A 57,671-nucleotide genomic window follows, 5' to 3' on the forward strand; every position below is an offset into this window, starting at 1 on the left:
GCCAATACATCGCCACCGCGCCAAAGCCCGACAGACGTATGGGCAGGATCCTGATCGCATTCATCTGTGCCAGACGTAAAGCAGACCGATGAGACGCCGCGCCGATCATGTCGCTATTGTTCAGCAACGTCAGATTGGCGGTGACCGAATTGGTCTCGAGCGTGTCACGCGGCAGCGCCTGACCGGCCTCGGCCAACGCACGGTCCATGGCGTTGCGAATAGGTGCCCCCTTGGGCCACACAATCCAACGATAGGCATGCAAGTCTGGCCAATCCAGCTTCTTCACATCCAGCAAGGGATGGCGCGGTCGAACCACCAGATCGATCGTGTCGAAAAACAAGGACTCCATCTCCAGCGCCGAATCGCCAAACTCCGGCGCGGCACGTCCGAGCACGACATCCAGCTCCCCCTGCACCAACTGCCCCGTCAAATGATCTGTCGTGCCTTCGACCAGGCTTACCTTGGCCCGGGGCATACGTGCGAGCAACCGGGTGATCGCCAACGGTGCAGTATCCGATGCGGCGACGCCGCTCATTCCAATGACGACCCTGCCGCTCCCCCCCTCTCGCAACGCGGTCATATCACTACTGGCCCGATCCAGTTGCGCGTTGATGCGCTGCGCATGGGCAATCAAGACCTCGCCATAAGGTGTCGGTTGCAGCCCCCGCGCGTGGCGTTCAAACAGCGGTAGGCCGATGTCTTCCTCAAGGTCCTTCAGCCACTTCGACAGGCCAGGCTGAGTCGTATTAAGAATGACCGCCGAATGACTGATATTTCGGGTCTGCGCCAAACTTAGCAGCATTTTTACGTGACGCAGCCGCAGCCGGTGTGTCCAGTCCATGCCCCCTCCATATATATGTTTTTTCGTATAGATAATATAAAAATATCATTTTTTTTAACATATCTTGATGGCCATAATAGTTTCCATACCGAATACAGCCGACTTACCGGTGGGAGACAATTATGGCCGACGGAACTTCGTCTAGCGACGCACGCGCGGATTACTACGCGCGTATTGCGACCAAACATCTCAGCCCACTCTGGGAATCCCTGCACACGCTCGTTCCTAAAGCACCCACACCCCAGTGTGTGCCGCACCTTTGGAAATACGACGACATGCGCGCCGATATCATGGCCTCCGGTGAACTCATCACCGCCGAAGAAGCCGTGCGACGCGTATTGATACTGGAAAACCCCGGCCTGCCTGGCGAGTCCAGTATCACAAAAACGCTGTATGCCGGCTGGCAACTGATCCTGCCCGGGGAAATCGCCCCCAGCCACCGCCATACTCAATCCGCCCTGCGTTTTATTGTGGAAGGCAGCGGCGCGTATACCGCGGTCAACGGTGAGCGCACCACCATGCGCCCCGGCGACTTCATCATCACGCCGTCGTGGACTTGGCACGATCATGGTAACGCCGAGGTCGTCGACGGCGGCGAACCCGTGGTCTGGCTCGATGGCCTGGACATCCCGCTCATCCGATCGCTGGATGCTGGCTTTGCAGAGAACTATCCGGAGGCGGCACAGCCCGTGACGCGACCCGAAGGCGACAGCACAGCGCGCTACGGCTACAACATGCTGCCCGTACGCCACGAAGCCCCTCAGGCCAGCACGTCGCCCATCTTCAATTATCCCTATGCCCGCACTCGGGAAGCCCTGGATCAGTTGTACCGCCACGGCGAACTCGACGCGTGGGACGGCGTCAAGCTGCGCTACGTCAATCCGGCCACGGGGGGCTATCCCATGCCCACCATGGCGACCTTCATGCAGTTCTTGCCCGCGGGTTTTCAGGGCCGCACCTATCGCAGCACCGACTCGACCATCTATAGCGTGGTTGAAGGGCGCGGCACCGCACGCATCGGCGATCAGGAATTTCCGTTTGGACCCCGCGACGTCTTTGTCGTGCCCTCATGGGTGCCCGTGCAACTCGCAGCCTTGAACGACGCCGTGCTCTTTAGCTACTCGGACCGCCCCGTACAGGCCGTGCTCGGCCTATGGCGCGAGTCGCGCGAATAACGACACTTTCTTTCCAAGGAAACACGCATGTCTTACGTCATCACCCCGCAATCGCCGGTCGGTATTCCCGTGGTCGGCAGCCAAGATTTATTTCCCGTACGCCGTGTGTACTGCGTGGGCCGTAACTACGCTGCGCATGCCCGCGAAATGGGTTTTGATCCGGACCGCGAACCCCCGTTCTTTTTCTGCAAGCCCGCCGACGCCATCGTGCCCGTCGCAGAAGGCAACACACTAGAGCTGGCCTATCCCGGCGAAACCGCCAACTATCACTACGAAATCGAACTGGTCGCGGCCATCGGCAAAGGCGGTGCCAATATCTCGGCAGAGCAGGCTCTGGAGCACGTCTGGGGCTATGCCGTCGGCCTGGACATGACGCGTCGCGATCTGCAAATGAAAATGCGCGAGGCCGGCCGTCCCTGGGAGCTGGGCAAAGCCTTCGACCAGAGCGGCCCCATCGCTCCCCTCTATCCCGCTTCACAGGTCGATGACGTTCATCATGCCAACATCTGGCTCAAGGTCAATGACCAAACCAAACAAGAAAGCAATGTCGACAAACTGATCTGGTCCGTCGCGGAAACGATCGCCTACCTGTCACGCTACTTCCGCCTGGAAGCGGGTGATTTGATCTATACCGGCACGCCCGAAGGCGTCGGCCCCGTCGTCACCGGCGATCTGATGCAAGGCGGCATCGACGGACTCGGCACGCTTCAGGTCAAGGTGACGTCGTGATGCAACTGTATAGCTTCTTCAATAGCTCGACCTCGTATCGGGTACGCATTGCCCTGGCACTCAAGGGACTGCCGCACGATTACACCGGGGTCAATATTCGCGCACGCGAGCACCGCAACGCCGACTACGAAGCGCTGAATCCGTCGCGCGGCGTACCGCTGCTGCGTGATGGCGAACTAACGCTGGGACAGTCCATGGCCATCATCGATTACCTGGATACTCAGTATCCCGAAACCCGGTTGATTCCCCTCGAACAACCTTTACGCGCCCGCGTACTTGAACTCAGCAACGCCATCGCCAACGACATTCATCCCGTGAACAACCTGCGCATCCTGCGCTACCTGCAAGACGAGCTGGGTGTCAGTGCGGCGCAAAAAGACACCTGGTACAAGCACTGGATACACGAAGGCATGATGATGGTCGAGGACCTGCTCGCGCAACACGGCGGCGGCCCGTACTGCTTTGGCGACGCCCCCACCGTGGCCGATTGCTGTCTGGTACCGCAAATCGCCAATGCACAGCGAATGGGTTGCGATCTCTCCGCCTTTCCTCGCGCCCTGGCCGTGCACGCGCATTGCCAGCAACAGCCCGCATTTGTCCAGGCTGCGCCCAGCGCGCAACCCGATTTCGCCTAATCGCGACTCACGGCAGGAGACCCCCATGACAACCACAAGGCCCCAAAGCGCCATCGTGGTGGGCGGCGGTATCGGCGGCCTGGCCGCCGCGCTGGCGCTGACACGACAAGGCATCCAAGTCCAACTGCTAGAGCAGGCCGCAGAGATCGGCGAGATTGGCGCGGGCATACAACTCGGTCCCAATGCTTTCGCGGCACTGGATGCGTTGGGCGTGGGCGACATTGCCCGACAACGCGCCGTTTTTACCGATCACATCATCATGATGGATGCGGTGGACAACACCGAAATCGTGCGCATCGAGACCGGTACGGCGTTTCGCGACCGGTTCAATGGACCCTACGCCGTCATCCATCGCGCCGACATTCACGGTTCGATTCTCGAGGGCGTGCGCAATGATCCGCTGATATCGTTCCACACCTCCACGCAAATCGACCGTTTTGTACAGACCGACGCGCATGCCGAGGTGATCGATACCCAAGGCAACAGCTACCGTGCCGATGTCGTGATTGGCTGTGATGGCGTCAAGTCGGTCGTGCGCCAGCACCTGATCGGCGACGAACCACGTGTGACCGGCCATGTGGTGTATCGCGCAGTCGTCGAACGCGACAACATGCCCGAAGACCTGCGTATCAACGCTCCCGTGCTCTGGGCCGGCCCACGCTGTCATCTGGTGCACTATCCCCTGCGCGGCGGCCAACAGTACAATCTCGTCGTCACCTTTCATAGCCGCGAACAAGAAGAGTGGGGTGTTCGCGACGGCAGCAAAGAAGAAGTGCTGTCGTACTTTCAAGGCATACACTCCCGACCCGCACAACTGCTGGATCGTCCCACATCGTGGCGCCGATGGGCCACGGCCGACCGCGAGCCTGTCGAGCAATGGAGCTTCGGGCGCGCGACCTTGCTAGGCGACGCGGCACACCCCATGTCGCAATACATGGCACAGGGCGCGTGCATGGCGCTCGAAGATGCCGTCACGCTGGGGCAGGCCGTCGCCCAGTGCCAAGGCGACCTTCCTGCCGCTTTCAAACTGTACGAATCCCTGCGTATCCCGCGCAGCGCGCGCGTCGTGTGGTCGACGCGCGAGATGGGTCGCATCTATCACGCCAAAGGCGTCGAACGCACCGTGCGCAACGCCTTGTGGAAAGATGCCACCCAAACGCGCTTTTACGACGGCTTGCAGTGGTTGTATGGCTGGAATGCCCAGAACTGCATGCAAGGCATCAAACACCAGGCGCCTGCATCACGCTAACCGAACACTGCCCCACACACCGGAAGCATCCGTGAAGCATTAACCCCGCGGCACACCATAACGACAGATAACGGAGACAACTCATGCTATCCCCTTCTCGCCGCCTATTCCTTGCGGGTGCCCTCGCTTCGGCGCTCGTGGCAGGCAGCGCAGCACACGCCGCCAACACACAAACCACCCCTTTCCCAACCAAAACCGTGACGCTGTACACCGCGTTTTCCGTGGGCAGCGGCCCCGACGTCGTGCTGCGTATCTTGAGCCAAGAGCTCAGCAAAGTCTGGAAGCAGTCCGTTGTCGTCGAAAATCGCCCCGGCGGTGGCGGTTTCATCGCCCTATCCGCTGTCGGTAAATTACCTGCCGATGGTTATGCCCTGCTGCAACTCGACAGCGAGCACGTCTCCGCGTTGCCGCATCTGTACAAGTCACGCAACTACGTCACACTGGAAAAGTTCGACCTGGTCGCGCCGCTTTTCTACACTCCGTTCATGATCGCCGTCGGCGACAAATCGCCCTGGAAAAACATCACCGATCTGGTCAGCGCGGCGAGAGCCAAGCCCGATACCGTTACCTACGGCTCCTGGTTTGTCGGCAGCCCCGGGCATCTCGGTGGTGAATGGCTCAGCACATTGACCGACACCAAAATGGTCCACGTGCCCTATAAAGAGGTCAGCCAGCTCTACACCGCCGTCGCCAACGGCGAGGTCGATTGGGCCTTTGGCACCATCCCCTCCACGCGCCCGGTCTATGACAGCGGCAAGCTGCGCTACCTGGCCATCGCCGCCCCCCAACGCAGCGTCCAATACCCCAACGTCCCCACCGTCGCCGAAGCCGGCGGCCCCGCAGAATTAGACGTCAACTCCATCGTGTCTCTGCTCGCGCCCAAAGGCATCCCCGACGAGGTGCGCGACAAGATCTACACCGACGTCACCAAGATTCTCGCCGATCCGGCCATTCGCAAACGCTTCGATACGTTTGCCTTCGAGCCGCTGACCTGGCCATTAAGCGAACTGCGCAAGCGACTTGATGAAAAATCAGACACGTACAAGGGGTTGATCGGGAACGCAAAAATCAGTCTGGATTAGAAATTCCACTTCAGCAACTGTCCAAAGCGGCTCGGCACGCTGTGGCCACCAAGGCCTGTCGACCGAGCGACTCGCCGAAGCAGACACCCCCTCGATGCAGACTGTCCGCCAGCTTGGTCATGGATCTCGGGCGCGTCTCCGGGGAGATGTGTGCGCACCATTTCACTATCTGGCGCGCGGCGAAATGCCGTACCGCGCTTTAAAGATCTTGCTGAAGTGGCTCAGGCTGGAAAATCCCACATCCCAAGCCACCTCTGTCACGCTGGCCCCCGCGTGCAATAGGCCCGAGGCCCGCTCCAGACGGACCTCGCTCAATTGGGCATGTACCGACCGGCCCAGGCGGTCACGCATGATTTGCTGCAGCCGTTTCTCCGAAAGCCCAACTGCCCGCGCCAGACGTGCGGGTGGCCACCGCTCCGCGTAACGCTCGCGCAATAATTGGCAAGCATCGTGCAATTGCTGCAGCTCACGCTCCGTAGGGCTGCATAGCGCCTGGGGCAGAGACAGTACTTGCACAAACGCCGACAGCATTTCTAGTGATTTGGCGCGATACCAGAGGCGTCGCGCCCCGGGAGAGGACGGCGCGTCACCAGATAACGCGTTGGCCAGCGCCCTCAAACTTGACGGCGCATCCACGGTGGCGACCAATGAGCCGTGCGCTGGCACGCTGGCATCATGGCGGAATCGCTCGCGTAGTAATGCCACCAGCGTTGTATCGCCCGCCCGCGCCAGCGCTTCGGGTGTGAAGCGCACATCCACCATCCGCACCCGCTGTTTCGCATGCAACTGCATTGCCCAACGCATCGGCTTTTCGTGATTGAACAAAAGCCCCGCCCCGGCGTTCAACCTCAAAGGTTCGCCACCGTCCAGCGCCAGCGTGGCGCTGCCTTCCAGCCAGACCTGCATGCCAAACACCGGGGCACCCGGTGCGGGAATCGTCAGCGCGCGCGGCGGACTGCCATCCAGCACGACTAGGCTGACCCCCTCTTCCACCCGCAGCACGCAATCGATGACGGCTTCCCAATCGTCGGTTGCCGGCACCGTCGGCAAAGTGCCACGCCACCATTCGTGCGGCTTGATCGGCGCGGAGTACAGCTCGGGCTGAGGTGGAATGATCGGGGAAGTGGCGGCGCTGACAGGCATAAGAAGTGTGTGCAAAAGCGCGGACGAGCGGCAAAACCGCTAATTCTCGCCGGGAAACCGTCAGACAGAAGCCTGGACTTCTGGAATGATGCCGACGCATAGGAATGATTCTTGTTAATTATAAATTGATCTGGGGAACGCACCGTGGTCTTTTCCATCAAGCCGCCGCCGTTGGCGCTGCTGGCTGCCCTTGCCACCTCGGCCACGGCCGTAGCGCAAACATCTACGCCAGTCGATGTCACGACACTGGCCCCGATCGTGGTGCAAAGCGCTCAGGATGCCTCGCCGACATCCGGAGACGACTACGTCGCCACGCGCAGTCGGTCCAGCACCAAGTCCGACGCCGCCCTGATCGACACCCCCCAGACCGTCAACATCATCACCCGCCGTGAAATGAACGAGCGCGGCGTCACGTCGCTGGCCCAGGCCGTGCGCTATACGCCAGGTGTGTTCGCGCAATACGGCGACAACGACGTGCGCTATGACTGGCTGACGGTGCGCGGCTTCACCCCATCGCGCTATCTGGACGGCCTGCTACTGCCGTTCGGCTCGCGTGGGTATTCGCAACCGCGTATCGACACCTATGGCCTGGAGCGCGTAGAGATCCTGAAGGGCCCGTCCTCCGGTCTGTACGGTCAGAGCGCGCCGGGTGGATTAGTCAACATGACCAGCAAGCGGCCAACCGCGGAACCCTTTAATGAAGTGGTACTGCAAGTCGGCAACTTCAATCGCTATCAAGGATCGTTCGACTTCTCGGGCCCGGCGGACGAAGAGGGGAAATTCCTGTATCGCCTGACGGGTACTCTGCGCGATAGCGACACCCAATATCAACATGTCGACGACAATCGTGGTTTCATCGCCCCCAGCTTCACATGGCGCCCCTCGTCGGACACCAGCCTGAACCTGACAGCGCAGTACCAGAAAATCACCAGCCATGGCGGCGGCGGTGCTCCCGTGCTGCCCGTCATCGGCACGCTGGAGAAAGGCAGCGACGGCTACATCCCGCGCGACAGGTTCGTGGGCGAGCCTGGTTACGACATCTTCACCAACGAACAAACCATGGTCGGCTATACCTTGGACCATCGTATCAACGACACATGGAGCCTGCGCCAAAGCACCCGGTACACCAATGTCGACACCAACACTCGCCGCGTCCAGATCGGCGCCATGGTGTCGGAATCCGAGGCTATCCGCTACGCATGGGCGTTTCCTGAGACCTCGCGCATATTCCAGATCGACAATCAGCTCAACGCCAAGTTTCAGGCGGGCCCCACACACCATGATGTCACGTTCGGCTTGGACTACCTGCGGGAGAAATCTCGCTACAACGAAAGCAGTCTAGGCCTGTTGCTGCCTCCGGCCTCGCCGCTCTTCGACGTGTTCGACCCGCAATACGGCACTCCGGTGACACGTCCGCCTACGGCCACCAAGATCAACATGACACGCAGTCAACTGGGGATATATGCCCAGGATCAGATCGAACTGGACCGCTTACGCTTCACCTTCGCCGGTCGCTACGACTGGACCGACGGTACCACCGACAATGGCACGCTCGGCGGTGACGGCCAGTGGAATTGGGCGTCGCGCGATGCCGACGCCGATCGCTTCACCGGCCGCGTCGGTGTGATCTATCGCTTTGACAACGGCCTGGCACCGTACCTGAGCTACTCGACATCGTTCCAGCCGATGACGGGCGTCACGCGCAGCGGCGCCGCACTCAAGCCAACCACGGGAGAACAATATGAGGCCGGCGTGAAATTCCAACCCGATGGCGTCGCCAGCTTCGTCACACTGTCGGCTTTTCAGATCACGCAAGAAAATGTCAGTACGCCCGACCCTGTCAATACCAGCTTTGTCGTACAAACAGGCCAGGCCCAGGTGCAGGGCATCGAACTGGAAGGCAAGGCCAGCTTTGACAATGGCTTGGATCTGACGATGTCTTACGCGCTCAGCGACAGCGAAATCACCAAGACCAACACCGCATCGCAACGCGGCAACGAACTCAACTTCGTGCCGCGTCACCAGGCCTCACTGTGGGCGGACTACACGCTGCGCGACGGCCCGCTCCAAGGCGTGGGCTTGGGCGCCGGTGTCACATACCGAGGAAGTTTCTACGGCGATCTGAACAATCAATACGCCATCCCCGCCGTCACGCTGGTCGATGCCGCCATCCGCTACGATCTGGGCCGAGCCAGCCCGGTGCTGGCAGGCGCACAAGTCGCGCTGAACGTGTCCAATCTGTTCGACAAGCGCTACGTGGCCAATTGCCTGGGCACAGCCGTCAGCTGCTACTGGGGTGGCGAACGGACCGTGATGGCGACGCTGCGGTATCGTTGGTAGGCCATCAGTAAACGATGGAGTTATCGGCAACTCAAGCGGTCGGGTGGTATAGACATGAGCCTGCCTCTGACAGACGTTTCCTGTTGTTCTTGTCCAGGGATGGCAAAACGGTTCGCACCCACTCACTGAAGCGTTTTGCCCGGGCATCATCGGCGAATGTATTAGCCATCAACAGATAATACCGACTGCGGGCCGAGGCAAATGAGGTGGCGCCCAAACGCACCATTCGGCCCTCTTTGACGTAATCCTCTACGGCAAACTCTGGCAAGAAAGCGATACCCTGTCCGTACAAGACTGCGGACAGTGAGGCATCAATGATAGAGAAAGTGGTTCGCAAGCCAGGTGGACGCCCCAACGCCTTTTCACGAAAAAATACAGACCACGCATCTTTAAGCGAAAGCTGATCAATCAAAGCTTCGGCTCGAAATAAGCTAGGATCGTCAGGAGATCGCGCACCCAATAGCCCCGCGGAGATATAGGGGAAATACTCTGTGGCGAGCAGCAACTCGGTCGTATAGTGGGGCGGAGGAATCGGCGTATTTACCAGCGCTATATCAATGCCATCCGCCAATAAATCCGGCGTACCGATCCTAGATGTGATCTCAATATTCGCTTCAAATAATGTCTGAATATGATGGCAATGCTTGCCCAGCAAGTGTATGCAGAATATCGGAGGCGCGGATATACGCACCGTTCTCCCGGACGTGCCCGATTCGACACCATACAGTACCGAGTTCATATCCCCCAATAGCATCGAGAGTTTGGCCGCCAAATCTTTGGCTTCCGTCGTCACACCGAGCCCGGTAGTGCCTCGCGTCAGTAGCGTTTTATTCAGAAATCGCTCAAGGTCGATGACATGTCGACTAACTGCGCTTTGCGTCAGCGCCAGTTCGTCTGCCGCGGCACTCACGCTACCCAGTTCAACCACCTTGATGAACGATTCAATATTGGCGATGGGCGGCAGGCCCCGGTTTCTGGTGAGCTTCATCTCATTACTTTTTTTGTTGTATTGACGTACGAAAACAGTAGAGGAGTTTGCCGAGGTTCGGCAAGCGGTTTCTGTACTGCGATCTCAACAAATTCGCATAGGGCATTAAAAATTACTGATTGATTGCCGTATGTATTGAATTCAACATTGCCTCCATCATCACGAAGGAGATGAAATGTTGAAGACAGACAGCAAGAACCCGGATATTGCGTGGTCACAAGGGCAGTTCCCCACAGGCTGGGGCGCTGAAATGCGCGGCGACAAAAAACTAGTACAGCCATTTTCAAGAGAGTTCTTGAATGATCTGAGTTCCTGCATCAAAAGCGCGAAAGCACGCGATCTCACGACGGAAACCATCACCCGAGAAGACTTCTCTACGCCCGCGATTGACGCCACGATGCAAGGGCTATTACGAGAATTACGCAGGGGTTCCGGGCTCATCATCAGCCGCGGAATCGATGCCACGGCATACACACCTGAGGACATGGAAATCATCTACATGGGCCTAGGCTTGCACCTTGGAAATGCGGTTTCCCAAAGCTCGTTCGGCGACATTCTTGGCCATGTCGCCGTACGCGACAAAAATAGCTCGAGAGGCTACACCAGCGACCGGCAATTGGACCTACACACCGACTCGGCCGAGATTATCTGCTTGATGTGTGTACGAAAAAGCCTGAGTGGCGGCGAAAGCGTTTTTGCGAGTTCCTTGAAAATTCGGGATGTGATCGCCCGAGAAAGGCCCGACCTGCTGCAGGTCCTAGAAGCCGGGTATCCCTATCATCGTCGAGGCGAAGAACATCCAGAATCAGAGCCCATTACCCCTTACAAAATCCCGGTTTTTTCAGAGAAAAACGGTGTCATCAGTTGCCGATACGTTCGAGAAATCATCGAAGTGGCATATCGGGACTTAGGTCGAGACTTGGCCGGCCTTGAGCAAGAAGCATTGGACTACTTCGATGAGGTCGCCAATCGTCCCGAAATTGCCTTCGATTTCCAATTGGAACCTGGTGATATCGCATGGATGAATAATTACCAGATTCTTCACGCCCGTCGTTCGTTCGTAAACCCCGACGATCTAGCCCATGGACGACTGCTTTATCGACTGTGGTTGCAAGATTTTCCCTCTCGCCCCATGGCCAAAGAGATGCTTGTCTACCAGAACCCTCAAGGACGTCAGGGTATAGATCCGCAAAAAAACCGTCCCGCAGGCTTGGCCAAATACTCGACAAAGAATCACTGATGACACAGGCCTGGATCAATCCGATCGCATGGGATTTAAATCTCACCCACCAATTGCTCAAAGCAGGATGGAGCCATATTCAAGTCGACTGTGAGGGAGGTTTTGTTGATGAGCGTCACCTCTTTGCCATGGTGCTTCTGCAGAAAGCGGGAGTACTCACGCCGATCTTTCGGATTCCTCCCCATGGCGAGTACTTATTCGACAAGGTGCTGAAATTTGGTGGAACGCAATTCCTACTTTCTGGAGGATATACATATCAGTTTATCGAGGGTATCTCGACGAAGCTCGCGGAAAGTGGTGAACCATCCGCGAATATTTACGTGATGATTGAATCAGCACAAGAGCTCGAGTCGGCACCTCAACTATCCTCACTACCGCATATCAGGGGATTTCACTTCGGGCTGGTTGATCTGGCAAAAGAATCAAAAGTGGACGACTGGAGAAACGTGAATGTTTGGCAGAGAGGCCTGGCGTCCGCGATCGCTCAAATCAAGAAAGAAGAAAAAACCTGCGGCAGCTACTTCTTGCCTACATGGCGAGGATCCGAGTTTGAAGCGCAGCTAGATATCTGCTCGTATAGCGTCAATGAATTCTGCCAGAAGTAATCCATCAGTAGGAGACACAATGAAAACATATAAAAACGCCCTCACCGCAATCGCGGCAATGACGTTTGCCGCGTCAGTTCATGCGGCCTACCCCGACAAACCCATAAAGCTGATCGTTCCTTTTGCGCCCGGCGGACCTACGGATATCGTCGCGCGTAGCCTGGCGGATGCCCTCTCAAAGGTGATGGATAACACTATCATCGTGGAGAACAAGCCCGGGGCGGGCGGCGGCATTGGTACGGCACAAGTCGTGCGTGCAAAACCAGACGGCTACACACTCGGCGTTGCTGCCGTATCCACACACGTTGTTAACCCAGTCTGTAATTCGAATACGGGATACGACCCCGTCAACGACTTTACGCCCATCTCTCTTGTTGCGGATATGCCCATGATATGGGTCATGCAACCCAAGATGCCGGAAAAGGATTTCAAAGAAATCATTCAAACCGCTAAAAATTCCCCTGGAAAACTGACCCAAGGTACCCCGGGCATGTGTTCACTCGGACATATGATCATCGCCAAAATCAACCATCGCCTCGGCATCAATATTGAAAGCATTCCGTATCAGGGCTCGGCTCCGGCAATGAATGACTTCATGGGGCAGAACCTGGATTTGATGCTCGACGTGGACTATTTAGTACAACCACTCGTCTTGTCCGGAAGGGCTAAGCCGTTTGCTGTGATGTGGCCGGAGCGCCTGAGCACACTTCCAAACGTCCCGACGTTTGCGGAGCTGGGCTATAAAGAATTAAACATGCGTCCTTGGTATGGACTGGTCGGCCCAAAAGGGCTCTCGCCCGAAATCACCCAGAAACTCATGGCTGCGGTGCACACGGCAATGGAGAGCCCGAAATTGCGCGAGCAGTTTAAAACCGCCGGCATGGTACCGATCGCGGACGTCGAAGGCAACGCCTTTGCCGAAAAAATCCGCTCGGAATATCTCGATACCAAAGCCTTTGCGCAAGCCAGCAAGATGGCGAAACAATAACCGCCACCTATGTTTGCCCTGCCCCGTACGATCAAACTCAGATCCGCGCCGTCAGATACACTGCTTCCCGCCCGACGATCGGCTCGCGTGCCGGCATAAAGATCGTGCAGTCATCGCAAGGCGAACGAATTTCTTCGGTGCCGTTCATTGCGATCAACTCGTCCTTGTCAAAGGTCTCGAAACCCACGACAGGACGGGTAAAGGCAAAATTCTCTGACTTGATGACGTGTGTCTCCAGCAGACGATAACGCTGCGGTACCGGTGGCGCATCTGCACCCTCTAGTGCGTCGATCAACCCAAGATGTGCGAGAAACCGCAACGTGACATCGGTGGCAAGATCCGAAGCGGATCGGGCAAAATGTTGACCGCACTCCACGACCACCGAACCGCCCTTCTGCGCGGTGGGATCGCCATGACGACCGTAGCCGATAATCGGCGTGCCGGGAAATTTGTCCGGCGACATCACTAGATGAACCACAGGCACGCCGACCGCGGATGCCAGCGCCGTATTGCGGTCCGATTCGTTGTAAACCCAAAACGGTTGCACCGGCGCCCGGGTGGAATGAATGTCCAACACGTAGTCCGCCGCATCCAGCACAGGACGCAACACGCGCGCCCGACGGACTTCCGGACTGCCGTCATCACTGTCCAACATGCCGGACGTCCAGATACGGTTCAGGTTATGGACAAGCTGCCGGTTGTTGTAAGGGTGCTCGATGTCGAACGCCTCGTATGCCTCGATATGCGCAAAGCTGATCGTCAGCGTCCCGATGTTGGGGCGCACACCCGTATCCAGCAAATGCGTCGCGGCCACCATGCCACAGATCTCGTTGCCGTGCGTAATGGCGTTGATCAACACGTGCGGGCCGGGCTTGCCGGACTCAAACCGATGAACATAGGGAATGCCCACATTGCCTTCCCGATATGCGGACAGATCGCGCGGCAAGACTTCCAGAATGGGTTCAGCGTGTGCTTCAGGCGTAGAGCTTGTCATCGTCGATGCGTCCTTGTTGCTGGTCCGAAACGATGACGATAACCGATAGTTGATAGTTCAACGACCCGGCAGCCGGCAACATCGTGGTCAGCTCTTGACCTGATGACCAGGATGCTGGCGTTCGGCGCCGACAGCCAGGGCTCGGGTCGGCGCACCGAGTCAGAACAGGTGCCAGGGAGATGAGGACCGGGTCCGAGTCGCGCCGCATAAAAAACTGAAATGCCTGACGTCCGTGACCGCCTTAACTCGCTGGGGCTCGTGCCGATGGAAATGTCGACGCAGCAACTGGCAGGCTTTCTGGATAGTGAATCAAAAAATGGAAGGAAATCTGCAGGCGTCAGGCGCGGCGCAGAATTGAATCGAGATAGCTCGGCATCGGGGCCTTACGCCAGATCCAGGCTTGTCGGCGAGGACGGTGTGGGGCCTTGCGGTGTACCAGGCACCTCATCCGGGTCGAAGGGTGGCCGATCGGGATCTGGCACAGGTTCCTCGGGTCTGGGATCGGTGGGCCACGCGGGATCGTCGGGCGGCCCAGCGGGTTCGCGATGATTCGATACGGACATAGTGATCTCCTGATATGAATGGCATCACCGTCGCCAGCAAAGAGTGTGCCTGCGGCCGTCAGCGCCCCTAGCCGTGCTTGTGGCCACCCGACCCCGCCTGAAAACAGCGCTTACTGCAGCCGTATGCGCCGTTTTTGCCTGCCTGTAACTACGGGCCGGTAGGCCGTCGAGACGGTCGAGGAGTGTGTGCCGCTGCCCGCGCACTGCTAAAACCTGCCTCTTGTTTGATTCCCGTCAACGATCCTTCCACGCCACCATCGGATATACCACCTTGGCCTGTGCCGCGTCGGTCGGCGCCACGGCTACGACCTTGCCGCCCTGGATCTGGACCAGGAACGGTTTAGGCGCCAGATTATCGTGAAAATGATCGCCGCTGGATTCAAACTTGATCGGGCCGTAAAACGCGGTGATATCGGTTTTCGCAATGGTCTCGTTGAGCTTGCTTTTCGCATCGGCATCCAAACCCGGCGCCGCACCGAGTTGCTGCAGCGCTTTCATCAACACGACACCCGCGGCGCTGCAACCGGCAGCCGTGTAGTCCGGATCCGAGCCATAGGCCTTGTTGAATGCTGCGGCGTAGTCCGCCGCACTGCCAAAGAGCTCGTCCTTGTACGGTGCATTAGGTAGCCAGACACTGATGCCCATTACACCATCGGCGTCCTTCTTCAGCTCGTCCACAAATGCCGCATCGGTAATGCCATAGTGCTGGATCAGCGCGCCAGGCGTAAAGGCTGCGCCTTTCAAGGCCTTGACCATGTCCGACAACAATACGTCATGCCCGCCTACCGCAACGATATCCGGCTTTTTCGACGCGATCGTTGTCGCGATAGGCGTCAAGTCCGCATCTTTAGGGAACAGGGTGTAGTACACCACCTCCAAGCCCGCGCTTTCCGCGCCTTCACGAAAACCCACGGCCGTATCCTTGGAGAACGGCTCGTTCACCCCCACCACGGCGATCGTCTTGGCCTTGGGATTGGAAACGCTGATGACTTCGGCAATGGACTTGCCTGCCGTCTTGTCAACGGCAGGAATAATGCCGTACGTAAACGCGGGTTGCGACGTCCAGTTGCCCGGAGACTCGGCGGAGCCGGCAATACATGGCGTTTGGTACTTCGCCGCAATGGGATTCATGGCGATTTGCACGCCACTGGTATAGGCCCCAAACAACGCGTCGACATTTTCCTCTGTGATAAGCCGCTCGCAGGCGTTGGCGCCTTGCGCGGGCTGACTCTGGCAATCCTGAATGATCAGTTCGACTTTATAAGTTTTGTCGCCGACTTTGATGCCGCCCGCGGCGTTGACCGTGTTCACCCATAGCTCATAGCCGCGCTTGGCAACCTGCCCCCCGGAGGCGGCCGAGCCGGATAGCTCAAGAACTGCACCCACCTTGAAGGTATCGGCGCTGGCGGCAAACACGCGTGGCGCCATGATCGCCCCGCCGGCCAACACGCTGGATCGAACAACAAAGTCCCTGCGCGACATTTTTCTAGCCATGATGCAACTCCTTGTCTTGATTGAATGAATCCTTCACTCCTAAATACAGCTGCATAAAATCTTTCTGACTCGGAATCTCCGCTGGTGTGCCCGAGAAACGATTGGTGCCATTGGCGAGTATGTGGATATAGTCGGCCACTTGCAGCGCCTGTTGGATATTCTGCTCGACCATCAACACGCCGACGCCCTGCTTTGCCAGTGTCGATACCCGCTGCAAGGCCTCGCTCACCAATTTCGGCGATAGCCCTGCGGAAGGCTCGTCGAACAGGATGAATTTAGGATTCAGCATGAGCGATCGCGCGATCGACAACATCATTTGTTCGCCACCGCTGAGCTGTCCCGCCTTGGTAGACAGCCGTTCGCGCAGCCGAGGAAAATTCTCGAGTTGCTGCTCAACGGCGTGACGCCTTTGCGCCCTGTCATGCAAGAGATACACGCCCATGAGCAGGTTCTCCTTGGTGGACAATCCGGGAAAGACTCCACCTCCCTGTGGCATTAAGGTCACCCCGTGCTGCAGGACGCGATGCGAAGGCAAACCCGTAAGATCCTGATCGCCCAGCCGCACTGAGCCGCTCCACGTATCGACGGCGCCCGCGATGGCTCGCAGTAGCGTGCTTTTTCCACAGCCGTTGGGTCCAAAAACACACGTGACCGCGCCGGCCTTTGCCTCGAGTGACACACCGGACAGTATCTGGATACGCCCGTAACCGGAATCGAGGTCTTTGACCTGAAGGGATGTCATAACGTCACATCTCCCAGATAGGCTTTCATGACAGTGGGATCGGATGTCACCGCATCGAAATTGCCTTCGGCGATCACCTTGCCCGCGTCCATGACGATCATCCGATCACAGATCGACTGGGTCAGTTCCATGTCGTGTTCGATGACGCAAATACTGACACCTCGCTCGCGTAGCCTGCGTATTGCGGCCAGAATGATCTCTCGCAATCGCGGATGCACACCGGCGGCGACCTCATCTAGAAACACGACCTTCGGATCACGCATCAGGATTCGCCCCATTTCCAGTAGACGCTGCTGCCCGCCAGACAGATCCCGCGCTTGATGATGCGCCATGTGCTGTAGTTCGAGCAGCTCCAGCACCTGCTCCGCACGCGATGGTGCGGTAGCCCAGTTTTCCTCCACCGTGGCGGCCAACAGGTTTTCAAAGAGCGTCATGTTCCAGAACAGCATGGGTATCTGGAACGTGCGCGCGACGCCCGCTCTGGCAATCAGATGTGTAGGACGCCCTACGATGTCTTCACCAAACAATCGGATTTTTCCGCTGTCGGGTTTGAGCACGCCAGTCAACAGATTGAACAACGTGCTCTTTCCGCTGCCATTCGGTCCGATAAAACCGATGACTTCTCCCGCATTGATGGTGAAGTCGATGCCGTGTACTGCCACTAGGCCGCCGAATGTGCGACGCAATGCGCTCACGTCAATGACTGTCATGGCGGGCCTCCTTCGGCGTCGCGGCATCGGCGCGCGGCGCTTTGTGGTGCATATCCCCCACCACACCGCCAATGACTTGGTTGAGAACGCCTCGTTTTCGAGCCCCTGGCAATAGACTGACCAAACCATTGGGCAGCACGAGTACCACGCCCATTACCAGTACGCCGATGAACACCAGATACCACGTGTTGCCGCCGAAATGCGCCGAAAACTGCTCGCTGAGAAAATACAGTACCGCCGCTCCTACTGCCGGCCCCCACAAGGTGCCGAGCCCGCCCAGCAGCACCATGACGACCATTTGATCTGTAAGAATGGTGTTCAGCACGCTGTCGGGATTAATGAACGTAATCCAGTAAGCATTGATGCCTCCCAGCACAGCCGGGATGACAGCACTGAGCACAAATGCCTGGATTTTGACGCGGTCGGCATTGATGCCCTGCATACGCGCCGCGATCTCACTATCACGCACGGCTTTGACCCGATAGCCGAACCGCGAACGCTCAAGCAAGACATAGCAAACGACATAGGCCACCACCGTGGCCCCGAGCATCGTGAAATAGAAAAATGCAGAACTGGTATTGGGGGGTAGCGACAGCCCATAGCTGCCCCCTGTGAACGGCACGACCGTGGCGAACTCTCGGATAGCTTCACCAAGCGCCCACGTGCCGATCGCAAAATAGGCGCCCCGCAGCTTGAGTACCGGCCAACCCACGATTGCCGCCAACCCGCCGGCAATGACCGCACCCACCGGCAGCGTAGCAAAGAAATTCCAGTTGTAATCCGGTTGCATCAGAATGGCCGTGCTGTAGGCGCCAATGCCAAAAAAAGCGACATGACCGAAACTGATGTATCCGGCATACCCACAAATGACATTCCAGGACAGCGCCAACCCTGCCCACATGATGATGCCTGTGCCAATCCGTATCCAATACGGTCCCGCCCAAAACGGCACTGACACGCAGATAGCCGCTAGAACGATAACCGCTACCTTACCGCCTACACCCGGACCTCGCCGGTCAGCGAATCGTTTCGATATCACACGGTTCTCCTGGCCAGACCGTTGGGCAGCAATAGCAGTATCAAGAACAACACCAGGAATACCGTCATCAGGGTGTAGTCGGCTCCCACATAGACGGTGACGAATGCCTGCAACATACCGAGGGCAAGTCCCGATACCAGCACCCCCATCACCGAGCCCAAGCCCGCAAGCACCACGACAAAAAATGCGAATAGCGTATAGCGCAGGCCGACTTGGGGCGTCGTGGAATACACGGCCCCCACCAGCACGCCTGCCATGCCGGTGACACCGACGTACAAAGCGTAGACGAACGTGCTCATGCGTTTGACGTTGACACCCATCAAGCCGGCAGAGTCTTTGTTCTGCGCCATGGCTCGGATGGCGAGGCCCAATCGGGTGAAATACAGGAAGACGAGCAGCGCCATCGCCAGCACAAGCGCAAAAACGAATCCGGCCGCCCGAACGATGGGTATCGATATACCCATTACGTGCCACACCCCCTGGAGAAACTCTGTTTGCACTGCCTTGGGGGTATAGCCAAACGTAGCGAGCAGGCCTCCACGTATCGCCGTTTCGATCCCGAAGGTAAATGCCAGCGCCATCAATGCCGGCAACGCGTAGTTGCTGGTTCGAACCCTATAGATGAAGGGGCCGATCAGCCAACCCATCAGCCCAAAAACCACCAAGACGATGGGTAACATGAGCAGCGGCTCAATGCCGAATACCTCTCGACCGATGACAGCCGCGTAGGCACCCAACACGACCCACATCCCTATCGCGAGATCGACGACATCCAGCACGCCGAACGACAGCGCGAAACCCATGCTGATTGCCACATACAACCCGCCGATGAGAAGGCCTGTCACCAGGGTTTGGACGAAGATTTCCATGGCCTTGCAGTCCTCCCGGCAGGTCAGTATCGGTTGACGTGAATTTTGCAGGGTACTCGGCATTCGGCAAAGGAAAGCAGCATCAACGAGGCGTCTGATCCGCTGCATTCGCTTCAGGTTTAAACGAATCCCGAGCGATGGTCAAGATCGTGTTTTCCTCAATACGCTCCCACCATCCTACCGTGCTCAAGGTGCAGGACACGATCCCCACTCGCTATCGTTTCAGGCCGATGCGCAATGATGATCCGCGTCATTCGCAATGACCTTACCTCAGCATTCACCTCGCGCTCGCAAGCGATATTGAAACGGGATCTTTCCCCCGCTGAGTTCCACGGGAATCGCCATGCCCGTCTTCCAGTGTCGCACTCACCTTTCCCGCATCGGCCGAAGCCACACGAGCATTGATCCGCTGTGAATCGTGGTCTGGAACCTCATCGAACAAGAACGCATCCCAGAGCACACTTGTTTGAGAGCCTGTATCCAACATCATCTTGATGGCCTTGCCGTTAACCAACACGTGAACGGTAGGATTGGCCTTACTCTGCATATCGTCGTACTGCATTGCGCTTTCGAAGAATGCAGGATGAGATGTCCAGCCAGCAGTGCAACTTTCCGTACTCGAAAATGCGCGAACAGAAGTACTAAGCGTTCCTAGCAGTAAGAGCAGAGCCGTAGCTTTGATGATTTTCATTGCGATACAACCTATTCTGCGATAACCAGACTCTAGAAATACCGTCTATGCGACGGTAAGGGCTTGAACAAACAGCGATGCACGACATTAAAATTTCCGCAGCAATTATGAGAAATTACTGCCATGGCCCACAAGGGGAATTGGTCTGATAATGCAGCTAAGAACGTGGATCAAAACGCGCATCGTGACCGCACCGGGCCATCAGACTGAAATGCGAGTTTGCAAATAGAGGTCTCTACGACCGCACTATTCAAATGACCCATGAATTGGGAAATTCCACTCACACTTGCCGAATACGCACCGCAGACGCATCGAGCTCGCGACGACACAAGGGAAGCAATACCGAGTTGCCCCAATCGTGATCGTGCAATAGGCTGGATTGATACAGATATCTCTTTCTAGGGATGCACTGAGTATAGGAGCGTTGAATGCAGAGGCAGAAGATCCCCGCACATCCGAAAAGACGCACTCAGATTGATGTCCATATAACGCGATCAGCTACGTGACGCATCGCCGCAGTTGCTGGCCGCTATGCGCACCGGTCGTCATGCCATCCGCCCAAGCCAGCACACCATTGACCGCGACATGCGCTATGCCGCACGCTGGCCGTATCGGTTCACCGTATCCAAAACCGGCATCAACAGTGCGTGCATCGAAGACCGTGATATCGGCGCACGCCCCCGGCTCAATCACCCCGCGACCGCTGAAGCCAAACTTGGCCGCCGACAACCCAGTCATTTTATGCACGGCGACTTCCAGCGAGAACAGGCCTCTGCCTCGTGCATAATGGCCTAGCACTCGGGGAAATGCTCCCCACAGCCGCGGATGCGGCTGGTTGTCATGCGGCAGGCCGTCCGAGCCGATCATGGTGCAAGGGAATGTCAGAATGCGCTCCACGTCTTGTTCGTCCATGGAGAAATAGATCGCTCCACCCGGCATCAGACGTTGTGTGGCCTCGTCGCGACCGACTCCCAGAATTGCAGCGATGTCGTCGAGATCTTGTCCAGCTAATTCCGGGTGAGGGGTAGACCACGTGACAATGACGCGATCACAGCGGCGCGTGCGCCAGACCTCCAACACGGTCGAGCCCGCGTGATAAGGGTAGCAGTCCAAGCAAACGGGCTGCATACGCATGGCACGCTCGATGTATGGCAGCGTCTCGTGGGAACGGCCGAAATTGCGTGCGCCGCTCAGCTTGTGATGCGAAATCACGACTGGCACATCAAGTCGACGGCCAATCTCGAACGTCTCGGCCAGGGCCTCCATGATGCCGTCCGACTCGTCGCGCATGTGGGTGCAATAAATACCATCGTATGCGCGCAGGTCCTCACATACTCGGACTACTTCATCTATAGTGGCCGACATGGCCGTGGTGTAAGCCAAACCCGTCGAGATGCCGATAGCCCCGGCCTTGAGCGCCTGCACAGCAAGCGTGCGCATGTGCGCGATCTCGGTATCCGACGCTGCCGCGCCTAGATCTTCCATCGCTGCCACGCGTAAGGTGGTGTGCCCGACAAGCGCGGCGAAATTCACCGCCGGTGGTCGCCGGCACAACGCGTCGAGATATCTGTCAAATGACGAGTAACGAAACCAATCGCCGCTACGATCAAGCAAATCCAGCGGCGGCGTGACAGGTTGTGGCACCGTTCGCGGCATGGGAGCCAAAGAGATGCCGCAGTTGCCAACCACCACCGTCGTCACGCCCTGCGAAAGCTTGGGCGTCATATCAGGGCTGGACAGCAACATGCGGTCATCATGGGCGTGCGAATCGATGAAGCCGGGCGCGACAATCAAACCCGCGACGTCGACGATTTGGCGAGCGGGTTCGCCCGACAAGTCGCCGATCGCCTCAATGTAGCGGCCTACGATGCCAACATCCGCATCGCGGCGTGGTGCACCGGTTCCGTCGATGACGGTCCCGTGTTTGAATATCAAGTCGAACATCAGCCAGCCCCGATCTCAGCGCAAGTTGCCCAGTTGTACCCGGGTCTCCCAGCGACCGTCCTCTGTCCGCACGAGCGCCTGGCTGTAGAGATAAGCCGTTGTGCAGGCATGTCGCGGTAGCAGCATCACACGGTCACCGACGTCCAAACCAGCGCCGTCCACCACGACGTGCTCCTCATTCATCATCAGGATCGGGCTGTCCCAACGAAAACGGTCGGCCATTGGCTTGTCTGGAGAGATCGCCTTCGAACCCGCATCAAGCGTCACGCGCGAGCCATGCCGCGACACTACAGTTGCGAGCACGAACGCCGCAGGCTTGCACCGCAGATGCGGTAGATCGGCGTCGTGCTGTGAACTGGAGTAAACCCAACTACCGGGTCCGACATAGGTCGCCAAGTCATGCGGCCAAAGGTCAAAACTATAGCTGGCACCAGCGACCACCTCGATGGCAAGCCCAGCGTCGCGGCCCTGCGCAACAAGCGTGCGGATCTGATCGGCGATCGCACCTACTTTGCTACGACGCAGTTCGATGTCACGGTCCTGGATATGGCCGTCGTAGACGTGCCATCCACCGAAGGAGCCCAGCGCGCGTGCTGCAACCGCCAGCTCCAGCGCCCCGACGTCGATGGCAGTACCCGTGCGCCCCATGCCAGGATCCAGGTCGACGTGTAGGTGCAGGTTGAGTGGCCAGCGATTTGGTTGCACCGATTGCCGCCAGGCCTCAAGGCCCTGGGGGGAGTCTACGAGAGCACCGAGCGACGCTTGCGGATACGACCCGGCTAACGAAAAATAGGCGGCCAGGTGCTGCGCATTCACAGTGGGGTAAGCCCATAACACTCTGGTGGCACCTGCATCTAAGGCCATCCGCGCTTCCGCGACGGTGGCGACTTTGAAGGCTGTGACACCGGCCTCGACCAGTCGGGTCACGATCCAACTGGCCCGATGCGTCTTGACATGCGGCATCAGCCGTCCGATGTCGCCGCAGCGCTCGACCATGGCTCGAAGATTATGCAGAAGCGCATCCTCGAAGACAACTAGACAAGGCGTAGCGATGTCCGCTGGCGGGCAGTCATGCGGTTCCAACGCATCCGTTCTATGTAGACAAGAGAAGGTCGTAGTCATCTCGTGAAATCTCGTTGGGAATGGTGTCTTCGTCTCAGACAGCGGGCTTGTACGCGGTCACTTCGATCTCCACGAGAGCATCCACCATCAATCTCGCCTGCACCGTCGAGCGAGCAGGTCGGTGAGCCCCGAAACACTCCATGTAGATTTGGTTGAACGCGGCAAAATCCCCAGCATCAGCCAGCCAGACCGTGATCTTGGCAACGTCCTGGAGCGAGCAATCCGCCAAGGCCAGCGCAGCCTCGACACGCCGAAAGACTTGCCGTGTCTGACCTGCGATTCCACCTTCCACAATCGTGCCTGCATCGCTCAGAGGAACTTGCCCTGATACGAACACGAAATCACCAGCGCGCGTTGCAGGTGAAAGCGGGCGGGCTTCACCATCAGAAGAGAGAGGTGCATGTCCTAGGGTTTGTACGAGCATGAAAGTCTCCTGTAAATTGGTAATAATATTACACGCAATATTGTGAATTAGATGCAAAACACCCAAATCACCGGATTAATTTTTATATCAGGGCCGCCACTCATGTCTTGAATGTAAATTAATTACATGTCTCGGATGATCCTTACCGCTCCGTATCAGGTTGAAATCCATCATGAAAAAACTCTTGCTGTTCGTCGCCCCTCTTATTGGTTTTATTACCTCGCCGGTCCACGCGACCGATCCCGCCGACTCATGGCCTAACAAGCCAATCACCGTGATCGTGAACTCAGCGGCAGGTGGGTCTGCCGATGTGCTTACCCGCATCGTCTTCAACGAGTTGGCCAAAGAGCTGAATACTTCATTTGTGATCGAGAATCGGCCAGGCGCGGGTGGAACTATTGCCATGTCAGCCATCAAACGCCAAAAGCCGGACGGCTACACATTAGGCTATGCGAACGTCAATACGTTGAGCGTGAATCCATCACTGTTCAAGCACCTGCCATATGACGCCAATAAAGATTTCGAGCCTGTCGGCCTGATGTTCAATCTTTACAACGTACTGGCCGTGCGCGCCGATCATCCGGCAAAAACAGCACCGGATTTATTTAGCTACGCGAAAGAAAATCCTGGGAAACTCTCTTACGGTGCCTCGGGTATCGGCACCAGTGGTCACATTGGTGGAGAATTGCTCCGAAGCATGGCAAACCTCGATGTGCAATTTGTGCCTTACCAGGGCGATCCCCAATCTTTACAGGATCTGATCGGAGGCCGGATCGAATACAGCATCAGCAACTCATCGGTCGTGATGCCGTTAGTTGATAGTGGCAAGCTGAGGGCGCTGGCAATAACCTCTCTGAAGCGGGTTCCGCTATACCCGGATCTGCCCACCTTCGATGAATCCGGCATCAAGGGTTATGAGAATGTGTCCTGGGGAGGGATCGTCGTACCCAAGGGGACCCCGCAAAGTATTGTCGATAAACTCAATACCTCAATGAATAAGGCACTGCGTACGAATGCCGTGCAGGATCCCATGAGCAAGCTTGGGGCTGTTGCCGTTCCCGGATCGCCTGAGGACTTCCGTACACTCATCAATAGCGAGCAGATAAAATATCGAAATCTCATTGAATCCGCCAAAATTCCAAAACTTGATTAATGTGTTTTAGGACGTGGCGATAATGGCCAAATCAACAACGATGTGCCTGCTATAGTTGGGCATTTACGCCATGCCGCATGCGCGGAGGCTGGAGTACCTGACTACCCCAGCCGAACTAAATGAGGCAGGTATGGCCGGCGCCCATTCATAATGCCTATCAGCGCGAACAATCTACTCCAAGAGCTTCAGGAACGCTTGCCGAGCCTGTCTCCGTCGCAGGGCCTGGTGGCCCGAGTGATCCTTTCTGACCCGCAGGCGGCGGCCGTCGCCACTGTCGAAGAGCTGGCCAAAAGGGCAGGAGTATCCATGCCCACGATCGTCCGGACCTGCCGAAGTTTTGGCTATATTTCCGTGCGCGATTTTATGGTTGCCCTTGCGCAAAGCTATGCCGCCAATGGATCGCATTTGCATCGCAGCGTACTCGCAACCGATAGCACTGCGGATGTCGCTAGCAAAGTGATTCACGGCGCAATTTCGTCATTTCGAGAATTGATTCAGAGTATCGACGCGAAAGTGATCGACGATATCACTGATCGTATGGCTATCGCAGAACGTATCGACTGCTATTGCGTCGGCGCAGCCTCGACTTTCATCGCCAACGAATTACAAAGTCGACTCTTTCGATTGCGCGTGCAGTCCAACGCGATTTTTGATGCTCACCAACAACTGGTCTCGGCCAGCACGCTCGGCCCCAGAGGAATTGCATTCATTATCTCGCATGTCGGTCGCATGCCGTACACGCTCGACGCAGCGCGTTATGCACGTACTCACGGTGCAACCGTCATCGCCTTGACGCAGTCCGGCAGTCCTTTGGCCGAGGTGGCGGATTTGGTGCTCGCCATCTCAGGGCCTCAGGATCCGCTTCGCCCTGTGGGGACCGAAACGCACCTCGCCCATCTCATTATCATTGAGATTTTGATGGTGCGTTTGGCACAGAAGCTAGGCCCCGTCGCAGTGCATGATCTTCAGCACTTCAAGCAATTGATGCAAGAGTACGGATTCGACAGCAACATTAATGCGGTCGACAGCGAAAGCAAGCCCATAAAGTCTGGGTAAAGAAAACCCATCTGTACACAACAGACGGGCGTCTCCCACCAAGAGGGCTACGAGTCAGGCGCCAGGTAACGCGCCCCAAGCCAGCCCCCATCTACAACCAAAATCTGTCCTGTGATAAACGAGGCATCCGGCGAACACAGAAACGCGGCGGCGCCGGCCACATCCTGCGGTGTGCCATTGCGACGCAAGGCCGTTGCGTCGCACATGATGCGCTGGTACCACGTATTCTGCTCGATGCGCTCTCGCGTAAGGTCGGTCTCGATCACTCCCGGGGCGATGCCATTGACACGAATGCCGCGCGGTCCCAGGTCGGCAGCGAGCTGTCGTGTCATCTGAGCCAGCCCCGCCTTGCTCACCGAGTAAGGTAGCGAGCCAGGAAATCCCACTAACCCGAACACCGAGGTCATATTGATGATGACTGCGTCACCCGGCGTGAGCACAGGCAGAAGATCGCGGCACATCCGAAAAGACGCGCTCAGATTGATGTCCATATAACGCGACCAATCCGCATCGCTCGTCTGATCGATCGGCTTGGCGTTTCCGATACCTGCGTTGTTGATCAGAAAGTCCAGCGACGTGCCTTGAAAGTGCTCGGCCATACGAAGCGACACGGCGGGGTCGGACAGATCGGCCTGTATGGCGTCAATCTTTCCTCCACCCGCGCTTTCTACCGAGTCGAATGCTCGCATATCCAGGCCCACGACATGGGCGCCTTCACTTGCCAGTCGCGCGGCGATCGCAGCGCCAATACCGCGCGCCGCCCCCGTCACCAATGCCGTTTTCCCGGAAAATCGCATCGCTTACTCCTAATTCAGCCGTGCCAGCAAACCCGCCATCAGGCGAGCACGCTCAACCAGGCTGTCTTCTTCAATGTATTCATTCAAGGTGTGCATGCCCGCGCCTCGCAGGCCCAAACCGTCGAGCGTATTCATGCCCAGCGCGCCCGTAAAATTGCCGTCTGAACCACCGCCGGACAACTGATGCGGCAGTGAAAATCCAATGCGACCCGCCTCTTCTTTTGCCACCTCGTACAGCTGCATCGTGCCGTCGGTCGTATCCCAGATCGGGCGAGTCGCAGTGACTTCGACGCTGAAACTCGCACCCGCGTTTTCAAATACCAGCGTTTTGGCGCGGCTGATCGCCATGTCCAGATCGGCTTGTGTTTTGGCCATCGACAAAGCCTCGCCCGTACATTCACGGGCGACGCAGTTCACCCATTTCCCGCCGTTGATGACGCCGACGCTAAACGTGAAATCCTCACAGGTCATTTGTTCGAGCTCGATCAATTTTTCCGCCATGACACGGATGGCAGATCGACCCTGGCTCAGATGCCCACCCGCGTGACTGGGTGTGCCAGTCGCTCGCAGGCTCATGCGCGCAATGGCATAACGACCGGTCACCACGCCCCCATTTGGGCGCGCCGGCTCCGGAATCAGCACGTATTTGTGGCGTGCGGCTTCGGTCTCGATCAGGGCGCGCGTAGACGGGCTGCCAATTTCTTCGTCGCTGGTAAAAAGCACGGTCACAGGCAGTCCGGTCGGAATACCCGCCGCCTTCAGTTGGCGCAGCGCTTCGAGCACGATGAAGTTGCCACCCTTCATGTCAAGAATACCCGGCCCATAGCACCGGCCGCCTTCGCGACGCCATGGCAATTGCTGCACCGTGTCCACGGGGTGCACCGTATCGAGATGCCCCATGGCCAGAATGCCCGGCTCCCCACTCTGCGAGAAAGTCGCCCGGATGCAATCGGCCATGCCCGCCATACCAGGAATGCGTTCGACCCGCCCTCCCATGGCAACCATCTCTTCGGCGGCGATCGTCATCATGCGATTGACCGCTGACGCGTCATAGCTGGGGCTTTCGCACTCGATCCATGATCGTAGGCGCGTCACCATGGATTCGGTGTCGAGGGGTAAAGCGGCGAGCTGTTGTTCCAGACTCATAATGGCCTAAGTGAAATGAGTGAATGTCGAACGGACTTAGTGAAAACTTCTTCCACCATCCACGGCAAGCGAGGTTCCGGTGATATAGCCCGCGGCGTCGTCAAGCATGAAGCCAATGGCGGTCGCGATCTCTTGAACTGTGCCCGCGCGCTTGATCAAGTAGCGATCGGAAATCTCCGCCATCGCCGCCCCCGGATCAACCGCGGTGCGCACCGAATCCTGCAGCATGGGCGTATCGACAATGCCCGGACATACGGTATTGACGCGAATGCCGTCGGCGGCCAGATCCATCGCCAGCGCCTTTCCAAACATCACCAGTGCGGCCTTGCTGCTGCAGTAGGCGGTGCGCTGCGCAAGCGGACGCAACCCCGCGGCCGACGCCACGTTCACAATGGCCGGATTGACCCCGCGTTTCAATGCCGGCAACGCGGCATGGCACACGTTGACGGGCCCCATGAGGTTCACGCCCAGCAACCGTTGCCAATCTTCAGCCGTCATCTGCTCGAAATCACGCAGCAGATCGACGCCCGCGCAGTTCACCAGGCCGTCCAGGCCATCGAGCCCTGCGACGAGTTGATCGACCCCGCGCCGGACCTGCGAGACGTCTGCCACGTCGGCGCTCGCGATGACGGGCGCCGCCCGCCCTTCGAAATGCGCCACAACGCGCTGCAAGCCGGCCTCATCGCGATCGAGCAAGCCGACTCGCGCGCCAATCGCCAATAGGTATTGGGTCGTTCCAAGCCCGATGCCGGAGGCCGCGCCGGTGACGATGATGCGTTTGCCGGACAGGGTCATGGCGCGGCGTGTTTGAGCGACCATGCAGCAACCTCGGCATGCGTCGCGAACCAGACATCGCCTTTGGCCTGAGCGCGCCGGATCACTTCTTCGAGGATCCAGATACGCGAACGATAGCCGATGATGTGCGGATGCATGGTGAGCTGAAACAAGCCACCATCTTCATAGGCTGCTTCAAACTCGCGCACAAAAATATCCAGTACATCGGTAGGCGCGGTGTAGGGCCTAAGCGACTGAAAGCGGTTCATCATGAAATACACGGCATCATCGCGCACCCACTCTACCGGCACTTCCACCACACCCGAGGGTTCGCCCTCGAGCATCAGTTCATAGCAGTTCTCGTCGGCCATCAAAGACGAGTCATACAACAATTCCATCTCTTTTTCTATCGCCAGCGTCGAGTCGCTGAAGTCCCATGACGGCGTGCGCAAGCCGACGGGTCGCTTGCCCGTGACGGCCTCCAACACATCGGCCGCACGCATCATCAGGTCGCGCTCGTCCTTGGCCGGCAGGACCGAGTTGAGTTCATGGATCCAGCCGTGAATGCCGATTTCGTGGCCATCGGCAGTCAGGCTGCGCTGCTCGTCCGGATACAGTTTAGCCACGACCGCCGGCACATAAAAACTGGCGCGCACATCGAAGCGGGCAAGGAGCTTCTGAATGCGCGGCACGGCCACACGAGAGCCATACTGCCCCCACGACAGACGACCTATCGACTTGCCGCCATCGCGCAATTCGTTTGAATCGTGATCGGAATCGAATGAGAGCGCGACGGCACAGCGTGCGCCATCGGGCCAATGCGTGGGATGCAGCGAACGTCCTGCGCGTACACGATCCACCAGCTTCTGCCAGTGCGCATCGGGCCATTGCCAGGGTTCGAGGGACGTGTGTTCAGACATGAGCGTTCTCCGTGTGAGCGATCAGCGCAAGGGGCGACCGCTGGTTTCTTTCAGGCGCAGCACGACGATCACTGAGATGAGCGCGGCGGGCATGAGGTACAGATAGGTGGGTGCCACCGGTGAACCCGTTGCGTCAATGAGCCATGTCGCCATGAAGGGTGCGAAGCCGCCGAACACAGCAGCCGCAACCGTGTAGCCGGCAGACATCCACGTCGAGCGCAGATGTGTCGGGAAAATTTCCGAGATGGCGGCAGGACCGGGGCCGGAATAAAGCGCCAGTAATACACCCAGCAGAATCTGGATCGGCATCACCACCGCGATGCCGCCGATGTTGGCCATCAACGAAAACAGAGGCCAGGCCAGCACGCCAATACCAATCGCGCTGGCAAGCAACAACGGCCGACGCCCCACGCGATCGGACAACGCCCCCCACAGGGGAATGGCGATGACCATGGCAATGAGACCGACGGTGTTGCACCATAACGCCTGCGAAGGCGTGAGGCCGGCGTACCGCTGTGTGAACGTGGGCATCCACGCGAGCAGTGCGTAGTAAGCGACCGTCCAGAATATCGTGAACCCGAATGCCAACACGCCAAGTCCCAAACCGGAGACCACCGGCTCATTGACGGGGGCTTTACGCGTGGCCTGGAACGACGGCGTCTCGTCGACGTTGCGGCGAATGTAAACCCCAACTATCACCAGCACCACACCCAGGATAAACGGCACACGCCAACCCCAGGCCAGCATTTGTTCATTGGTGAGAACGGTGGTGATCAAGGCCGCAATAGCCGAACCCAGCAACGATCCGCCTGCCGTGCTGACTTGCTGAAAGCTGCCGAAGAAACCACGCCGCTCCGGGGGGGCCCACTCGATGATGAACGCGGTGGACGTCCCCCACTCGCCGCCCGCGGCGATGCCCTGGATGATACGCAAGGCCACTAGCAAGATAGGCGCCCAAATACCGATCGTTTCGTAGGATGGCAGCAGCCCGATGCCGATAGTGCCGAATGCCATCATGAAGATCGTAAGCACCAAGGCAACCTTGCGGCCGCGTACATCACCCATGCGTCCGATGACGATGCCGCCGAACGGCCGGGCCAGAAAACCGACACCGTAGGCGGCAAAAGCAGCCAATAACGATGCCGTGGGATCAGTGCCGGGAAAAAACTTGGCAGCGATCATCGTCGCCAGATAGGCGTAGACGCCAAAGTCGTACCACTCCAACATATTGCCGATGGAGGCGGCATAGATGGCTTTACGGGACTGGGCCGTCGAAACATCAGGCATAGATGGGGATGTGGTACCGGCTGCCATGAGTATTCCCTTTGTAAGGCACTACTTAGTAGCGCCAGTTATTGTATTGCAATGCAATACCTGGTATTTTCATACAATAATATTAGGCACTAGAAAGAGAACCGTCAATGCAAAGCCCCGCTACACCCCCTAGGGATAACCCGTTGTTTGTAAACGCTTTAGCTAAGGGCATGGAAGTATTGCGGGCGTTCACAGGCGCGGGCCGTTACCTGAGTCTCACAGAAATCGCCACGCGCAGTGGACTGGACAAAAGCACGGCCCAACGCATGTCTCATACGATGCATCAACTGGGCTATCTGGAAAAATGTGCAGACACGCGTCGCTATGCGCTGGGCCGCCAGTTGCTGGATTTTTCGTTCCAGTATGTGCGCACCAACCCGCTGGTCGAAGTGGCCACCCCACACCTTATCGAGTTACGCCGCGAGTGCGAAGAGCGCGTCGATCTGAGCCTGTTCGACAGGACAACGCTGGTCTATGTCATTCGCCTGCAAAGCAAGCGAGAAAAGTTTTACACCACACTCGTAGGTCGGCGTATGCCCGTTTTTTGCAGCGCGGGTGGACGCGCCATGCTGGCAAAACTGCCCGAGGAGGAAGCACTGCAGATCGTCTTGGCTAGCACGCGTACGCCCCTCACCCCCCACTCAATCACGGATGTGGACGCGATCATGGCCAAGATCGCCGCAGCCAGGAAAGACGGCTATGCGATGGCGGTGCAGGAATCGATCGTGGGCGAACTCACTCTGGGAGCCGCGGTACTAGACGAAGACGGCAGACCGGCGGGAGCGGTGCATATCGCCGCGTCGCTACACGAATGGGAGCCTGAAAAATTCGCCGCCCGCATGCTGCCCGGTCTGCTCAAGACCGTGCACGTGCTGAATCAGCGCGTGCAATGAATTTTTTGCCGATGACGGCGGCGAGTTCTGGGATGTTTGCCGGCCCTGTGTGCCTACATGGGATCAGTCAACGACCGATTTCAGACTGTACTCGGCGGGATCTAACACCGGCAGTTCATTGCCAGGTAAGTGCTTCTGAAAGTATTCGACCAGTGGTACCGCATAGGCCACCGAACTGTCTTCATGCACGCCAGGATCTGCCGCGATAGCTTGGGCGAACGTGTCGTAGCCATCCTTGCCCAGGGCGGTGAACGAGTTGGTCACGACACGATAGTTGGCGTTCTTATCAATGGGCCCCCAGGTGCCCGTAGTGCGATCCTTGACTTCCACACCCTGGATGCGGCTGCCCCGAGGCTGACTCTTGTACACGTCGAAACGCAGATGCGACGCATACGGGAATGCGCCCGTCGAGCCCGAGGTCAACGCATATTGCGCGGCGTCTTCCAGAACTGCGATCACACCATCGCCGCGCAGGGTGACGGTAGCCACAGTGTTTGAGAACGGCAGCATGGTGTATGCGTCGGCCACAGAAAATGGACCTTGCAGGAACTGCGTACGCACCCCGCCAGCATTCTGGATCGCGATATCCGCGCGCGGCATATATTTCAGGAACGCATCGGCCACATAGTAGGCGGCATAGCTGCCGGTAGGCGTACTGCCGGCCGCGAAAGCCGCTGGAATGCGATCGAACGGCAGTGTCTGCGCCACCGAGCCCAGCGTCTGCTGACGGAAATCTTCGAGCTCCTTGGCGTATGGGGCGAGAATAGCCTCAACAGCGGGATCTGGCTCCTGCAGCGTGAGCGTTTGCGACGTGTCGATCAATGCGGCGATCTCGGCTTCGCGCCCGGCGCTCACGGCGACAAACTCGCCTTGTGCATTGGCTTCGAGAAACGGCTTGTCCAGGGGCAGCACGATGCTGCCCTCGGCGACCAGCACGTTACCCTGCGGGTCGAACTCGACATTCAGCACCCCCAGACCATGCGCCATCTCCCAAGCCTGAGCGATATAGACCGGTTTGCCGTCCGGCGCCGACACGACGGTCGGGTAAGCACCATCGACTTCCAGCCCCATCGCCGCTAATTCACCTGTCGAATCCAGCAGTTCATGCGTATCACCACCAATGACCACGTCGATATCGTCCACCTGCTGGCCCAGCGCGATATCGCCGTCATAACCCAGGTGGCTGAGCACAACGATCTTGTTAATCCCTTGCGCCGCCAGCTCGGCAACGTTCTCGCGCACTGTCGAGATCTCTTCCGTGAATTCCACCGCATCGGTCACCATCGATGAGTTCACGGTTTTTTCCACTTTCAAGATGCCGATCACGCCTACCTTCTGGCCGTTCATTTCCCGAATGACATAGGGCTTGATCGGCGCGCCATACAGAGGGCTACGCGATGTCGGTTTCACGTTGGCACCGAGAATCGGGAACGTGGCTATGTCGACCAGGCCGCGCAGCACGGCCTCGCCTTCGTCAAATTCGTGATTACCCAACTGGTAAGCATCCAGCCCCAGCGCATTGAACAGTTTGAAGTCGGGTTCGCCCTTAAACAGGCTGAAGTACAACGTGCCATTCAGTTCGCCACTGTTCAGTACCAGTGTGTCTGGCGTACGCAGGCGATCAATCACGCCGGCCAAACGTGAAAAGCCGCCCATCTGTACGCGCGCCATGGCGTTCCCCAACTGCAGGTCGTACGCGCTGCCGTCCAGATGCGAGTGATGGTCGTTGGTGTGCAAAATCTGCAACGAGTAGTTGGTGGCCTGCGGCGGCAGATTGTCATCATCATCACCATCGCTACCGCAGGCTGCCAGCAGCGCCAAGCTCAGTAAACCGCTGCTCAGGACTAATCGACGACCAAACATGAGTGCCTTCCTTGTTATGGAGTTCCGCGACGCGAATGGAACGATGCAAGGAATCTAGGGGCGCAACTTTACATGCGCATGACTCAAGCTCTAAAAGAAAAACCCAGACAGGTTATTTGCCTGTCTGGGTTCTTTTACGTGGACCGCTGAGGTGCGATTCAGAACGGAATATCGTCATCCATATCCGCGAGGTTCGCCGCCGCGCCCGCCGCCGGCGCGGCAGCTGCCGAGGCCGGACGCTGGGCGGGCGGGCGTTGAGCCGGGGCGCGCTGCTGACGCGGTGCGCTTTCGTCGTAGCCACCGCCACCGTAACCGCCCTCGCCGCCGCCTTCACGGCCACCCAGCATTTGCATTTGATCAGCAACGATTTCCGTACTGTAGCGATCAGCGCCGGTGTCCTTATCTTGCCATTTACGGGTTTTCAGACGACCTTCAATGTAGACCGGGCGGCCTTTCTTCAGGTATTCGCCCGCGATTTCAGCCAAGCGGTTGTACATGACGACGCGGTGCCACTCGGTTTCCTCGCGACGCTCGCCGCTGGCCTTGTCTTTCCACTGCGAGGTCGTCGCGATGGAGACGTTGCAAATCGCCGCGCCATCCGGGCTGTAACGCACTTCGGGGTCGCGCCCCAGGTTGCCGACGAGAATGACTTTATTAACCGATGCCATGACGATTTTCCTCTGGTGCCCACGAACAACTAACGTTGCCCAATGGACATAAATTTGCAGAATTTTCCGAACTTGCCAGAGCTAACCTGAAATGGTTTCAAGCTCTGGTTCTTATAGTGCCGGGGGATGAACGTATCCAGTCGTACAGAACGTACGGCTGTCCCCAATGAGGCAATATCGTAAGCTTACCGCACGTTGTCATGATTCTACGAGGCTGCGCGCCGAAACGTCTCACATCACGCTTGCAACAAACACAAATGAGAATTTTTCTCGTTTATATAAAATAATTGCATTCCGGCCTGTTCGCGCAACGTTGACCTCGGTTAACAGCCGTGCTTTAATTTCGGTAACGCACCCACCACACGTGCCTTGAAAAAGGCAGTGCAAAAGGTGGGTTTTTCATTGGGCGTTCCGGAAACCCGACATTCATGCCGGGGCAGAAAGGGGCGCCGCCAAAAGGCTATAGGATTGGTCTGATTCGACCGATTGCCTGGTTGAACTCCCAGCACCTCTCAGCTGAAGCACTTCTCGCAAAGCTCGAGACAGCGGGCATGGCCATTAACCGTTCAACAGCCTTACCGTATATGCATATGGTGGGCGGCTATCGCCTCAAAGGCTATTGGTTTCATCTTAGAGACTCAAACGGAGCATTCCCTGCCGGAACAACGTTTGATGATGTGATCGCCAGATACGAATTTGATCGCGCCTTGCGATTAATAACTTGGCAATCGCTCGACCAAATCGAGGTTGCTGTTCACGCACGCATAGCCAGTTATTTAAGCGAGGCAGTGAATCCACATTGGTTCATGGAGGATTGTCTCTTTGCTCAAACACCCAATCCCGTCTACCCCAACGTCAAAAAAAAAAGAGGTAGACCGCGCGCATAAGCGTGCTTACGTCGCGCACTATCGGAAACAGTACACCTATCCTCCTGTGCCACCCAGCTGGACTACCTGTGAATGCCTTAGCTTCGGCGCATGGTCCAAGACATTCAGCCTCCTCGCCGATAAGACTCTCAAAGAAAACATCGCGAAATTCTTCAACGTGGACACAATCAATGTGTTTGGTTCGTGGCTTCACACGCTCACAGTGCTGCGAAATACGGTTGCGCATCATGGCCGCCTGTGGCGCATGCGCGTTGACGTAGTACCGATGGAATACCGACGTAAGCAGATCGGGGCGAGCGGTGACCGCAGTTTTTATCCGTTAGCGACGATCATCAATTACTTTTTGGACAACATTGGCTTTCTAAATGATTGGGCCTCGCGACTAGACGCGGTGTTTCACGCCTATCCCGCGATTAATAAAACAGATATAGGTTTTGGCCCAACCTGGAACAGCGCTCCCGGTTGGGTCCAATCGCAGAACATCAGTCAATACACTCCACCACCTCCTCCTGCATCACTCTCCAAAAACCGCAAAGAACGCAGAAGAGCAGAGTATTGTGTTAACCCTTAAAAGCCATCAAACCCCATCGCGGGATCGCTGATGCCATCCTCACCGGTCTCGACACGCCCCGCAAAGCGGCGACTCCACCCTGCCAGGGCTGGGCAAGTGACCGTGAAGTCGTACCAGCGTGAGCTGCCGCCGAGGTCCCAGTGGAGATCTTTCGACGCCCCCGCCCCTACCGTCTCACTCCAGGTCTCGCCATTGAAGTAGGCATTGGCCGTCACGACCAGGTCGGCGTTGCCATTTCCGGCGTTCATCATCGTGAGGTAGACGTTACCATTGGCCACGTCGTAGCACACACGCACCTCCGGTGCGGCAGCCGTCTGTGCGGCCTGGACGGCCAAATCGCCCGTGAACGCACGGTGAAATCCATTGGGACCCAAGACCCACAAGTCGTACTCACCGTTGTCGCCACCCGCTTCCCACACATCGTCCAATTGCTTGTCGGGCTGAACCATGTATCGACGCGGAATGCGGTCCAGATGCAGACGATCATAGACGTGGAAAACCGCAGCCTCCTTCCCCGAATTGGCAAAAATCAATTGCACGGTCGCTGCGCCCGCATCGGCGCGGGCGCTGACGTGCAACTCATACGGCAAAGCACGCGACGCACGGGTACCGGTATCCTGGTCCGGCACTGACTGAGGGTTGGGCAGCGGTACGGCGCCCAAGGCCTCTTGCGACAAAATCAACGCATCGGCGGCGTCTTTCGTCGTTCGGCCGGACAGCGTCGGCACTTCCTCGTTCGGCGTGGCGAAGTTAAACGCGCTGGTCAGGTCACCACACACGGCGCGGCGATACGGACTGATGTTGGTTTCTTCAATCCCAAAGCGCGCCTCCAAAAAGCGCAGGACCGAGGTATGGTCGAACTGCTGCGAGTTCACCCATCCGCCCTTGCTCCACGGTGAAATCACATACATCGGCACGCGGGGACCCGGACCATAGCAATCGCCATCCTGCGGTGGCATCCTGGCCCCATCGACGATGGGATGCGTGTAGTACTCGTAAGAAAGATCCTCGTCACTGAGCGTCGTCTTGCCCATTTTCGCGCCGGTTTCATCCATCGACGGCGCGCAAGGCGGAGGCACGTGATCGAAGTAACCGTCGTTCTCGTCAAAGTTCACGAGCAACACCGTCTTGCTCCAGACCTCGGGATTCGCCGTCAGCGCATCCAGGACTTCTTGCGTGTACCAAGCCCCTTGCGCGGGGCTTGAGGGCCCAGGATGCTCCGAGTATGTCGAAGGCGCCACAATCCAGATCACTTGGCGCAGCTTATTGTTCAACACGTCTTGCTTGAATGTCTCGAGGAAACCACCATCGGGCATCGTATTTGCAATGCCCTTGTACAGCGGTGCCACAGCGTCGTCGCTCTCCTCGTAGACGGGGTTATTTTCGACGTCGTGATAGACCGGTTTGCCAGAGTCCAGATTGGCTTGGCGATAAGCATCGAAGCCGACCAGCGAATTGTCGCCAAAGTTGCTTGGCATGTTTTGGTAGACCATCCACGTGACACCCGCCTCCTCGAGGCGCTCGGGATAAGTCTTCCAATTAAAGCCCGTCGTATTCAGATCCGTAGTCGTATTCAGCGAATCCCACACGTTGTTTACTACGACCTTCCCATCATCCGAGGTAGCGCCGTTCGTACCGGTCATGGAAAAGAGGCGATTAGAGTTGGTACCCCCATGCAACGAGCAGAAATACGAATCGCACAGCGTGAATGCGTCGGCCAACGCGAACTGGAACGGTATCTCCTGGCTTGTAAAGTAGCCCATCGATTCCTGATTTTTGTACCTGGGCCATTCGTTCATACGGCCGCAAGCCCATGCATCACGGGCATCCACCCATGAGTGTGGCGTACCGCTCACGCGCTGCGCATTACCGGCGTTTTGATCCAGGTGATAAGGCAGCACCAGCGCGCCGTCGGCATTTTTCTGTTGCCAGACGCTCAGGTCATCGGCCATCGGGATGGGGAATCGATCGCCAAATCCACGGACCCCCGATAGGGTGCCAAAGTAGTTGTCGAACGAGCGGTTCTCCTGCATCAAGATCACGACGTGTTCGACGTCCTTGATCGTGCCCGTCGCATTATTGGCCTCGATGGCCAGGGCGCGACGAATGCTGGGCGGAAACAGGCTGAGGGCCGCCGTGGAAAAAGTGGCGCCGACACCCGTGCGCAGAAAATTTCGTTTTGATTGATTGATAGTCATCTGAGTCTGCAACGCTTATCAAATACTTAAGGAGCACAACGCAGCGACACAGGCGCTGTGTTGTCAGGATTACCGCTGTCATTGGAGTCGTCGTCGCCGCTCCCACACCCTGCAAGAACACACGTGAATCCAATAAGCGCTAGCAACACTCGGGCGCGACGCGCGCATCTGGCGAACGCCCATTCAGTCGATTCTGGCTTCATAAGTTTGAGAGTTATGTCGTGAGGATTATTGAAAGCACAGTCGCGACGCCAACGGCTTTTCAGCGATGACTATGCATGGCTCTTTTCTGTCGAAGAGCGGGGAAGTCTATGGAGGGACGAAGACGGAACGATTACAGCAAGCGCTGGAATTCCGACGTTTTTGTCAACGTTTTTGGGCGAGCAGATTGAATTTGTAATAATGGCTTCTCGCCGCCATCGCGACCACGCGCGATCTCCTATGCGACGCCATCGCACAGGAAAACTTTCGTAAAAAAGAGAATAGAAATAAAACTGCGGTCAACGCAGCAAAAATATCAATCCCGCGTTTCCAGGACCTTGTTGATACGCAGCGCCAATAGCGTGCACACCGTGCCGGACAGCAGATAAATGCTGACAGCCACCAGGCCGAAACGTACCGACAAGCCTAACGCCACCAAGGGTGCGAATGCCGCGCCGACCAACCAGGCCATGTCTGTCGTCAGTGCGGCGCCCGTATAGCGATAACGCCGTGAGAAATTGGACGTCACGGTGCCAGAAGCTTGACCGTAAGACAGACCCAACAACACAAAGCCAATCAGAATGAAAGCGTTTTGTGCGGTTGGACTGCCGCCCAGCAGCCAGGGCGTAAACAAGGCGTAGACGCCGATTAATAGCGCCAACGCACCCAAGGTCGTCCGGCGCCCGATACGATCGGCCAACATGCCCGAGGCAATAATGCCCAGAATGCAAAGCACGGCCCCGATGATCTGCACGATCAAGACTTGGGGAATCTCCTGCGAGGCACGAATCGCGATCCATGACAGCGGAAACACCGTCACTAGATGGAACAGGGCATAGCTGGCCAACGCGGCAAAGGCGCCAATGAACAGGTTATAGCCTTGCTCACGCACCATCTCGCTGACCCTGATGGGCTCGAGCTCGCCTTCTTCGAGGAGTTGCGTGTATTCCTCGGTGACGACCAGGCGCAAGCGCGCAAAGAGCGCCACCACGTTGATGGCAAACGCGACAAAGAAGGGATAACGCCAGCCCCAAGACAGGAAATCGGCTTCGGTGAGGGTCACGTGCAGAAATAGAAACAGTGCACTGGCGACCATAAAGCCAACGGGTGCCCCCAACTGCCCCAGCATCGAATACCAACCGCGACGATTAGACGGTGCGTTGAGCGCCAACAACGACGGGAGCCCATCCCACGATCCGCCAAACGCCAGCCCCTGCATGCACCGAAATATCGACAGCAACACGATGGCATAGGCACCAATAACATCGTAACTGGGCAGGAATGCCATCCCCACCGTGGCCGTTCCCAGCAGGAACAACGCCACCGTCAATTTTGTGGCGCGCCCCCAATGGCGCTGCACAGCCATCGACAACGCCGTGCCGATGGGCCGCATGATGAAGGCAAACGAAAAAATCACGAATGACCAGAGCGTGCCTTCAAGCGGCGCCTCGAAGGGAAAAAAGACCCTGGGGAAAACCAATACGCAGGCGATACCGAATACAAAGAAATCGAAATACTCGGAGGCGCGCCCTACCACCACGCCGACGGCGATTTCGCCGGGAGCCACCTTGGCACGGCTACCGTGTCCGCCTGACAGGCCCGCCCCTGGTACGGGGGCAGTATGGCCAGGATATTGCGTAGTGCTCGACATGGGTTAGCTCGCAAGTGGAGGTTCTGGATACACCTTGTCTACGATCTTGCAACATACGGGTAGAAGGGTACGCGCATGTCAAGGAATGCCGCAAGCATCTTGGCATCAATCTGTGCACAAAACGTCGCTTTATGCAGATTTATACACGCGTAATGGTAGATTTTTCTTAACTTCCGAGGTAGTGTTGCATTTACTTCCCACGGTTACGTTTCGGGGTTTGGCTATGCCGTCTTTCCCAAGGTTCCGCGGATTGATCCTACTTGCCCTTTTGCCATTGCTGGCAGGGTGCAACGCAGTTCTGCTATCGCCGTCCGGCGATATCGCCCTGCAGCAACGCGATCTGGTCATCATCTCGACCGGGCTGATGCTATTGATCATCGTACCGGTCATCCTGCTGACATTTCTGTTCGCCTGGCGCTACCGGGAAAGCAACGAAACGGCTAACTACGACCCCGATTGGCATCATTCGACCGTGCTCGAGCTACTGATCTGGGCCGCCCCGCTGCTCATCATCATTGCGCTGGGCGCATTGACCTGGGTCAGTACCCACAAACTAGACCCCTATCGCCCGCTGACCAGGTTATCCGAGGGACGCGAGGTTCCCCCCAACACCAAGCCGCTCGTCATAGAAGTCGTCGCGCTGGACTGGAAGTGGCTGTTCCTCTATCCCGAGCAAGGCATCGCCAGCGTCAACGAAATGGCTGCTCCCGTTGATCGTCCGATTCAGTTCAAGATCACCTCGTCGGCCGTCATGAACTCCTTTTTTATTCCGGCCCTGGCTGGCCAGATTTACGCCATGCCGGGCATGCAAACTACTCTGCATGCCGTCATTAATCACCCCGGCGAATACGAGGGCCTGTCGGCCAATTACAGCGGATCGGGCTTCTCCGGCATGCGTTTCACGTTCCACGGCGTGGATCAGGCGGGTTTCGACAAGTGGGTCGCTGATGCGCGTGCCTCTAGCGATACGCTGAGTCGCGCCGCATACCTGCAACTAGAGCAACCCAGTGAACGCAATCCGGTGCAGCGCTATAACAGCGTGGCGCCGGACTTGTTCAGCGCCATCGTCAACCGCTGCGTGGAACCTAACCGTATGTGCATCAAGGACGTTATGGCCATTGATGCTCAGGGCGGTCTGGGTATCCCTGGCGCGTACAACGTGACGAGCCTGAGCCCTGCCGTACGCGAGCGCCTTGGCCTGACGCAAACGCCCCCGCGCCAGTATGTAGGCTCCATGTGCACGTCGACGGCGGAATTACTGCTCTGACAGGCGCGCACTTATGATCGTTACCCTGAGACCGAGATGACCGATCAATTCGACCTGACCAAGCTGATATTCGGTCGCCTGACCCTGGACTCTATTCCATATCATGAGCCCATTCTGGTCGTCACCTTTATCGTCGTCGCCATCGGTGCGATGCTCGTGCTGGGCGGCATTACCTACTTTGGCAAATGGGGTTACCTCTGGCGCGAATGGTTCACCAGTATCGATCACAAGAAGATCGGGGTCATGTATGTGATTCTGGGCATCATCATGCTGCTGCGCGGCTTCTCGGATGCCATCATGATGCGATCGCAGCAGGCGATCGCTTTCGGAGAATCCACCGGGTATTTGCCACCGCATCACTATGATCAGATATTCACCGCGCATGGTGTGATCATGATTTTCTTTGTGGCCATGCCATTGGTCACGGGATTGATGAACTACATCGTGCCCTTGCAGATCGGTGCGCGCGATGTGGCGTTTCCCTTTCTCAACAACTTCAGCTTCTGGATGACCGTCAGTGGCGTCATACTGGTCATGCTGTCACTGTTTGTCGGTGAATTTGCGAAGACAGGCTGGCTGGCGTATCCGCCCTTGTCAGGGATCGCGCACAGTCCGGATGTGGGGGTGGATTACTACCTGTGGGCGTTGCAGATAGCAGGGGTGGGGACACTGCTATCAGGCGTGAATTTGCTGGTGACCATCATCAAGATGCGCGCGCCCGGCATGACGTTGATGCGCATGCCCATTTTCACGTGGACCTCCCTATGCACCAATGTCCTGATCGTCGCGGCCTTTCCCGTCCTCACGGCTGTGCTGGGGTTGCTGGCCATGGATCGCTACGTCGGCACCAATTTCTTCACGGCGGATTTCGGCGGCAACGCGATGATGTACGTGAATTTGATCTGGATCTGGGGACACCCCGAGGTCTACATCCTGATCCTGCCCGCGTTTGGCATTTTCTCCGAGGTCGTCGCCACGTTCTGCCGCAAGCGCCTGTTTGGCTATGCGTCCATGGTGTATGCGACGGTCGTGATCACCGTACTGTCGTATCTGGTCTGGCTACATCACTTCTTTACGATGGGTTCAGGCGCGAGCGTGAACTCATTTTTCGGGATCACGACGATGATCATATCGATCCCGACCGGCGCCAAGATATTCAATTGGCTGTTCACGATGTACCGTGGGCGTATCCATTTTGACGTCCCGATGCTGTGGACCATGGGCTTCATGGTGACCTTTGTGATTGGCGGCATGACAGGTGTGCTGCTGGCAGTGCCGCCAGCGGATTTCATTCTGCACAACAGCTTGTTCCTGATTGCGCATTTCCATAACGTCATCATCGGCGGCGTGTTGTTCGGCCTGATGGCCGGCATCACCTACTGGTTTCCCAAGGCCTTCGGCTACAAGCTCGATCCTTTCTGGGGCAAATGCTCATTCTGGTTCTGGCTGGTGGGCTTTTATTTCGCCTTTATGCCGCTGTATGCGCTGGGGCTGATGGGGGTCACGCGCCGCGTGAATCATTTCGAAGACGCATCGCTGCAAATCTGGTTCCAGGTCGCCGCGTTCGGCGCCCTGCTGATCGCGCTGGGTATCGCCAGTTTCCTGATTCAGCTGGTCGTGAGCTACCGTCGACGCGAGTCTCTGCGTGACGTCACTGGCGACCCCTGGAATGGCCGCACGCTGGAGTGGTCTACGTCATCGCCACCGCCTCCATACAACTTTGCATTCACCCCCCGCGTGCATGACCAGGACGCGTGGTGGCAAATGAAGCAACATGGTTATCAGCGGCCGCAGACCGGCTTTATCCCGATACACATGCCTAAAAACACTTGGGCGGGCATCGTATTGGCGGGCATCAGCATGGTCATGGGGTTTGCACTGATCTGGCACATGTGGCCACTGGCCGTGCTGTCTTTCGCGGCGCTGATCATCGTGGCAATTACCCATACCTTCAACTACAAGCGCGACCACTACGTGCCGGCTGAAACAGTCGTGCAAACAGAGGCTGCACGCACCCGGTTGCTGGAACAACATGTCTGATACTTTGGCCCCCCCGTTGCCTGGCAGCGCGACGCCGCCCACCGAGCCGGTGTTTTACGTTCCTGGCGAACATCATGCCAAGAACGGCACACTGCTTGGGTTCTGGCTGTACTTGATGAGCGATTGCCTGATCTTCGCTTGCTTGTTCGCCACCTATGGCGTGCTCGGCCGCAACTATGCGGCGGGCCCATCCGGCGCGGATTTGTTCGACTTGCCGCTCTTGGCGCTAAGTACATCGCTACTGCTGGTCTCCTCCATCACGTACGGCTTTGCCATGCTGGAGATGCGTCAAAAACGCACCGGCATGGTGCAGTTGTGGCTGGCCATCACCGGCGTCCTGGGCATTGGCTTCTTGTCGCTGGAGGTGTATGAATTCACGCATATGATCGCCGAGGGTGCGGGGCCGCAGCGCAGTGCTTTCCTGTCGTCGTTCTTCACCCTGGTTGGCACGCATGGCCTGCACGTGACGTTCGGGACACTCTGGCTGATAACACTGATGGTGCAGGTGCACAAGCATGGCCTGATCCCTGAAAACCGTCGGCGCCTGATGTGCCTGTCGATGTTCTGGCACTTCCTGGATCTGATCTGGATCGGCGTGTTCACCTTTGTCTATCTGATGGGAGTGCTGCCATGACGACGCAAACCGATCATCTGTCGAACCTGGAGCTCGGATCGAATCATGGTCATGACGGCCACGGAGACGACGAGGCTGGCCACGGGACACTCAAGAGCTACCTCACCGGATTTGTACTAGCGGCCATTCTGACCGTCATCCCGTTCTGGCTGGTCATGGACAAGGTATTCGACTCCTCTCGCACCACGGCGCTGGTGCTGCTGGCCTTTGCGGCCGTACAGATAGTGGTGCATATCGTCTACTTTCTGCACCTGGATACCAAGTCCGAAAGCGGCTGGAATATGCTGGCGTTCATCTTTGCGCTGGTGCTCGTTGTCATCACGCTGAGCGGATCCCTCTGGATCATGTATCACTTGGATTCGAATATGATGCCCATGTCCGTTCACGACATGCGAAATATGCCCTGATGACCGCAGTAAAAGCAGAACCCGATTCCCCCTCTTCCCGTCCGCGCAGCACCTTGTCCCTGGTAGTTATGGGGGTGATTGCGCTCGCCATTTTCGTGGCGCTGTGCGCGCTCGGCACCTGGCAAGTCCATCGTCTGGCCTGGAAAGAAACCCTCATCGCGAATATCGATGCCCGCATACACTTGCCTGCCGCGCCTGCCCCACCGCGATCCGAATGGCCATCGTTGACCCGGGACAACGCCGAGTACCGCCATGTCACCGTCTCTGGCCATTATCAATATGATCGCCAGACACTGGTCCAGGCCGTGACGAACTTTGGTAGCGGCTATTGGGTCATGACGCCCCTGATGCTCGCCGACGGCAGTACGATTCTGGTGAATCGCGGCTTTGTCTTGCCCGAATGGCGCAAGAACGCAGCGGCCGAAAATCCGCCCCCGCTGGTCGCGCAGGTCACGGGATTACTACGCATGGGCGAGCCCAGCGAAGCCTTTCTGCGTAATAACGACCCCGGTGCCAATCGCTGGTATACGCGTGATCTGCAGGCCATCGCCGCGGCACGTGGCTTGACCGACGTGGCCCCTTATTTCGTTGATGCGGATGCGGCCAGCAGTGCCAACAACCGGGATCCTGTTCGTGCACCGGTCGGCGGATTAACGGTCGTGACCTTTGCCAACAGCCACCTGAGCTATGCGATTACCTGGTATGCGCTGGCGATTATGCTGCTTGTGGGCGTCTGGATCGTGGTGCGAGAGGAGCGTCGGCGACGCCAGCCGTCAGGACAAGGGCTTTAAGGCCCACGTCACGGCCAACCAAATCGCCGACAAGCCCGCTGCTGCCCAAAACACCGCATGTGTGCCCGCCTGGGCGGCGAGCCAGCCGCCGAGCGCGCCTCCACAAAATAGCCCCGCGGCCTGCGCCGTGTTGTAGAACCCGAGCGCCAGTCCCTTGTACTGGGCGGGCGCGACTCGCGACACTAACGAGGGCTGCAGGGCCTCCAGGATATTGAAGGCCACAAAGAATGCCGTCATCGCCACCGCCAGGGTATAAAACCCCTCGCTGGCGCCGGGTAACAGCGCGCACACGACGATCAGCCCCGCCACAGCCGCCCGCAACGCCCCCCGATGCGCACGACGACGTTCGGCCACGAAAATCACAGGCACCATCAAGACGAACGACACCAGGATGATGGGCAGATAGACCTTCCATAACGCCTGCGTGGGAAGACCGCCGGCATTGGCCAATAACGCCGGCACCACCACAAACAACGCCACCTGAATACAGTGCAGCACGAACACACCGAAATTCAGGCGCAGCAAATCGGCATGGGCCAGGACTTGGCGCGGACCGACGTTGTTCATGCTGCGAGCCTCGGTACGGGGGACCACGGGCACGAACCAGCGGGCCACAGCCAGACTGGCTACGCCCAGACAGCCGATCGTCCAGAACAGCCCCGGCAAGCCCCACCAGCCCACCAATACGGGCGCCAACACCAGCGACACGGCAAATGACAGGCCGATTGATCCACCCACCATGGCCATGGCGCGCGTGCGCACGGCGTCGCGGGTCGCATCAGCCAGCCAGGCCGTGATGGCAGCGGAAATCGCCCCCGCACCCTGAATAGCCCGGCCGATGGTGATCCAGAACACGTCTTGCGCCAAAGCGCACACGACACTGCCGGCGATAAACAGCAGGAGGCCGGCCACAACGACCGGGCGACGTCCCCAGCGGTCAGACGCCAACCCTAAAGGAATCTGCATGACGGCCTGCGTCAGGCCATACATGCCCAGCGCGAGGCCGACCCGAAACGGATCATCCCCCCCGGGTAAACCACGGGCAGCAACCGCAAATACGGGCAGCAGGAGGAACAGACCCAGCATCCGGCAGGCAAATAGTCCCGCTAGCGCAACACTGGCGCGCCTTTCCGACGGAGTTAACTTCAGTTTCGGTTCGACCGGCATGCAACAGGGATGGAAAAAGCCTCGGCGCGCTATAGTACCAAGTTGCCCTTTGAAACTGCTGAAAGACCCGATGAACGCGATACGCATCCGGGGTGCTCGCACCCACAACCTCAAAAACGTCTCGCTGGACTTGCCTCGCCACAAGCTGGTGGTAGTCACGGGCCTGTCTGGCTCTGGCAAATCGTCGCTCGCCTTTGACACCTTGTATGCCGAAGGGCAACGACGCTATGTCGAGAGCCTGTCGGCCTATGCACGGCAGTTTCTGCAGCTCATGGACAAGCCTGATGTCGACCTCATCGAGGGGTTGTCCCCTGCCATTTCGATCGAACAAAAGGCGGCGGGCCACAATCCGCGCTCGACCGTGGGCACCATCACAGAGATTCATGACTACCTCCGGTTGCTGTACGCCCGGGTAGGCACTCCCTACTGCCCCGACCACGGCCAGCCACTGCAGGCACAAAGCGTCAGTCAAATGGTCGATGCCGTGCTGACCTGGCCTACTGAAACACGCCTGGCGGTGTTGGCCCCCATCGCCCGAGGGCGCAAAGGCGGTTTTGAAGACGAATGCGCCAGCCTGCAGGCCCAGGGCTATGTGCGATTGCGCGTCGACGGGCAGATGCAGGAAATCAGTGAGATGGCGCCACTGAAGAAGAACGAAAAGCACGACATCGATGTCGTGATCGACCGATTGCGCATCAAGGCGGAAAGCAAACAGCGCCTGGCGGAAAGCTTCGAGACGGCCATGCAATTGGCCGATGGGCGCACGGTCGCGCTGGACATGGATTCCGACCGCGAACAGGTATTCTCCAGCCGCTACGCCTGTCCCGTTTGCAGTCACAGTTTGCCTGAACTCGAGCCGCGCCTGTTCAGTTTCAACAACCCCATGGGCGCCTGCCCTGCTTGTGACGGCATTGGCCAAGTCGGCTTTTTCGATCCCAGACGCGTGGTGGCATTCCCCGAACTCAGTCTGGCCTCGGGCGCAATCCGTGGCTGGGATCGTCGCAATTCCTTTACCCACTCGCTGCTGACCAGTCTGGCCGCACACTACGAGTTTGATATTGAAACACCCTTCGAAGAACTACCGGAGGACGTGCGCCACAAGGTTCTATACGGATCCGGCGAGGAAGAAATCGCGTTTCTGTACCTGAACGAGAAGGGCCGCAGCACTGTCAAGCGACATGCGTTCGAAGGCATCATCCCCAACCTGGAACGCCGTTGGCGAGACACCGACTCGACCACCGTACGCGAAGAATTGGGCAAGTATCGCAATATCAAGACCTGCCCGGACTGCGGCGGATCGCGTCTGCGGGCAGAAGCCCGTCATGTGCTGATCGGCACCGAACAGCGCGAAGGCGCGCGTCGTGGCCAGGCCATCTACGAGGTCGAGGCCATGCCGCTGTCAGACTGCCTGGCATGGTTTCGAGCCCTGACGCTAACGGGCGCCAAGCAAGAGATCGCGCAACGTATCGTGCGCGAAATCGAAGCGCGCCTGAGTTTTCTGAACAACGTCGGCCTGAATTATCTGTCGCTGGACCGCAGCGCCGACACCATCTCGGGCGGCGAAGCCCAGCGTATCCGTCTGGCTAGCCAGATCGGCTCCGGCCTGACGGGGGTTATGTATGTGCTGGACGAGCCCTCGATCGGTCTGCACCAACGCGACAACGACCGCCTGATCAGCACGCTGCAGCACTTGCGCGACCTCGGTAATAGCGTGATCGTCGTCGAACACGACGAAGACATGATCCGCCTGGCGGACTGGGTCGTCGACATGGGCCCGGGCGCGGGCGAACACGGCGGGCAGGTCGTGGCACAGGGCACGCCCGAGGCCGTCCAGGCGGATCCTGCATCGTTGACCGGGCAGTATCTGAGCGGCACGCGCGCCATTGCGATCCCCGATCGACGTCCTATCAACGATGAGCAGCCCTGGCTGGTCCTCGAGGGCGCCAGCGGCAACAATCTAAAGAACGTCGACCTGCATGTCCCCGCGGGACGGCTCGTGTGCGTGACTGGAGTGTCCGGCTCGGGCAAATCCACCCTGATCAACGACACGCTGGCCGTCGCGATTGCGCGCCAATTGCATCACGCGCAAAGCGAACCCGCTCCGTATACCTCCATCACGGGACTGGAACACTTCGACAAGATCATCAGCGTCGACCAAAGCCCTATCGGTCGCACGCCGCGCAGCAATCCCGCTACCTACACGGGGCTGTTCACCCCGATTCGCGAATTGTTCGCGGGTGTCCCCGAGTCTCGCACACGTGGCTATGACCCGGGGCGATTCAGTTTTAACGTCAAGGGCGGGCGTTGCGAAGCCTGTCAGGGCGACGGCGTCGTCAAGGTCGAAATGCATTTTCTGCCAGACATGTACGTGCCCTGCGACGTCTGCCACGGCAAACGCTATAACCGCGAGACCCTCGAAATCCGCTATCGTGGCCGCAATATCAGCGAGGTCCTGGACCTGACGGTCGCGCAAGCGCTCGAGTACTTTGAGTCCGTCCCCGCGATCGCCCGCAAACTGCACACGCTGATCGATGTCGGACTGTCGTATATCCGGTTGGGGCAAAGCGCAACCACCCTGTCGGGCGGTGAAGCCCAGCGGGTTAAGTTGTCACAAGAGCTGTCACGCCGCAGTACCGGGCGCACGCTGTACATCCTGGACGAGCCGACCACCGGTCTGCATTTCCGCGACATTGAAATGCTGCTGCAGGTGCTCAATCAACTCGTCGACAGTGGCAACACCGTACTGATCATTGAGCACAATCTGGATGTAATAAAAACCGCCGACTGGCTGGTCGATATGGGCCCCGAGGGTGGCGATGGCGGCGGCTTTGTCGTCGCCACGGGCACACCCGAAGATGTTGCGGCAAACACGCAAAGCCACACTGGCCACTATCTGGGGCGCGTCCTGCAACGCGGGAAAAACTAACCCATATCGAACAACCGCCGATGCTCGCGGATAGCATAGCGATCGGTCATCCCGGCGATGTAATCCGCAATGGCGCGCGGTTGTTGCGGCTCGTCCCGGCGATGATCCGGCGGCAGTAGACGCGGGTCGGACAAAAATGCCTGGAACAGTTCGCGAACAATACGGCGCGCTTTCGAGGTCATGCGCAACACGCGATAGTGTCGATACAGATTCTCGAACAAAAAGCGCTTGAGTTCGTCGGCCTCGCGACGCACGCCGTCTGAAAATCCAGCCAGCGGCGGAGCATGACGAACCGCGATGCTGTCGACGGGGTTCGCATCGGCAATACGCGCCGACGAGGTCTCGGTCAGGTCGACAATCAACGAGTTGATCATGCGACGCACGGTCTCGGCAATGGCACGCCGCTCGGCCAACTGCGGGTAGCGTTGCACGACCTCCCGATAGTGGCGCGCAAAGAGCATCACGTCTTGCATTTGGTCCAGGGTAATCAACCCCGAGCGCAAGCCGTCGTCGATATCGTGATTGTTGTAGGCAATCTCATCAGCCAGGTTCGCCAGCTGTGCCTCAAGCGACGGCTGGGTCCGGCTCAGAAAGCGCTCGCCCACGTCGCCCAATTGACGGGCATGCACGACTGAACAATGCTTCAGAATCCCTTCGCGCGTTTCGAAACACAGGTTCAGCCCGCTGAACTCGGCGTAACGTTCTTCGAGTTCGTCCACGACGCGCAGGCTTTGCAGATTGTGTTCAAAGCCGCCAGCCTCCGGCGTGAGTTCTCGCATGCAGGCATTCAGTTCGTCTTGCCCGGCATGCCCAAACGGCGTGTGCCCCAAATCGTGCGCCAAGGCGATCGCTTCGGTCAGGTCTTCGGATAGACGCAGGCTGCGGGCGAGTGTGCGCGCAATCTGCGCGACCTCCAGGCTATGTGTCAGGCGAGTACGAAACAGGTCGCCTTCGTGGTTGACGAAAACCTGTGTCTTGTATTCCAGGCGGCGAAAAGCGGTGCAATGAATGATGCGGTCGCGATCGCGCTGGAACTCGGTGCGGTTTTGCGGTGGCGACTCAGCGTGTCGCCGACCGCGGGTTGCCTGGGGATCAGATGCGTAGCGGGCCAATTCCGTCATGATGAGCATCGTCCCTGCTTGATTACGCTACCGTACGGGCCAGTACGCGGTGGATGGCATCAAGCGGCGCGGTCTGTGTGATCGCTTCGCCTATGCGTGGCATCAACACGAATCGAATCTCGCCACCCTCGGTTTTTTTGTCGACCTGCATCAGCGCCAGCCACTGGTCGGCCCCTAGATCCGGGGCCACAATGGGGCAACCAATCGCCTGCACCAGATCACGCACGCGGGACACGTCTGCCTTGGGGAAGCCCGCGACCTCGGCGGACAACTCAGCGGCCTGCACCATGCCACAGCCCACGGCCTCGCCGTGCAGCCATTCGCCATAGCCCAGGCCGGATTCGATTGCATGGCCAAAGGTATGACCCAGGTTCAGGATAGCGCGCAGGCCGGACTCGCGCTCGTCTTTTCCCACGACTTGCGCCTTCAGCTCGCAAGAACGGCGAATGGCATAAGCCAACGCGGCCGGGTCGAGCGCGCGCAATGCCGCCGCGTTGTCTTCGCACCAGCCCCAAAAGTCCGCATCCAGAATCAATCCATATTTGACGACCTCGGCCAAACCCGCCGAGACTTCGCGCGGCGGCAGTGTATTCAGCACGTCGGTATCGATTTCGACCGCGATCGGCTGATAAAACGCGCCGACCATGTTTTTACCCAGTGGATGATTGACAGCGGTCTTGCCCCCCACCGAGGAATCCACCTGCGCCAACAACGTCGTGGGGACCTGAACGAACCGGATACCGCGCATATAGACGGCGGCCGCAAAGCCGGTCATGTCGCCGATCACACCACCCCCCAGGGCCACCAATACCGCACGGCGATCCAGACGATGCGTCAACAATGCATCAAAAATCAGGTTCAGCGTTTGCCAGTCTTTGTGAGCCTCGCCGTCGGGTAACTCGATGCGCAACACGCGGCGACCGGTGCGCGCCAGCGCTGCCTCGACGCGTTCGCCATACAGGCGAGCCACTGTAGGGTTCGTCACGACGGCGATTGTCGTGGCATCGGCAGGAATAGACTGATCCAGCACGTCCAGCCGGCCTGGACCGATATGGATAGGGTAACGCCCCCCGGGGGTGTCGACGTCAATGACGGTCATAAGGTCTTCTCGTAAGCCTGCAACAGAGGCAGCAATGATCGCACCAGATGAGACACCGGCGTCGTGCCAGTCTCGACCACCAGATCAGCCACTTCTTCGTAGAGCGGCGCGCGTTTTGTCATCAAGTCGCGCAGCGTACCGCGCGGATCGGGATTGGCGAGCAAAGGGCGGTTGCGGTCGCGGCTGGTCCGCCGAAATAACTCATCCAAGCTGGCGCGCAAATACAACACAATGCCGCGCTCGCGCAGCATCTGTCGGTTTTCAGCGGACAACACTGCGCCACCGCCAGTCGCCAACACGATGCCGCGGCGGCTCGTACAGTGATCCAATGCGGCGGCTTCGCGCTTGCGAAAGCCGGTTTCGCCTTCGATCTCGAAAATAATCGGTACCCGTACACCGCAACGCGCCTCAAGCTCGTGATCCAGATCAATAAATTCGCGTCCCAGCGCACGGGCCAAACCGCGCCCGATGGTTGTCTTTCCCGCCCCCATCATGCCCACTAAAAAAATGGGCAAATCATGCGGCAGGCTCGCGTGCGTGCCCGCCTCTGTGGCGATATCGACACTCTCTGTGGGATCCGCCGGGGCTGCGGATGCTATATTGGCATGGACGTTCATGGTGGCATTATCCCATTGCCAGCCAGTTGCCCGCTTACGACACTGAACGAATTTGTTACAGAAACTCGAAAATGGCTCTCAAGCGGATCTACAGTTACCCGTAAAATCGCCGCGATGAGCAAGTCGCAAAACTCCTCCAAAAAAACCTCCCCCCAAAAAAGCGGATCTCCCATATTGCGGTTTTTCGTGAAGATGGGCATTTTCTGTGGCGGCATGGTGCTGTGCGGCATCCTGCTGGGCGGGATGGCGCTGGCATTGGCATGGCCAAATCTGCCCGATCTGCATGCCATGACCGACTATCGGCCACGCGTACCGCTACGTGTTTACACCAGCGACCACGTACTGATCGGCGAATTCGGCGAAGAACGCCGCAACGTGCTGCGTTTCAACGAAATCCCGGATGTCATGAAATCGGCCGTGCTGGCCGCGGAAGACGATCGCTTTTATCAGCATGGCGGTATCGACTGGATGGGCGTTATCCGCGCAGGCCTGACCAATCTGGTCAATATGTCCAAATCGCAGGGTGCCAGTACCATCACCATGCAGGTGGCGCGTAACTTCTATCTGTCGTCCGAAAAAACGTATTCGCGCAAGTTTTACGAGCTGCTGCTGACGTTCAAGATCGAATCCGAGCTCACCAAGGACCAAATCCTTGAGCTCTACATGAACCAAATCTACCTGGGTCATCGGGCCTACGGTTTTGCTGCGGCGTCTCGTGCGTATTTTGGCAAGGTATTGTCCGAGGTCACGGCGGCCGAGGCAGCCATGCTCGCGGGGATTCCCAAAGCCCCGTCGCGTTTTAACCCCATCGCCAACCTGCCGCGCGCCACCATCCGACAGAACTACGTTTTGGGCCGCATGCATTCGCTGGGTTACCTGACTGACGCGGAATACCAGCAAGCCAAAGCGCAACCCATCGTGATGAAGGCCGCCCAGGGCACACCGGCGGGCGGCTATGCCATCCATGGCGAGTATGTCGCCGAACTGGCGCGCCAATTGCTTTACGGCATCTACAAAGACGAGCTTTATTCGCGCGGCATCAATATCTACACGACCGTCAGCTCAAAAGACCAGGAAACGGCCTACAACGCGGTGCGTGATGGCATCCTGCAATACACGCGCCGAGCCGTCTACCCGGGCCCCGAAGAGCAGCTCGACATGCCTGAGGGCATCGAAAAGGACGCTGAAACGCTGGACGAGTTCCTGGATGTCGCTTTCGAAAAATACCCGGACAGCGGTGATCTGCTGACTGCGGTGGTGCTGTCGGCCAGTCCGACCGAAATCAAGGTCATGCGCAGCGCCAGCGAGATCATCTCGATTACCGACAAAAAGGTCCTGAATGTCGTGGCCCGCTCGCTGAGCAGCAAAGCGGCAGAATCCAAGCGCCTCAAACGCGGATCGGTGGTGTATATCCATAAATTTGGCGATGGCTGGGAAGTCATCAACATGCCTGCCGTACAAGCCGCTTTCGTAGCCCTGGCTCCGCAGGACGGCGCGATCCGCGCCATGGTCGGCGGTTTTGATTTCTATCGGGGCAAGTTCAACCGTGTCACCCAGGCCTGGCGCCAGCCGGGGTCGAACATCAAGCCGTTCATTTACGCAGCCTCGCTAGAGCGCGGCTTGACGCCCGCCACGCAGATTTCTGATCAGCCGTTCCATCTGAGCGCTGCGAAAACCGGTTCCAAGCCGTGGACGCCCAAAAACTACGGCAATGTATACGAACCCATGCTGACCATGCGACAGGGCCTGTACAAGTCCAAGAACATGGTCTCTATTCGTATTCTGCAGGCGATCGGCCCCCAGTACGCACAAGAGTACCTGACGCGCTTTGGCTTTGATAAGGCCCGCCAACCCGCCGTGCTGCCGTTGGCGCTGGGCGCAGGCTCGGTCACTCCGCTGCAACTGGCGGGCGCCTTCGCGGTATTCGCCAATGGCGGCTACCGCATCGCCCCCTATTTGATCGAACGCGTAACGGATAGCAGCGGCAAGGTGCTTATGCAGTCCAAACCTATCATTGCTGGCGACGAAGCCGCCCGGGCGATTGACCCGCGTACGGCCTACGTCATGGACAACATGCTGCGCGGCGTCGCCACCAGCGGTACGGCTGCACGCGCGCGTGCCACGCTCAAACGCTCGGATGTGGCTGGCAAGACCGGCACGACCAACGAATCGGTCGATGCCTGGTTCTCGGGTTACACACCGACGTTGGTCGCGACCGCCTGGATGGGCTTTGACCAGCCCAAATCACTGGGTTCGCGCGAAACGGGTGGCGGCATCGCGATGCCCATCTGGCTCGAATACATGGGCGAAATGCTCAAGGGCGTGCCCGAGCAGAAAGAGCGTCCCCGTCCTGATGGGCTGATTGTCGAACGCGGCGAGTTTTATTTCTCGGAATTTCCGCCCGGCGAGTCCGTGGCGCGCCTCGGCCTGTCTGAGCCCACCCGCGTGGAGACCGATCAATTGGGCGATTTCCTGAATGATTTGGTAGGCCGCGGGAATGGAGGGAGTGGCAATGGCAACAACGACGCCATTCGTGTCTCTCCCAACCTGAACTCCGGCCAACAAACGCCTGACTGGGCACAACAGATTCCGTTCTGACCCCAGGCAAACGCCAGGGCCAAGGCAGCGGGGGCAAAACGGGTGCGGTACGCGCTACAAGCGCACCGCCACCGGCACCCCCGCTGCCTCTGAGCAGATCTGCGACAAGGCATCGGGCAACTGGGGCCCACCTCGCGTATTGTTCCATTGTGCGTCTTCGTAGCGATAATGAAACCCACCACTACGAGCAGCCACCCAGATTTCCTGCATAGCTGCCTGGCTATTCACAACAACATGGGTGCCATCTTCGAAGACCAGCGTCAGCACATTACCGCTACGACTGGTCTCGATATCGACATCCTGTGAGGCAGCCCAATCGTCCGCCTGGCTTTCGATACTGGTCAGTACTTGGTCAACCAACGCAAGGAATTCGGTTTCAGTCATAATTGAGCCTGCAAGAATTACGGAGTTTCTAGTGTCCCACATGGCACATGGCCGTATGGTCTTACGCATTGTAGCCACGCTCGCCGCAGTCAGCCTGATTGCGGCCTGTGGCTTTAAGGGTCCGCTTTATCTGCCGCCGGCGCCGGGACAACCCGACCCCAAACCGCCCGAGCCGCTTAATATCCCCCCTGTTGAACCGATTCCATGACTTCCCATTCCGCACAGCCCAGCTTGATCGGGCACCCACATTTTCACTACAAAAACGGTGTTTTGCACGCCGAAGGGGTCGCGTTAGACAGTTTGGCCAACCAGTTGGGGACGCCACTGTATGTCTATTCGCGTGCCGCGCTGGCCCAAGCCTGGCAGTCGTATCGCGACGCGATCGGCGACCGTCCGGTCCTGATCTGCTATGGCATGAAGGCCAACTCCAATCTCGCTGTCCTGAAAGAGTTCGCCCGATTGGGTTCGGGTTTCGACATCGTGTCGGGCGGAGAGCTCAAGCGCGTATTGGCCGCCGGCGGCGATCCTGCCAAGGTCGTTTTTTCGGGTGTGGGCAAACAGGCCTGGGAAATGCGCGCTGCCCTCGAGGCTGGCGTCAAATGCTTCAACGTCGAATCCGAGGCTGAACTGCATCGCTTGTCCGAGGTTGCGCAATCCATGGGGCAACGGGCTTCGGTATCGCTGCGCGTCAACCCCGACGTGGATGCGCAGACCCATCCGTATATTTCTACCGGCCTGAAAGAAAACAAGTTTGGTATTGCCATCGAATCGGCCCTTGATGCCTATCGCACGGCGGCGTCGCTACCAGGACTCGATATCGTGGGCGTGGACTGCCATATCGGCTCGCAGCTCACAGATATCAGCCCGTACTTTGATGCACTGGAAAAACTGCTGGATCTAATCCAGCAGCTAGCCACGGTCGGCATCACGGTCCAGCATCTGGATCTCGGTGGTGGTCTGGGGATCCGCTATACCGACGAAGTCCCGCCCTCGCCCAAGGCGCTGCTGGATCAAGTATTCGAACGCTTGCAAGCGCGCGGCCTGGGGCACTTGCATCTCGTGCTGGAGCCTGGCCGTTCGCTAGTGGGCAATGCCGGCGTGCTGCTGACCACGGTTCAATACCTGAAACACGCACCTGCACGCAATTTCGCGATTGTCGATGCCGCCATGAACGACCTGCTGCGTCCGGCCCTGTATGACGCGTACCATGGGGTTCAGCCGGTATCGCCCCACGACGGCGACACCACGCAATACGATATCGTCGGACCGGTTTGTGAAAGCGCTGACTGGCTCGCCCGCCAACGGCCTCTCGCCCTGCAGGCTGGCGACGTCCTCGCTCTGGAATCCGCCGGCGCCTATGCCATGGTGATGGCCAGCAACTACAACACCCGGGCCCGGGCCGCAGAAGTCATGGTCGATGGCGACCAGCACTACATCGTGCGCCAACGTGAAACCCTGGATGACCTGCTGCGTGGCGAATCCACGCTGCCCTAAAGGTCTTTTGCCCGTCGCCGGCTGATTTCAGGCGGCGGCGGGCAGACGTTGCATTCCGGCACGGTGCACGATCCGTCGGTTACAGCTCTCCGTAGGAGTGCAGCCCCGACAGGAACATGTTCACCCCTAAAAAGGCGAATCCCGTAATCAGCAACCCAACCAGCGCCCAGTACGCCGCGAAATGCCCGCGCAGGCCTTTCATCAAGCGCATGTGCAGCCACGCCGCGTAGTTCAACCAGACAATCAACGCCCAGGTTTCTTTCGGATCCCATTGCCAATAGGCTCCCCATGCGTCAGCGGCCCACAATGCGCCCAGAATGGTCGCGACCGTAAAGAACGCAAAGCCGATCGCAATGGCCCGATACATGATGTCGTCGAGCACCTCGAGCGAGGGTAGCGCCTGCGCGATGCGACGCCGTCCCAACAGAATCCCACCGACAATCACGACCCCGACGCCAAAATAAATCATCCAGGTCGCCGACAGCCCATCGGTACGAAACACCAGGGGCTCCACACACAGCAACACACCCAAGACAAACAGCGGCGCCAACTTGACCCACGACGTCGTCGTGCCATGCTGCTTGATCAAATAGGCAAAGCCCACCATCGCCGCGAGAGAAAATGTCCCGTACCCAATAAAGTTGGCCGGCACATGCAGCTTCATCCACCAGCTTTTCAACGCGGGCACAAGCGGCTGTATCTGGCCCGCGTCACGCGTAAACGCATACCACAGCAAGAATATGGTCGCAGACGAGATCACCAGCAACACGAAACCGCCCAGCGCACGCGTGGCGTATTTGCGTTCGTAATACAGGTAAAACAAGGCCGTAATCAGCGAAAACAGTACGAAGACTTCGTACAGGTTACTGACCGGAATATGGCCCAGGTCGGGGCCCATCAAATGCCCCTCGCGCCAACGCACCAACAAACCCGTCACGCCCGCAAACACCGCCCCCCAGGTCAATGCCGTCCCCAACCAGGCTGCCGTGGGGCTGAAAATGCCGATCCAGTAGCAGATCGTGGCCAGGATAAACAGTGCGCTCATCCATAGGATGGCCGATTGGGATGAAAACAGGTATTTCAGGAAGAATACCTGCTCGGCACGCGCCAAGTCCTGTTCATACAGCAGCAGCGCAAATCCCGCCGCGAGTGCACAGGCGATCATCAAGCTGCGCAGCGGGCGCCACAGCCATCCCAGCCAGGTGAGGACGAACACCGCCGCGCACAGGATGATTTTTTCGTAATAGTCCATGGCGCTGCTGTATGTCATCAGCGCATAACCCGCGCCCACGGCCAGCAACAAAAAGAACACAACGTCAGTCCAGCCCGGCTTGCCACGCTGCGCGCGCGCGTCACCGGTAGCCGATAGTGCCGGCTGCCACAAGGCATTAACTGACTGGGTAGTAGTACTGGCGGACATGAAAAAC

Annotated in this window: 52 protein-coding genes (1 of these 52 cut by a window edge); 23 read left to right on the forward strand and 29 right to left on the reverse strand. The window is 58.2% G+C overall.

The window, feature by feature from the left end; genetic code table 11:
* Positions 1-841: the 5' portion of a LysR substrate-binding domain-containing protein gene (locus ACNAZS_RS16250; protein ID WP_415791132.1), read on the reverse strand. 98 nt of this gene lie to the left of the window's left edge; 841 of the gene's 939 nt are visible here — the first part of the coding sequence; the start codon lies at positions 839-841; its stop codon lies off the left edge, out of view.
* A gap of 122 nt (positions 842-963) precedes the next feature.
* Here ACNAZS_RS16250 and gtdA point away from each other — a divergent pair, with 122 nt between their 5' ends.
* From gtdA to ACNAZS_RS16275, 5 genes are all read left to right on the forward strand, one after another.
* Entirely contained in the window at positions 964-2,016 is a 1,053-nt protein-coding gene (gene gtdA, locus ACNAZS_RS16255) for a gentisate 1,2-dioxygenase (RefSeq protein WP_415791134.1), read from the forward strand.
* 27 nt (positions 2,017-2,043) lie between these two features.
* Positions 2,044-2,745 (forward strand): fumarylacetoacetate hydrolase family protein, encoded by a 702-nt coding sequence (locus ACNAZS_RS16260; protein WP_415791136.1) that lies wholly within the window; start codon positions 2,044-2,046, stop codon positions 2,743-2,745.
* A complete protein-coding gene (gene maiA / locus ACNAZS_RS16265) occupies positions 2,745-3,380 on the forward strand; it encodes a maleylacetoacetate isomerase (protein ID WP_415791458.1) in 636 nt (211 codons plus the stop codon). Before ACNAZS_RS16260 ends, maiA begins: the two co-directional genes overlap by 1 nt.
* Before the next feature lie 25 nt (positions 3,381-3,405).
* The gene (locus tag ACNAZS_RS16270) at positions 3,406-4,629 is read left to right on the forward strand and encodes a 3-hydroxybenzoate 6-monooxygenase (RefSeq protein WP_415791138.1); all 1,224 of its coding nucleotides are present in this window, start codon (positions 3,406-3,408) and stop codon (positions 4,627-4,629) included.
* Between the two features lie 83 nt (positions 4,630-4,712).
* Positions 4,713-5,711: a Bug family tripartite tricarboxylate transporter substrate binding protein gene (locus tag ACNAZS_RS16275; RefSeq protein WP_415791140.1), complete on the forward strand. Its 999-nt coding sequence runs from the start codon at positions 4,713-4,715 to the stop codon at positions 5,709-5,711.
* A 165-nt stretch (positions 5,712-5,876) separates the two neighbouring features.
* On the opposite strand, the gene ACNAZS_RS16280 is transcribed toward ACNAZS_RS16275, so the two are convergent.
* Positions 5,877-6,854 carry a helix-turn-helix transcriptional regulator gene (locus tag ACNAZS_RS16280; RefSeq protein ID WP_415791142.1) on the reverse strand — a complete coding sequence of 326 codons (978 nt, stop codon included), beginning with the start codon at positions 6,852-6,854 and terminating at the stop codon, positions 5,877-5,879.
* A gap of 144 nt (positions 6,855-6,998) precedes the next feature.
* Here ACNAZS_RS16280 and ACNAZS_RS16285 point away from each other — a divergent pair, with 144 nt between their 5' ends.
* Entirely contained in the window at positions 6,999-9,194 is a 2,196-nt protein-coding gene (locus tag ACNAZS_RS16285) for a TonB-dependent siderophore receptor (protein WP_415791144.1), read from the forward strand.
* 31 nt (positions 9,195-9,225) lie between these two features.
* On the opposite strand, the gene ACNAZS_RS16290 is transcribed toward ACNAZS_RS16285, so the two are convergent.
* Positions 9,226-10,182 (reverse strand): LysR family transcriptional regulator, encoded by a 957-nt coding sequence (locus ACNAZS_RS16290; protein WP_415791146.1) that lies wholly within the window; start codon positions 10,180-10,182, stop codon positions 9,226-9,228.
* Positions 10,183-10,357: 175 nt separating this feature from the next.
* On the opposite strand from ACNAZS_RS16290, the gene ACNAZS_RS16295 reads away from it, so the two are divergent.
* From ACNAZS_RS16295 to ACNAZS_RS16305, 3 genes are read left to right on the forward strand one after another with little or no spacing between them, the layout of a single operon-like run.
* Positions 10,358-11,422 carry a TauD/TfdA family dioxygenase gene (locus ACNAZS_RS16295; RefSeq protein WP_415791148.1) on the forward strand — a complete coding sequence of 355 codons (1,065 nt, stop codon included), beginning with the start codon at positions 10,358-10,360 and terminating at the stop codon, positions 11,420-11,422.
* Positions 11,422-12,027: a hypothetical protein gene (locus ACNAZS_RS16300; RefSeq protein ID WP_415791150.1), complete on the forward strand. Its 606-nt coding sequence runs from the start codon at positions 11,422-11,424 to the stop codon at positions 12,025-12,027. Before ACNAZS_RS16295 ends, ACNAZS_RS16300 begins: the two co-directional genes overlap by 1 nt.
* A gap of 19 nt (positions 12,028-12,046) precedes the next feature.
* The gene (locus tag ACNAZS_RS16305) at positions 12,047-13,015 is read left to right on the forward strand and encodes a Bug family tripartite tricarboxylate transporter substrate binding protein (protein ID WP_415791152.1); all 969 of its coding nucleotides are present in this window, start codon (positions 12,047-12,049) and stop codon (positions 13,013-13,015) included.
* Positions 13,016-13,052: 37 nt separating this feature from the next.
* Here ACNAZS_RS16305 and ACNAZS_RS16310 read toward each other — a convergent pair whose 3' ends face one another.
* From ACNAZS_RS16310 to ACNAZS_RS16360, 11 genes are all read right to left on the reverse strand, one after another.
* Complete coding sequence (locus ACNAZS_RS16310; RefSeq protein ID WP_415791154.1) at positions 13,053-14,009, reverse strand: M14 family metallopeptidase; 957 nt, start codon at positions 14,007-14,009, stop codon at positions 13,053-13,055.
* Between the two features lie 383 nt (positions 14,010-14,392).
* The gene (locus tag ACNAZS_RS16315; protein WP_415791156.1) at positions 14,393-14,572 is read right to left on the reverse strand and encodes a hypothetical protein; all 180 of its coding nucleotides are present in this window, start codon (positions 14,570-14,572) and stop codon (positions 14,393-14,395) included.
* Positions 14,573-14,806: 234 nt separating this feature from the next.
* Positions 14,807-16,066 carry an amino acid ABC transporter substrate-binding protein gene (locus ACNAZS_RS16320; RefSeq protein WP_415791158.1) on the reverse strand — a complete coding sequence of 420 codons (1,260 nt, stop codon included), beginning with the start codon at positions 16,064-16,066 and terminating at the stop codon, positions 14,807-14,809.
* Complete coding sequence (locus ACNAZS_RS16325; RefSeq protein WP_415791160.1) at positions 16,059-16,808, reverse strand: ABC transporter ATP-binding protein; 750 nt, start codon at positions 16,806-16,808, stop codon at positions 16,059-16,061. The genes ACNAZS_RS16320 and ACNAZS_RS16325 overlap by 8 nt, the downstream gene beginning before the upstream one ends.
* Positions 16,805-17,518: an ABC transporter ATP-binding protein gene (locus ACNAZS_RS16330; RefSeq protein WP_415791162.1), complete on the reverse strand. Its 714-nt coding sequence runs from the start codon at positions 17,516-17,518 to the stop codon at positions 16,805-16,807. Before ACNAZS_RS16330 ends, ACNAZS_RS16325 begins: the two co-directional genes overlap by 4 nt.
* Positions 17,505-18,557, reverse strand: coding sequence for a branched-chain amino acid ABC transporter permease (locus ACNAZS_RS16335; RefSeq protein ID WP_415791164.1), 1,053 nt, complete (start codon positions 18,555-18,557; stop codon positions 17,505-17,507). The genes ACNAZS_RS16330 and ACNAZS_RS16335 overlap by 14 nt, the downstream gene beginning before the upstream one ends.
* Entirely contained in the window at positions 18,554-19,426 is an 873-nt protein-coding gene (locus ACNAZS_RS16340; protein WP_415791166.1) for a branched-chain amino acid ABC transporter permease, read from the reverse strand. Before ACNAZS_RS16340 ends, ACNAZS_RS16335 begins: the two co-directional genes overlap by 4 nt.
* Positions 19,427-19,703: 277 nt before the next feature.
* A complete protein-coding gene (locus tag ACNAZS_RS16345; RefSeq protein WP_415791168.1) occupies positions 19,704-20,117 on the reverse strand; it encodes a hypothetical protein in 414 nt (137 codons plus the stop codon).
* Positions 20,118-20,615: 498 nt separating this feature from the next.
* Positions 20,616-22,061, reverse strand: coding sequence for an N-acyl-D-amino-acid deacylase family protein (locus tag ACNAZS_RS16350; protein ID WP_415791170.1), 1,446 nt, complete (start codon positions 22,059-22,061; stop codon positions 20,616-20,618).
* A gap of 15 nt (positions 22,062-22,076) precedes the next feature.
* A complete protein-coding gene (locus ACNAZS_RS16355) occupies positions 22,077-23,183 on the reverse strand; it encodes an alanine racemase (protein ID WP_415791172.1) in 1,107 nt (368 codons plus the stop codon).
* Positions 23,184-23,217: 34 nt separating this feature from the next.
* Positions 23,218-23,607, reverse strand: a complete 390-nt coding sequence (locus tag ACNAZS_RS16360; protein ID WP_415791174.1) for a RidA family protein — start codon at positions 23,605-23,607, stop codon at positions 23,218-23,220.
* 172 nt (positions 23,608-23,779) lie between these two features.
* Between ACNAZS_RS16360 and ACNAZS_RS16365 the strand changes: the two genes are divergently transcribed.
* Both ACNAZS_RS16365 and ACNAZS_RS16370 read left to right on the forward strand, forming a co-directional pair.
* Entirely contained in the window at positions 23,780-24,760 is a 981-nt protein-coding gene (locus ACNAZS_RS16365; RefSeq protein WP_415791176.1) for a Bug family tripartite tricarboxylate transporter substrate binding protein, read from the forward strand.
* 150 nt (positions 24,761-24,910) lie between these two features.
* The gene (locus ACNAZS_RS16370) at positions 24,911-25,816 is read left to right on the forward strand and encodes a MurR/RpiR family transcriptional regulator (RefSeq protein WP_415791178.1); all 906 of its coding nucleotides are present in this window, start codon (positions 24,911-24,913) and stop codon (positions 25,814-25,816) included.
* A 47-nt stretch (positions 25,817-25,863) separates the two neighbouring features.
* Here the strand turns inward: ACNAZS_RS16370 and ACNAZS_RS16375 are convergent, their stop codons facing one another.
* From ACNAZS_RS16375 to ACNAZS_RS16395, 5 genes are read right to left on the reverse strand one after another with little or no spacing between them, the layout of a single operon-like run.
* The gene (locus tag ACNAZS_RS16375; RefSeq protein ID WP_415791180.1) at positions 25,864-26,613 is read right to left on the reverse strand and encodes an SDR family NAD(P)-dependent oxidoreductase; all 750 of its coding nucleotides are present in this window, start codon (positions 26,611-26,613) and stop codon (positions 25,864-25,866) included.
* Between the two features lie 9 nt (positions 26,614-26,622).
* The gene (locus ACNAZS_RS16380; RefSeq protein WP_415791182.1) at positions 26,623-27,759 is read right to left on the reverse strand and encodes a M20/M25/M40 family metallo-hydrolase; all 1,137 of its coding nucleotides are present in this window, start codon (positions 27,757-27,759) and stop codon (positions 26,623-26,625) included.
* 36 nt (positions 27,760-27,795) lie between these two features.
* Complete coding sequence (locus ACNAZS_RS16385; protein ID WP_415791184.1) at positions 27,796-28,578, reverse strand: SDR family NAD(P)-dependent oxidoreductase; 783 nt, start codon at positions 28,576-28,578, stop codon at positions 27,796-27,798.
* Positions 28,551-29,453, reverse strand: coding sequence for a polysaccharide deacetylase family protein (locus tag ACNAZS_RS16390; RefSeq protein WP_415791186.1), 903 nt, complete (start codon positions 29,451-29,453; stop codon positions 28,551-28,553). Before ACNAZS_RS16390 ends, ACNAZS_RS16385 begins: the two co-directional genes overlap by 28 nt.
* 21 nt (positions 29,454-29,474) lie before the next feature.
* Entirely contained in the window at positions 29,475-30,767 is a 1,293-nt protein-coding gene (locus tag ACNAZS_RS16395; protein ID WP_415791188.1) for an MFS transporter, read from the reverse strand.
* Between the two features lie 107 nt (positions 30,768-30,874).
* On the opposite strand from ACNAZS_RS16395, the gene ACNAZS_RS16400 reads away from it, so the two are divergent.
* Positions 30,875-31,660: an IclR family transcriptional regulator gene (locus tag ACNAZS_RS16400; protein WP_415791190.1), complete on the forward strand. Its 786-nt coding sequence runs from the start codon at positions 30,875-30,877 to the stop codon at positions 31,658-31,660.
* A gap of 63 nt (positions 31,661-31,723) precedes the next feature.
* Here the strand turns inward: ACNAZS_RS16400 and ACNAZS_RS16405 are convergent, their stop codons facing one another.
* Positions 31,724-33,523 carry a 5'-nucleotidase C-terminal domain-containing protein gene (locus tag ACNAZS_RS16405; protein ID WP_415791192.1) on the reverse strand — a complete coding sequence of 600 codons (1,800 nt, stop codon included), beginning with the start codon at positions 33,521-33,523 and terminating at the stop codon, positions 31,724-31,726.
* A 158-nt stretch (positions 33,524-33,681) separates the two neighbouring features.
* Positions 33,682-34,191 (reverse strand): single-stranded DNA-binding protein, encoded by a 510-nt coding sequence (ssb, locus tag ACNAZS_RS16410; RefSeq protein ID WP_415791194.1) that lies wholly within the window; start codon positions 34,189-34,191, stop codon positions 33,682-33,684.
* Positions 34,192-34,742: 551 nt separating this feature from the next.
* Between ssb and ACNAZS_RS16415 the strand changes: the two genes are divergently transcribed.
* Positions 34,743-35,078 (forward strand): Abi family protein, encoded by a 336-nt coding sequence (locus tag ACNAZS_RS16415; RefSeq protein WP_415791196.1) that lies wholly within the window; start codon positions 34,743-34,745, stop codon positions 35,076-35,078.
* Positions 35,014-35,649, forward strand: coding sequence for an Abi family protein (locus ACNAZS_RS16420; RefSeq protein ID WP_415791198.1), 636 nt, complete (start codon positions 35,014-35,016; stop codon positions 35,647-35,649). The genes ACNAZS_RS16415 and ACNAZS_RS16420 overlap by 65 nt, the downstream gene beginning before the upstream one ends.
* Here ACNAZS_RS16420 and ACNAZS_RS16425 read toward each other — a convergent pair.
* Together ACNAZS_RS16425 and ACNAZS_RS16430 are read right to left on the reverse strand one after the other, a co-directional pair.
* Positions 35,646-37,847 (reverse strand): phosphocholine-specific phospholipase C, encoded by a 2,202-nt coding sequence (locus tag ACNAZS_RS16425; RefSeq protein ID WP_415791200.1) that lies wholly within the window; start codon positions 37,845-37,847, stop codon positions 35,646-35,648. The two genes, ACNAZS_RS16420 and ACNAZS_RS16425, sit on opposite strands and share 4 nt — an antisense overlap.
* Positions 37,848-38,364: 517 nt before the next feature.
* A complete protein-coding gene (locus ACNAZS_RS16430) occupies positions 38,365-39,699 on the reverse strand; it encodes an MFS transporter (protein ID WP_415791202.1) in 1,335 nt (444 codons plus the stop codon).
* Between the two features lie 223 nt (positions 39,700-39,922).
* On the opposite strand from ACNAZS_RS16430, the gene cyoA reads away from it, so the two are divergent.
* The 5 genes from cyoA to ACNAZS_RS16455 are packed head-to-tail and all read left to right on the forward strand — an operon-like array spanning position 39,923 to position 44,838.
* Positions 39,923-40,966, forward strand: coding sequence for a ubiquinol oxidase subunit II (gene cyoA / locus ACNAZS_RS16435; protein WP_415791204.1), 1,044 nt, complete (start codon positions 39,923-39,925; stop codon positions 40,964-40,966).
* Positions 40,967-41,002: 36 nt separating this feature from the next.
* On the forward strand, positions 41,003-43,006 hold the full coding sequence (gene cyoB, locus ACNAZS_RS16440) for a cytochrome o ubiquinol oxidase subunit I (protein WP_415791206.1): 2,004 nt from the start codon (positions 41,003-41,005) through the stop codon (positions 43,004-43,006).
* Entirely contained in the window at positions 42,999-43,640 is a 642-nt protein-coding gene (gene cyoC / locus ACNAZS_RS16445) for a cytochrome o ubiquinol oxidase subunit III (RefSeq protein WP_415791208.1), read from the forward strand. Before cyoB ends, cyoC begins: the two co-directional genes overlap by 8 nt.
* Positions 43,637-44,047: a cytochrome o ubiquinol oxidase subunit IV gene (gene cyoD / locus ACNAZS_RS16450; RefSeq protein ID WP_415791210.1), complete on the forward strand. Its 411-nt coding sequence runs from the start codon at positions 43,637-43,639 to the stop codon at positions 44,045-44,047. The genes cyoC and cyoD overlap by 4 nt, the downstream gene beginning before the upstream one ends.
* Positions 44,047-44,838 (forward strand): SURF1 family protein, encoded by a 792-nt coding sequence (locus tag ACNAZS_RS16455; protein WP_415791212.1) that lies wholly within the window; start codon positions 44,047-44,049, stop codon positions 44,836-44,838. The genes cyoD and ACNAZS_RS16455 overlap by 1 nt, the downstream gene beginning before the upstream one ends.
* Here ACNAZS_RS16455 and ACNAZS_RS16460 read toward each other — a convergent pair.
* Entirely contained in the window at positions 44,821-46,005 is a 1,185-nt protein-coding gene (locus tag ACNAZS_RS16460) for an MFS transporter (RefSeq protein ID WP_415791214.1), read from the reverse strand. The two genes, ACNAZS_RS16455 and ACNAZS_RS16460, sit on opposite strands and share 18 nt — an antisense overlap.
* A 70-nt stretch (positions 46,006-46,075) precedes the next feature.
* Here ACNAZS_RS16460 and uvrA point away from each other — a divergent pair, with 70 nt between their 5' ends.
* The gene (uvrA, locus tag ACNAZS_RS16465; protein WP_415791216.1) at positions 46,076-48,931 is read left to right on the forward strand and encodes an excinuclease ABC subunit UvrA; all 2,856 of its coding nucleotides are present in this window, start codon (positions 46,076-46,078) and stop codon (positions 48,929-48,931) included.
* Here uvrA and ACNAZS_RS16470 read toward each other — a convergent pair.
* From ACNAZS_RS16470 to ACNAZS_RS16480, 3 genes are read right to left on the reverse strand one after another with little or no spacing between them, the layout of a single operon-like run.
* On the reverse strand, positions 48,928-50,052 hold the full coding sequence (locus ACNAZS_RS16470; protein ID WP_415791218.1) for a deoxyguanosinetriphosphate triphosphohydrolase: 1,125 nt from the start codon (positions 50,050-50,052) through the stop codon (positions 48,928-48,930). The two genes, uvrA and ACNAZS_RS16470, sit on opposite strands and share 4 nt — an antisense overlap.
* Before the next feature lie 22 nt (positions 50,053-50,074).
* Positions 50,075-51,151, reverse strand: a complete 1,077-nt coding sequence (gene aroB / locus ACNAZS_RS16475) for a 3-dehydroquinate synthase (RefSeq protein ID WP_415791220.1) — start codon at positions 51,149-51,151, stop codon at positions 50,075-50,077.
* Positions 51,148-51,768: a shikimate kinase gene (locus tag ACNAZS_RS16480; protein WP_415791222.1), complete on the reverse strand. Its 621-nt coding sequence runs from the start codon at positions 51,766-51,768 to the stop codon at positions 51,148-51,150. Before ACNAZS_RS16480 ends, aroB begins: the two co-directional genes overlap by 4 nt.
* Positions 51,769-51,882: 114 nt before the next feature.
* Here ACNAZS_RS16480 and ACNAZS_RS16485 point away from each other — a divergent pair, with 114 nt between their 5' ends.
* Positions 51,883-54,366 (forward strand): penicillin-binding protein 1A, encoded by a 2,484-nt coding sequence (locus ACNAZS_RS16485; RefSeq protein WP_415791224.1) that lies wholly within the window; start codon positions 51,883-51,885, stop codon positions 54,364-54,366.
* Positions 54,367-54,420: 54 nt separating this feature from the next.
* Here ACNAZS_RS16485 and cyaY read toward each other — a convergent pair whose 3' ends face one another.
* Complete coding sequence (cyaY, locus tag ACNAZS_RS16490) at positions 54,421-54,750, reverse strand: iron donor protein CyaY (protein WP_415791226.1); 330 nt, start codon at positions 54,748-54,750, stop codon at positions 54,421-54,423.
* Positions 54,751-54,805: 55 nt separating this feature from the next.
* Here cyaY and lptM point away from each other — a divergent pair, with 55 nt between their 5' ends.
* Positions 54,806-54,958, forward strand: a complete 153-nt coding sequence (gene lptM, locus ACNAZS_RS16495; RefSeq protein WP_415791460.1) for an LPS translocon maturation chaperone LptM — start codon at positions 54,806-54,808, stop codon at positions 54,956-54,958.
* Positions 54,955-56,244, forward strand: coding sequence for a diaminopimelate decarboxylase (lysA, locus tag ACNAZS_RS16500; protein ID WP_415791228.1), 1,290 nt, complete (start codon positions 54,955-54,957; stop codon positions 56,242-56,244). Before lptM ends, lysA begins: the two co-directional genes overlap by 4 nt.
* Before the next feature lie 79 nt (positions 56,245-56,323).
* Here lysA and ccsB read toward each other — a convergent pair whose 3' ends face one another.
* A complete protein-coding gene (gene ccsB / locus ACNAZS_RS16505) occupies positions 56,324-57,664 on the reverse strand; it encodes a c-type cytochrome biogenesis protein CcsB (RefSeq protein WP_415791230.1) in 1,341 nt (446 codons plus the stop codon).
* Positions 57,665-57,671: the final 7 nt, after the last annotated feature.

The organism is Bordetella tumulicola (assembly GCF_965138755.1).
GTDB classification, from domain to species: Bacteria; Pseudomonadota; Gammaproteobacteria; order Burkholderiales; family Burkholderiaceae_B; genus Bordetella_A; species Bordetella_A tumulicola.

Excerpts from the sequence above, each read along its gene's own strand:
- gtdA (WP_415791134.1), top strand. The coding sequence starts at position 964 with ATGGCCGACGGAACTTCGTCTAGCGACGCACGCGCGGATTACTACGCG.
- ACNAZS_RS16260 (WP_415791136.1), top strand. The coding sequence starts at position 2,044 with ATGTCTTACGTCATCACCCCGCAATCGCCGGTCGGTATTCCCGTGGTC.
- maiA (WP_415791458.1), top strand. The coding sequence starts at position 2,745 with ATGCAACTGTATAGCTTCTTCAATAGCTCGACCTCGTATCGGGTACGC.
- ACNAZS_RS16270 (WP_415791138.1), top strand. The coding sequence starts at position 3,406 with ATGACAACCACAAGGCCCCAAAGCGCCATCGTGGTGGGCGGCGGTATC.
- ACNAZS_RS16275 (WP_415791140.1), top strand. The coding sequence starts at position 4,713 with ATGCTATCCCCTTCTCGCCGCCTATTCCTTGCGGGTGCCCTCGCTTCG.
- ACNAZS_RS16280 (WP_415791142.1), bottom strand. The coding sequence starts at position 6,854 with ATGCCTGTCAGCGCCGCCACTTCCCCGATCATTCCACCTCAGCCCGAG.
- ACNAZS_RS16290 (WP_415791146.1), bottom strand. The coding sequence starts at position 10,182 with ATGAAGCTCACCAGAAACCGGGGCCTGCCGCCCATCGCCAATATTGAA.
- ACNAZS_RS16295 (WP_415791148.1), top strand. The coding sequence starts at position 10,358 with ATGTTGAAGACAGACAGCAAGAACCCGGATATTGCGTGGTCACAAGGG.
- ACNAZS_RS16300 (WP_415791150.1), top strand. The coding sequence starts at position 11,422 with ATGACACAGGCCTGGATCAATCCGATCGCATGGGATTTAAATCTCACC.
- ACNAZS_RS16305 (WP_415791152.1), top strand. The coding sequence starts at position 12,047 with ATGAAAACATATAAAAACGCCCTCACCGCAATCGCGGCAATGACGTTT.
- ACNAZS_RS16310 (WP_415791154.1), bottom strand. The coding sequence starts at position 14,009 with ATGACAAGCTCTACGCCTGAAGCACACGCTGAACCCATTCTGGAAGTC.
- ACNAZS_RS16315 (WP_415791156.1), bottom strand. The coding sequence starts at position 14,572 with ATGTCCGTATCGAATCATCGCGAACCCGCTGGGCCGCCCGACGATCCC.
- ACNAZS_RS16320 (WP_415791158.1), bottom strand. The coding sequence starts at position 16,066 with ATGGCTAGAAAAATGTCGCGCAGGGACTTTGTTGTTCGATCCAGCGTG.
- ACNAZS_RS16325 (WP_415791160.1), bottom strand. The coding sequence starts at position 16,808 with ATGACATCCCTTCAGGTCAAAGACCTCGATTCCGGTTACGGGCGTATC.
- ACNAZS_RS16330 (WP_415791162.1), bottom strand. The coding sequence starts at position 17,518 with ATGACAGTCATTGACGTGAGCGCATTGCGTCGCACATTCGGCGGCCTA.
- ACNAZS_RS16340 (WP_415791166.1), bottom strand. The coding sequence starts at position 19,426 with ATGGAAATCTTCGTCCAAACCCTGGTGACAGGCCTTCTCATCGGCGGG.
- ACNAZS_RS16345 (WP_415791168.1), bottom strand. The coding sequence starts at position 20,117 with ATGAAAATCATCAAAGCTACGGCTCTGCTCTTACTGCTAGGAACGCTT.
- ACNAZS_RS16350 (WP_415791170.1), bottom strand. The coding sequence starts at position 22,061 with ATGTTCGACTTGATATTCAAACACGGGACCGTCATCGACGGAACCGGT.
- ACNAZS_RS16355 (WP_415791172.1), bottom strand. The coding sequence starts at position 23,183 with ATGACTACGACCTTCTCTTGTCTACATAGAACGGATGCGTTGGAACCG.
- ACNAZS_RS16360 (WP_415791174.1), bottom strand. The coding sequence starts at position 23,607 with ATGCTCGTACAAACCCTAGGACATGCACCTCTCTCTTCTGATGGTGAA.
- ACNAZS_RS16365 (WP_415791176.1), top strand. The coding sequence starts at position 23,780 with ATGAAAAAACTCTTGCTGTTCGTCGCCCCTCTTATTGGTTTTATTACC.
- ACNAZS_RS16370 (WP_415791178.1), top strand. The coding sequence starts at position 24,911 with ATGCCTATCAGCGCGAACAATCTACTCCAAGAGCTTCAGGAACGCTTG.
- ACNAZS_RS16375 (WP_415791180.1), bottom strand. The coding sequence starts at position 26,613 with ATGCGATTTTCCGGGAAAACGGCATTGGTGACGGGGGCGGCGCGCGGT.
- ACNAZS_RS16380 (WP_415791182.1), bottom strand. The coding sequence starts at position 27,759 with ATGAGTCTGGAACAACAGCTCGCCGCTTTACCCCTCGACACCGAATCC.
- ACNAZS_RS16385 (WP_415791184.1), bottom strand. The coding sequence starts at position 28,578 with ATGGTCGCTCAAACACGCCGCGCCATGACCCTGTCCGGCAAACGCATC.
- ACNAZS_RS16390 (WP_415791186.1), bottom strand. The coding sequence starts at position 29,453 with ATGTCTGAACACACGTCCCTCGAACCCTGGCAATGGCCCGATGCGCAC.
- ACNAZS_RS16395 (WP_415791188.1), bottom strand. The coding sequence starts at position 30,767 with ATGGCAGCCGGTACCACATCCCCATCTATGCCTGATGTTTCGACGGCC.
- ACNAZS_RS16400 (WP_415791190.1), top strand. The coding sequence starts at position 30,875 with ATGCAAAGCCCCGCTACACCCCCTAGGGATAACCCGTTGTTTGTAAAC.
- ACNAZS_RS16405 (WP_415791192.1), bottom strand. The coding sequence starts at position 33,523 with ATGTTTGGTCGTCGATTAGTCCTGAGCAGCGGTTTACTGAGCTTGGCG.
- ssb (WP_415791194.1), bottom strand. The coding sequence starts at position 34,191 with ATGGCATCGGTTAATAAAGTCATTCTCGTCGGCAACCTGGGGCGCGAC.
- ACNAZS_RS16415 (WP_415791196.1), top strand. The coding sequence starts at position 34,743 with ATGGCCATTAACCGTTCAACAGCCTTACCGTATATGCATATGGTGGGC.
- ACNAZS_RS16425 (WP_415791200.1), bottom strand. The coding sequence starts at position 37,847 with ATGACTATCAATCAATCAAAACGAAATTTTCTGCGCACGGGTGTCGGC.
- ACNAZS_RS16430 (WP_415791202.1), bottom strand. The coding sequence starts at position 39,699 with ATGTCGAGCACTACGCAATATCCTGGCCATACTGCCCCCGTACCAGGG.
- cyoA (WP_415791204.1), top strand. The coding sequence starts at position 39,923 with ATGCCGTCTTTCCCAAGGTTCCGCGGATTGATCCTACTTGCCCTTTTG.
- cyoB (WP_415791206.1), top strand. The coding sequence starts at position 41,003 with ATGACCGATCAATTCGACCTGACCAAGCTGATATTCGGTCGCCTGACC.
- cyoC (WP_415791208.1), top strand. The coding sequence starts at position 42,999 with ATGTCTGATACTTTGGCCCCCCCGTTGCCTGGCAGCGCGACGCCGCCC.
- cyoD (WP_415791210.1), top strand. The coding sequence starts at position 43,637 with ATGACGACGCAAACCGATCATCTGTCGAACCTGGAGCTCGGATCGAAT.
- ACNAZS_RS16455 (WP_415791212.1), top strand. The coding sequence starts at position 44,047 with ATGACCGCAGTAAAAGCAGAACCCGATTCCCCCTCTTCCCGTCCGCGC.
- ACNAZS_RS16460 (WP_415791214.1), bottom strand. The coding sequence starts at position 46,005 with ATGCCGGTCGAACCGAAACTGAAGTTAACTCCGTCGGAAAGGCGCGCC.
- uvrA (WP_415791216.1), top strand. The coding sequence starts at position 46,076 with ATGAACGCGATACGCATCCGGGGTGCTCGCACCCACAACCTCAAAAAC.
- ACNAZS_RS16470 (WP_415791218.1), bottom strand. The coding sequence starts at position 50,052 with ATGACGGAATTGGCCCGCTACGCATCTGATCCCCAGGCAACCCGCGGT.
- aroB (WP_415791220.1), bottom strand. The coding sequence starts at position 51,151 with ATGACCGTCATTGACGTCGACACCCCCGGGGGGCGTTACCCTATCCAT.
- ACNAZS_RS16480 (WP_415791222.1), bottom strand. The coding sequence starts at position 51,768 with ATGAACGTCCATGCCAATATAGCATCCGCAGCCCCGGCGGATCCCACA.
- ACNAZS_RS16485 (WP_415791224.1), top strand. The coding sequence starts at position 51,883 with ATGAGCAAGTCGCAAAACTCCTCCAAAAAAACCTCCCCCCAAAAAAGC.
- cyaY (WP_415791226.1), bottom strand. The coding sequence starts at position 54,750 with ATGACTGAAACCGAATTCCTTGCGTTGGTTGACCAAGTACTGACCAGT.
- lptM (WP_415791460.1), top strand. The coding sequence starts at position 54,806 with ATGGTCTTACGCATTGTAGCCACGCTCGCCGCAGTCAGCCTGATTGCG.
- lysA (WP_415791228.1), top strand. The coding sequence starts at position 54,955 with ATGACTTCCCATTCCGCACAGCCCAGCTTGATCGGGCACCCACATTTT.
- ccsB (WP_415791230.1), bottom strand. The coding sequence starts at position 57,664 with ATGTCCGCCAGTACTACTACCCAGTCAGTTAATGCCTTGTGGCAGCCG.